Here is a 55436-nt window from a genome sequence, read left to right as displayed (position 1 = left end):
GGTACGCAGACCCGCCGGCGACAAGGACGGCGCGCACGGCGACGGCGGGCTCGGCGGCATCGTGCTCCCCGAACCCCCGGGAAGCGCCGACGCCCGGCCCGCGGCCGAGTTCCTCGCCGCCACGGTGGCCGCCGCGTCCGATCCGGTCACCCTGTTCGCGGTCGGGCCGCTGACCAACGTCGCCCTGTTCTACGCGCTGCACCCGCAGGTGGCGGCCCGGCTCGAACGGCTGGTGGTGATGGGCGGGGCGATCGGGGCGGGCAACATGACCCCCGCGGCCGAGTTCAACGTGTGGTTCGACCCGGAGGCCGCGCACCGGGTGCTGACCGACCCCGGCGTGTCCGTGCCGACCACCCTGGTGCCGCTGGACGTGACCCGCCGCACCGGCCTGGTCGACGCCGACCTGGCCATGCTCGCGAAGTCCGGGCCGATCGGCGCGCTCACCGCGCGGGCGCTGGGCGGTTACCGGCACGGCCTCGGCGCGGTCACCCCGGTGCACGACGCGGTCGCAGTGCTCGCGCTGCTGCGTCCCGAGCTGATGACGACCCGGGCCGCCCGGATCCACGTCGATGCCGGCTACGGCCCCAGCAGGGGAAACACCGTAGTGGACTTCGGTTCGGACACCGGTGACGGGCCGGTGGTCGAGGTGGTCGTCGACGCCGACGTACGCGCGGTGGCCGACGCGCTGCTCGATCGGGTGACCAGCCTCGACCAGCAGGTTTAGCGACGGTCCCGGTGCGGTAGCCGGGGGTCATGGACGAGGAGCGCACCACTTCACGAGCCGAGAAGCTGCTGCCCGAGGAGTTGGCCGTCGGCAGCGACGATCCGCAGGCTCAGGCGGAGGCGATCCTGGCCGAGTCGGACATCCGCACCCTGCGCGCCCAGCGCGGCCCCGACCTGTACGCCGAGCGCCGCACCTCGGAAGAGGCCGCCGAGTAGGCGTCATTCCGTCGCGGCGAACTCGGCCCGGACCCCGAGCAGGCGGACCGCGCGGTCCTGGCCGAACTCGGCGAGCGCTGCGAGGGCGGCGCGCTCGACGGTGGCCGGGTCGGTCGTGGGGGCGTCGAGCCTGTGGCCGTGGGTGCGCGTGGTGAACGGGACGTAGCGCACCTTCACCACCACCCGCCCCACCGCGCGGTCCTGCGCCACCACCGCGTCGGCGACCTGCGCGGCCAGCGCCAGCACCTCCCGGCGTACGTCGGCCCAGTCGTCGAGGTCGGTCTGGAACGTCGTCTCCTTGCTCAGCGAACGCGCGACGTAGGGCGCTCCGGTGACCGGGGTGTCGTCCTCGCCGTGCGCGAGCCGTACCAGCCACGGGCCGGTGGCCGGGCCGAACGCCGCGGCCAGCTCCTGCGGGTCGGCGGCGGCCAGCTCGGCGACGGTGTGCAGGCCGTGCGCGGCCAGCCGCTTCGCCGTCTTCGCGCCGACACCCCACAGCGCGTCGGTGGGCCGGCCGCCCACCACCTCGGCCCAGTTCGACCGGGTGAGCCGGAACACCCCGGCGGGTTTGCCGAAACCGGTGGCGAGCTTGGCGCGCAGCCGGTTGTCGCCGATGCCGACGGTGCAGTCGAGGCCGGTGGCCGTCCGCACCCGCCGCTGCACGTCGCGCGCGGCGGCCTCCGGGTCGTCGGTGTCCAGGGCGAGGAACGCCTCGTCCCAGCCGAGCACCTCCACCACCGCGCCGGTCTCCCGCACCGCCGACATGACCAGCGCCGACGCCTGCTCGTACGCGGCGAAGTCGACCGGCAGGAACACCGCGTCCGGGCACTTGCGGGCGGCGACCCGCAACGGTTGGCCGGAGTGCACTCCGTAGGCGCGGGCCTCGTACGAGGCGGTGCTGACCACGCCGCGTTTGGCCGGGTCGCCGTCGCCGCCGACCACCACCGGCCGCCCGTGCAGCTCGGGTCGGCGCAGCACCTCGACCGCGGCCACGAACTGGTCCAGGTCCACGTGCAGCACCCAGCCGGTCACCGTCCCATCGTCACCCGGAGCCGCTGCCGACCAGGGCGAACCGGCGGATAATGGAGGAAGGCATGATCATGGGGGTGGGTGTTGTCCCCGTCCGACGGCCGGACCCGACCGGCCCTGGCGTTGGGAGTCGCGGCGCTGTGCGCGGCGGCGCTGCTGCAGACCGGCGCGGCCCCGACCGGTCTGTCCGACGCGCGGCCGTGGCCGCCGCCGAGACCCGCTGTCGCGCAGGACGCGACGCTGGACCGGCCGTGGCCGTCGCCGAAGCCCGCTGAGCCCGGTGCGCAGCTGTCCGGCCTGCTCTGACGCCACGACGCGGGCGTGCGCACCCCGGGTGTACGCACGCGGTCCAGATCGTGTTCTGGTGCTACCGGTGATCCATGTTGGATACTGGCCAGCACCCAGATGATCTCCGATGGCAAGGCGTCACATGCCGCGACCGAAGGCCGCCGAATCCGACCGAGCACTACTCCGACTCGTGATCGACCTGGGCGACGCGCCAACGTCGCCGGAACTGATCGAAGCCGTACGCGCGCTGACCCACGTCTACGAGATCGGCATGCTCGCCGAAGCCGCCCGGTCCGGCTCGCGCTTCCGGGACGACGCGCTGACCCTGCTGCGGATCAGCGAGCGGGCCTGGGACGCGCCCGACCACGTCGGCACGGACGGCGACGCCGATCAGGAGCGGCTGCGCGACCTGGCCTGGCAGCGCTACGAGGACTCCGCCAACGCGATCGTCTGGGCTGTTCCGCTGTGCGTGGCGACGATGACACTGGACGGGCTGCTCGACCTGACGCTCACCCACGCCGCCGAGGAGCCGCCGTGGATCGGCTACGGCGACGCCGCGCTAGCGGGGGTGGGCGCGGCGGTGCGGGAGATCCAGGCCTTCGCGTCGTTCGTCGAGCGGCACCGGGCGTACCCGCCGCGGCAGGCCGCCCGGGACCGGGCTGAGTTCGCCCGTCCGGCCCGGCAGCCCGAACCCGACCCGGGCCTGCGCCGCGAGCAGGACGGATTCCTGCGCCGGCTGGCCTCCGACGGCTTCTTCCACCCCTTCGGCAGGCAGACCGCCCGGCTCATCGCGCTCGAGGACCTCGACAAACTGGAGCGCTCACTGGCTTACCTCAGCCGCCGCCGGGTTCGTCTCCACGACGGCGACTGATCGCCTGGCGTCATGACGCCGCGCCCGCCCCGGTGGCGGAGGGTGCCGCGCTCTGGCGGGAAACGGCGGCGGGGGAGGGCGCCGTGCCGGGGCGGGTGAGCAGCGGCGTGGCGCCCAGCAGGGTGAGAGCCGCGGCGACGCCGAGGACCAGCCGGTGGTCGAGCAGTTCGACCGCGCCCGCGCCGAGCGCGATGGTCAGCGCCGTCGGCGCGAAGACCACGGTGTTCGCGGTCGCGGCGACCCGTCCGATCAGCTCCGCGGGGGTATGCCGCTGCACGGCCGTCATCGCGGCGATGACCGTCCACGGCAGACCGACCCCGATCAGCACCCGGGCCAGGGCCACGACCGGGGTGGACGGCACGCACTGCAGCGCCAGGCCCAGGGCGGACAGCGCAGCGCCCCACCACGCCGCGGCGGACTCACCTCGGCGGTCCAGGACCCGCCCGCACAGCAGCCCGCCCGCCACCGACCCGGCTCCCTGCGCGGCGGCCAGCACTCCGGCGAACTCGGGCGCCCGCCCCAGATCCCCCACGATGACCAGGTACGCCGCCGCGTTGGACAGCCCGGACATCGCCACCGCCGCCGCACCGGTCACGACGAGGCCGCGCAGCGCGGCATGCCGCCACAGGAAGCCGATGCCCGCTCGGGTGTCCCGCAGTAGCGAGCCCCGGCCGCGCGTGGTGGCGGGCAGCGGACCGGGCCGGACCGCCGCGTAGCAGCCGGCGGCCAGCCCGAGCGCCAGCGCGGCCAGCCCGGCCACGGACGGGCCGCCGTACAGCGTGAACAGTGCCGCCCCGGCCGGCGGCGCGACGAGCTTCACGCCCTCCTGCACGCTCATCCGCAGGCTGTTCACGCCGCCCAGCCGGTCGGCGGGCACCGCCGCCTGCAGGATCGCGGCCTCGCCCGCGTCGAGCAGCACGAACGTGACCCCGTAGCCGAGCATCACCGCGAAGATCAGCCAGGTCTGGCCGGGTCCCCGTACGGCGAGCAGGGTGAGCAGTAGCGCGGCCATGGCCACGCTCGCCGTCACGAGCAGCCGCTGCCGGGGCAGCCGGTCGACCAGGGCTCCCAGCACGGGCCCGGCCAGCGACGGCAGGTAGACGCACAGCCCGCACAGCGCGGCGAGGCTCGCAGAACCGGTCAGCGTGAGCACCCACACCGATGCGGCCAGCGACATCGCCGTGCTGCCGAACCCCGAGGTGAGGGTCACCCCGAGGAACAGCCGTGCATTGCGGTCGCCGAGCACCGCTCCCCAACTGCCGCCCATGCCAGTCCTCCCTGAAAGTTGAGCCGGAGTGGCTCATCATGGGCAGGGCGGCCGGACCTGTCAATGTGGACGTCAGCGGACGCGGGCCCCTCCCGCGGCACCCGGAGCGGCGTCCCGGTATGCCTGGCGCAGCCGGGCCACGGCGACCCGCAGCAGCACCGGGCGGCCGTCCAGGTCGACCGCGGCGAGGTCGCTCACGGCGTGCTCCACCAGCGAATACAGCGCTCCCGCCGGAGCTTCGGCCGCCGCGGCGAGGCCTGCCCGCGTCAGGGCGGCGCGGGGCTGGACGCCGTCCCAGGATGGGTCCGCGGCCATCTCTGCGGCCGCGTCGCGCGCTGCGGAACGCAACTCGGCGACCGGTGCGATGTCAACGCAGTGTTGACACTCATGTGCGGCGGCCGCCTGCTCGCCCAGCCGGGTCGCGCGCTGCTCGGCGGCCTGGCGGGAGCGCAGGCCGAGCGCCGACGCGACCCGCGCCCAGCTCACCCCGCGGCGGCGGGCCGCGGTCAGCAGGTCCCGTTCCGCGTGGTCGATCGCGGCGCGCAGCTCGCGCAGGTCCGACAGCGCGCCGACGATCTGCTCCGGGTCGCCGCCCGTGGCCGCCAGCACGCGGCGGTGCAGGTCCAGCCCTAGCGTGCCGTGGTGGTGGCAGCGCGGCCCGCTACCCGGCCGGCCGGCGGAGGGGGCCGTGCCGGGACGGTGCGGCTCTTCGGCGGTGGAGCGGGAAGGGGTCACGCGGCAATGGTCAAGGCGGGCCGACCTGATGTCAACAGCGCGTTGACGAGTCAGCGGGCCAGCCGCTCGACCTCCTCGGTCAGCAGGCGGGCCAGGCCGGTCTGCCGCCATCCGTCGGTGATGCCCCGGCTGGGGACCTCGACGGTCATGAGCAGGTAGAGGTAGAGGCGGTACAGCGCGAGGCGGCGCCGGGCGGGGGCGTCGAACACCACCGGCGTGCCGGTCGCGGCGGCGTAGCCGCGGACGAACGGGTGCTCGGGCTCGTCCTCGGCGCGGCGCAGCAGTAGCGGCGACACGAAGTCGACGAGCGGGTCGCCGTACAGGTAGCGCTCGCCGTCGACCAGGCCGGTGAGCCGGCCGCCCGCGGCGAGCACGTTGCCGTCCCACAGGTCGAAGTGGACCAGCGCGGGCCGGTCGACCTCGTCCAGCTCGGGACTGTCCGTGACGGCCGCGCGGATCGTGTCCGCGTCGACCGGCAGGGCCACCTGCCAGGTCACCGCGTCGGCGAGCATCGCCTCGACCATCGCCGTGAACGCCGCACGCCACGTGGCCGCGTGCGGCCGTGGACCGGGGTAGCCGAAGTGGCCGCCGGTGACCGTGTGCACCCGGGCCACGGCGCGGCCGAGCTGCTCGCGTACCGCGTCATGGTCTTCGCCTCGGGCGGCGCTGAGCGGAACCCCGGGCAGGAACGTGGTGATCAGCCAGCCGTCGCCGTGGTGCAGCACCCGCGGCGTCGGCACGTCCGGGACCCGGTCGGCCACCAGCCGGAAGTAGTCCGCCTCGCAGGCGATCATGCCGTGCTCGTAGGTGAGCAGCGGCACCTCGGGGGACGGGCCGACCTTGAGCACGACGTCGCGGCCGTCGGACAGGCGCACCCGCCACACCGCGGCGAACCCGCCGCCGGACAGTTCCGCGGCGTCGGTGACGGCCGGGCCGGACCCGAAGGCCGCCCGCACCTTCGCCGTGACGCCGGCCAGGTCGAGTTCCGGCTGCGTGGGGCTGCGCATCCGCGAGATTCTGCCACGGCCGCCGCCCCGCTGTAGGCCTGGTGAAGCCGCTGGTGGAACGTCGAGCCGACCAGCGCGTTGCGCAACGCGCGTGCCGGGCCGGGCCGCCGTCCGGAGTGACTGCCGACGGCGGACCAGAGCGACCAGCGCAGTCGGCTCGCCGTCCACAAAGCCCAGTGAAGCACTGTATGCGGTACCGCGCATACATCCGTATGGCTGGTATATGAACTTCGTGTTATTGATCGGTGGCGCTGAGTAGCCAGGGTCAGCGGTGCCGGACCCACACGTTGGGCTCGGCGTACACGCCGGTGTCGGCCTCGCGGTCGACGCGCAGGATGCTCAGCCCGTCGGGGATGACGTAGTCGCCCGACTCGGGCAGCGCCAGCCCGGTCCAGCTCTCCCAGTCGGCGACCGAACCGGTGATGACCTGCGAGCGGGGCGCGGCGGCCAGCACCTGCGCCCCCATGCGGACGTGGGTGCGCAGCCACGGGTCCTGCGGCAGCCCGTCGGGCCGGGTCCACGCCTGGTAGCGCTCGATCGGCGTGAGCGGGTAGCGGGCCTTGCGCGTCGGCCGGACCGGGCAGATAACCCGGCTGCGGCCGCGCGTCGCGGCGTCCTCGCAGAGCGCCGCGAGCAGCCGCGCCGCCAGCCCGGCGCCCTGCCGGTCGGGGTGCACCTGCGCGGCGAGCACGGCGTGCGTGTCCGGTGTGCTCCCGGCGTCGTACGCGGCCAGGGCACGCGCGAGACTGTCGTTGTATCCGGCGGGCAGGTCGGACACCTCGCCGTTCCAGCACAGCGGCACCGCCCAGCCCGCCGCCACCGGCTCGTCGCCGTCCAGCAGCACCAGCTCCAGGTCGCCGAACAGCTCGCGGATCCGTCCGATGTGCCGCTTGGTCTCCGGGTCGTGGAAGATGAACTCCGGCCAGCCGCCGCCGAACAGCCGCTCCAGTTGCTCCTGCTGGCGGGGGCGGGCGTGCATGGGCTCCGCGGTGAGATTCACCGGCAGAGGTTAGACCTTGGCCGGCGTGGTGTCGATCACGGGATGGCGCAGCCCGCGGTGGCCAGCCGGCAGCGACTTGCGCATCACGTACCAGCTGACGGCCAGGCACGCCGCGACCACCGGCCAGGTCAGCGCGATCGTGGCGACCGTCAGCGCCTCGGCCTGCCCCGCCCAGAACAGCGGCAGCCACACCGCGAGCCGCACGACGTACTGCAGCACCCAGATCCAGCTGGCCCGGCTGTACGCGCGCAGCAGCGCCGGGTCGCGCCGCCAGGTGCCCCGCTGGCCCAGCACGCCGCCGACGACCACGCCGAGTAGCGGCCACCGCAGCACGATGCTGACCGCCCAGGCCAGCGCGCTGGCGGCGTTGGTGGCGATGCGGATCAGGAAGAACGCCTCCGGGCGGTCGGTGTACAGCGCGATCAGCGCCGCGACGACCACGCCGAGCAGGCCGATCAGCACCGCGCCGAGCTTGTCGCCGCGCAGCAGCCGCCACACCCCGATCGCCGCGGTGACCGCGACCGCCGCGCCCACGCCCCACTCGATCGACCGGCCGCCGGCCACGAAGGCGATGCCGAACGCCAGCGGGCCCAGCGTGGCGTCGAGGGCGGCACGACGTCCGCCGAGCAGCTCGGCGAAGGTCTCACCGGCGGGGTCGGGCCGGGTGGCGGTCACGTGATCTCCAGCGGTCGTCGGGTTAGGTGAGCCTAGCCTGTCCGGCATCGGCCGGGAAGCGCCCGCGTCCTGGGCTGGGACATTCCGGCCCGACCTGGTAGGAAGATCCTTATGCGTACGCCCGCCACTGACGAGGTTATCGACCTCTGCCGCGACCTGATCCGCATCGACACCACCAACACGGGTGATCTGGCCACCAGCGCCGGCGAGCGGGCCGCCGCCGAGTACGTCGCGACCAAGCTCAGCGAGGTCGGCCTCGACCCGCAGCTGTTCGAGAGCCGGCCCGGCCGCGCCAGCGTGGTCACCCGCATCCCGGGCGCGGACTCCTCGCGCGGGGCGCTGCTGGTGCACGGCCACCTGGACGTCGTGCCCGCCGACGCGAGCGAGTGGTCCGTCCATCCCTTCTCCGGCGAGATCAAGGACGACTTCATCTGGGGTCGCGGCGCGGTCGACATGAAGGACTTCGACGCGATGTCGCTGGCCGTGGTGCGCGACTGGCAGCGCACCGGCTACGTGCCGCCGCGCGACATCGTGCTCGCGTACACCGCCGACGAGGAGGCGGGCAGCGACTGGGGCGCGAAGTTCCTGGTCGAGGAGCACCCCGACCTGTTCGAGGGCTGCACCGAGGCGATCGGCGAGGTCGGCGGCTTCTCCTACACGGTCAGCAACGACCTGCGCCTGTACATGGTCCAGACGGCCGAGAAGGGCATCGACTGGCTGCGCGTGCACGCCACCGGCCGCCCGGGGCACGGCTCGTTCGTGCACGACGACAACGCCGTGACGGCCCTGGCCGAGGCGGTCGCCCGGGTGGGCCGCCACCGCTTCCCGGTCGTGGTGACCCCGACGGTGCGGGCCTTCCTGGAGGAGGTCGGCGAGGCGCTGCAGATCGAGATCGACCCGAACGACCCCGAGGCCGCCATCGCCAAGCTCGGCCCGATCGCCACCATGATCGGCGCGACGATCCGCAACACCGCCAACCCGACCCGCCTGAGCGCCGGTTACAAGGACAACGTGATCCCCGGCCGGGCCAGCGCGACGATCGACTGCCGGACCCTGCCGGGGCAGTTCGAGCTGTTCCGCGAGCAGCTCATGGAGGTGCTCGGGCCGGATCTGGAGATAGAGTCGATTCACCGCCAGCCCGCGCTGGAGACCGGGTTCGACGGGGCGCTCGTCGATGCGATGGCGCTGGCCCTCAAGGCCGAGGACCCGGGCGCGCACGCGGTCCCGTACATGCTTTCGGGCGGCACCGATGCCAAGTCGTTCGCCCGGCTCGGCATCCGCTGCTTCGGCTTCGCGCCGCTGCGCCTGCCGCCCGATCTGAACTTCTCCGCGTTGTTCCATGGCATCGACGAGCGCGTGCCGGTGGAGGGACTACAGTTCGGCGTGCGGGTTCTGGACAGGTTCCTGCGGCAGAGTTAGGCCCGGTCGTGCGCGGCCGGGAACCGGCCTGTCTCGTCGTATGAAGGAGTAACCGAGTAATGAGCGACAACCACGCCGCCGTCGAGGCCGCGCTGGAAGAGATGATCACCGCCGCCCGGGCGCACCTGGCCGCTGTACGCGACGCCAAGGGCGAGGTCGACAGCGATGACGTCTGGCGTGCCTACGTGGCGTTCAACAACGCCGCCGTCACCTACGACGACGCCCTCTCGGAGACGTACGGCGAGCCGCTGCCCTGGGAGGTGGAGCCGATCGACCTGGAGAAGGCCGACCGGTTCATGGCCGACCTCGTCGCCGCCGAGCAGGCCCCGACCGACCCGCACCCGAAGGTGATCTCGGTCCGCCAGCGCCGCGACTACCTGATCCCGAGCGTCTCCGCGCTGATCAACGCCGCCGAGCTGGCCCGCCGTGAGGCCGGTCTCAGCGACGGCGACTCCGAGCCGGTGGCCTCGGTCGCCGACGCCGTGCTGGAGCTGCTGCAGAGCTCCGACGGCTCGCTCGCCGCGCTGGACATCCCGGAGCTGGAGCCGCTGGACGGCATCGTCACCGTCGCCGAGGTCGACAAGTCCCTGGAGCCCGACGACTTCGAGGAGACCGACGCCAACGGCCCGTTCACCCTGGGCGCGTCCGACAAGCTGGTCGCCCGCCTGGACGAGCACCTGAATGGCGACATCATGGAGGACCAAGACTGACGTCTTGATCATCGGCTGCGGCGCGTACCCCCGGAGGGTGCGCGCCGTTTGCTTTTCGCGACCTGGTCAGACGGAGAGGCCGGGCAAGGGAAGGGCCCGCAGCGGCCGGCGGAGCAGCACCTTGCGGGTGCCGTCCCTCATCAGCTGCACGCGGGCCAGTTCCCAGCCGCCGTACTCGGCCTGGATCGCGAGCCGCACCGCGGCGGTCAACCGATCTACATCCGGAGGTAACCGCAGCGGTGCGTATTCGTAGTCCATAGAGCGATGGTGCACCTCTGCCGCAGGCCAGGCAAGCAGGGCGGGCACCCCATCTGGCGGTGTTACGCCCGTTCAGATGCTCATTGTGGCGAACCATCCCGTTTCGCGGTCGGAGCTACTCCAGTTCGGGGTAGCCGAGGGGGATCGCGGAGACGTCGTCGAGGGCGCGGGAGATCTCGGGGGGCAGGTCGATCTCCTCGACCTGGAGTGCCGCCACGAGCTGGCCGACGTTGCGGGCGCCGAGGATGGGCGCGGTCACGCCAGGGCGGTCACGTACCCAGGCCAGCGCGACCTCGGCGGCGGACACGCCCAGGCCGTCGGCGGCGGTCGCCACCGCCTCCACGATCGCCGAGCAGCGCGGCTGCAGGTACGGCAGGACCGAGCGCTCGAAGTGCGGCGACGCGGCCCGCGAGTCGGCCGGGCGGCCGTGGCGGTATTTGCCGGTCAGCACCCCGCGGCCCAGCGGCGACCAGGGCAGCACCCCCAGGCCCAGCGCCGCCGCCGCGGGCAGCACCTCCCGTTCGATGCCGCGCTGCAGCAGCGAGTACTCCATCTGGGTGGCCACGATCGGGGCGCGGCCGGGCCAGGCCTGCTGCCAGGTCACGGCGCGGCCGGTCTGCCAGCCGGAGAAGTTCGACACACCGGCGTAGCGTGCCCTGCCGGAGCTGACCGCGTGGTCGAGCGCGGCCAGGGTCTCCTCCCACGGGGTGTCCGGGTCCTGCCCGTGCACCTGCCACAGGTCCACATACGACACACCGAGCCGGCGCAGCGTGGTGTCGAGGGTGCGCAGCAGGTGCCCGCGGGAGCCGTCGTGGCGGCGGCCGGCCCGTGCGCGCAGCCCCGCCTTGGCGACGATCAGCACGTCGTCGCGGGAGACCATGGCGTCCAGGAGCGTGCCCAGCACCGCTTCGGCCTCGCCGTCGGCGTACACGTCGGCGGTGTCGAGCAGCGTGCCGCCGGCGTCCACATACGCCTTGAGCTGTGCGCCCGCGTCGTCCGGATCGGTGTCCAGGCCCCAGGTCATGGTGCCCAGGGCCAGGCGGGAGACCACCAGCCCGCTACGGCCCAGCGGTCGTTGCTGCATGGGGTGAACTGTATTCGGCTTGACACGCCGGCGGGGATCGGTGGGTGACGCGCGCGACATGCGGCACAGAACCTGCGGCGAGACCGGTTTATCGAGCTTGCTTTGAGGGAAGTGGGCTGTGGTTGAGGTGCACGGTCGACCCAGCCCCAGGAGCGCCGAACCATCATGTCGAGCAGTACGGCCGGTGGAAGTCCGACTGAGCCGGCCACCGCCCGCCCCCGCAGCCCCTACATCGACACCCTGCGCGCCGTCGCGATCGTGCGGGTGTTCCTGCAGCACACCGTGCCACTGGGCGTGCTCACCACGCTGCTGCCCGCGATGTGGGTCATGTTCGGCCTCGCCGGTTACCTGACCGCGGTGTCGCTGCGCCGGGGCGGCGCGGCGGCCACGGTGCGCTCGCGGCTGCGCCGCCTGCTGCCGCCGCTGTGGATGCTGGGCGCGATCGGGGTGCCGTTGATGCTGCTGCACGGCTGGCACGGGTTCACCTGGACCGACCTCGTCCCGTGGGTGTTTCCGCTGGTGAACCCGCCGGGCAGCGAGTGGGGCGCGGCGCTGGTCGTCGCGCTGTGGTACCTGCGCGTCTACCTGTGGTTCGTGCTGCTCTCCCCGGTGCTGCGCTGGCTGTTCGAGCGTGCGCCGGTGGCCACGCTGCTGGCCCCGCTCGGGGCGGCCGTGCTGCTGTCGACCGTGATCCGGCTGCCGAGCAACGCGGTCACCGATGTGATCTGGAGCACCGCGGCGTACGGCACCGCCTGGGTGCTCGGGTACGCCCGCGAGTCCGGGCTGCTGGATCGGCTGGCCTGGCCCACCTGCCTGGCCGCCGCGGGGGCGCTGGGCGCGGCGGCGCTCTTGCGGGCCGCCGCCGCTCGGGAAGGGCTGCACGACCAGCTGGTGCCCGTGCTGTGGGGCACGGCCGTGGTGCTGGTGGCGCTGCGGGCCCGGCCCCGGCTGGACCGGCTGGCCGTGCCGCTGCGCCGGGCCGTCGCGCTGCTCAACGCGCGGGCGGTGACGGTCTACGTGTGGCAGCTGCCGATGGTGGCCGTCGGCCTGTGGCTGCTCGGTCCGCTGGCCGGACCGCCGGTGCGCACCGTCGCGGTCGCGGCCGTGCTGACGGCCGGCGCGGTGCTGTGTTTCGGCTGGGTCGAGGACCTCGCCGCGAAGCGGTCGCCCGCGCTGCTGCCGGCCCTGCCCGCAGTCCGGCGTCCCGCCGCCGACGCGACGCAAGTGCCGTCTCCTGTGACGCGGGGCTGAGACCGGGGTCATCCTTCCCATGATCCCTACCACTCGGTAACGTTGGCCCACCGCCGCCGACGCGGCCCGGCCAACGGAGGTCACCATGCGACTCGGTCTCAACATCGGCTATCTGACGCCGTGGTCCACGCCCGAAAACCTGCTGGCCCTGGCGCGGGAGGCCGACCGGCTCGGCTTCTCGGTGGTCTGGGCGGCCGAGGCGTACGGCTCGGACTCGCCGACCCTGCTCTCCTGGATCGCCGCGCAGACCGAGCGCATCGACATCGGCAGCGCCGTCATGCAGATCCCCGGCCGCACCCCCGCCGCCACCGCGATGACCGCCGCGACCCTCGACACGCTGTCGGGCGGCCGGTTCCGCCTCGGCCTGGGCGTGTCCGGTCCGCAGGTCTCCGAGGGTTGGCACGGCGTGCGCTTCGCCAAGCCGCTGGCGCGCACCCGCGAGTACGTCGACGTCGTCAAGCTCGCCCTGTCCCGCAAGCAGGTCACCTACGATGGCGAGTTCCACACCCTGCCGCTGCCCGACGGCCCCGGCAAGGCGCTGCGCCTCAACTTCCACCCGCTGCGCACCGACATTCCGGTCTACCTCGCCGCGGTCGGCCCGAAGAACCTGGAACTGGCCGGCGAGATCGCCGACGGCTGGCTGGCCGTGTTCTACGCGCCCGAGTTCGCGGCCGAGCAGCTCGGCCAGATCGCGGCCGGGCGCGCCAAGGCGGGCAAGACGATGGAGGGCTTCGACATCGTGCCCAGCGTGCCCGTCGTCGTCGGCGACGACGTCGAGATGTGCGCCGAACTCGTGCGCGCGTACGCCGCGCTGTACGTCGGCGGCATGGGCAGCCGGCAGCAGAACTTCTACAACCAGCTCGCCACCCGCATGGGCTACGGCGACGCGGCCGCGCAGGTCCAGGAGCTGTACCTGGCCGGACGCCAGCGCGACGCCGCCGCGGCGATCCCGATGGAGTTCATCGACCGCACGTCACTGCTGGGTCCCAAGGAGCGCATCGCACGACGCCTGCGTGACTTCGCCGAATCGGGCGTGACTACGCTGTCGCTGGCGCTGTTCGTCGCAGACGCCGACTCCGGCAAGGAGACCTTGCGTACGGTGGCCGAGGCGTACGCGGAGAGCGGACTGGGAGACTAAGTGGAGATCGAGATCTGGCAGGCGATCGTGCTGGGCATCGTGGAGGGGATCACCGAATTCCTCCCGATCTCCTCCACCGGACACCTGACCATCACCGAAAAGCTGATGGGCCTGCCGATCGACGATCCCGCAGTCACCGCCTTCACCGCCGTGATCCAGATCGGAGCGATCGCGGCGGTGCTGGTGTACTTCTTCAAGGACATCGCCCGCCTGGCCGGCGCCTGGTTCAAGGGCCTGTTCTCAGCCGAGGCGCGCCAGATCTTCGACTACAAGTTCGCCTGGTACGTCATCGCCGGCTCGATCCCGATCGGCATCGTCGGCTTCCTCGGCCGGGACCTCATCACCGGCCCGCTGCGCAGCATGTGGTTCGTGGCCGGGTCGCTGATCGTGTGGAGCGGCGTGATGGCCTTCGCCGAGTACGCCGCCACCCAGACCCGTGGCGAGAAGCAGCTGCGCCTGACCGACACGCTCGTCATCGGCTTCGCCCAGTGCCTGGCCCTGATCCCGGGCGTGTCCCGGTCCGGCGCGACCATCACCACCGGTCTGCTGCGCGACATCGACCGGGTCACCGCCACCCGGCTGTCGTTCTTCCTCGGCGTGCCCGCGCTCGTCGCCGCCGGCATCTACGAGCTGCCCGAGGCGCTGGGCAGCCCCACCGTCACGGCCGCCTCACTGATCGTCGGCACCGTGGTCAGCTTCATCGTGGCGTACGCCTCGATCGCCTGGCTTTTGAAGTTCGTCGCGCACCACTCGCTGATGGCTTTCGTGTGGTATCGGGTGATCCTGGGCGGCGCGATCATCGCATTGCTCGCCACGAACACCATCTCCGCCACCTAGGCTGACGGGCGTGGCCACGCTATTGCTGCTGCGGCACGGACGCACCACCGCCAACGCCGACGGCATCCTCGCCGGGGACCTTCCCGTCGAGCTGGACGAGCTCGGCGTCGCCCAGGCCGAGCAGGCCCGGGGACGGCTGGCCGGGCTGCCGCTGGCCGTCGTGGTGACCAGCCCGCTGCGCCGGTGCCGGCAGACCCTGGAACTCGCCCTGCCCGGCGTCGCCCCGGTGGCCGACGAGGGACTGCGCGAGTGCGGCTACGGGGAGTGGTCCGGGCGCTCGCTCAAGGAGCTGGCGGACAACCCGCTGTGGTCGACCGTGCAGCACCATCCGGCCGCGGTCGTGTTCCCGGGCGGGGAGGCGATGGCGGCGATGGCCAACCGCGCCGTCACCGCCGTACGCGCCTGGGACGCCCGGATCACCGAGTCCCACGGCCACGACGCGGTGTGGCTGGCGTGCAGCCACGGCGACGTGATCAAGGCGATCGTGGCGGACGCGCTGGGCATGCACCTGGACCTGTTCCAGCGCATCTCGGTCGAGCCGTCGTCGGTGACCGCGATCCGCTACACCCCGCAGCGGCCGTTCGTGCTCCGCGTCAACGACACCGGCACCCCGGTCTCCGCCCTGCTGCACAAGCACCGCCCACCGGCCGAGGAGACCGCCGAAAGCGACGCCGTCCTCGGCGGCGGCGCCTGACCCCGCCTTTCAGTGGGGCTGGTCGGGTGAGGGCAGGCGCGTGGCCGCGCGGGTGTGCAGGCCGTCGAGGGCGACGTGCAGGATCCGGCGCCAGGACGGCTCCGGCACGACCGGGACGATCCGCCCCAGCGCCACCAGCAGCAGCGACACGTCCTCGGCGGTGATGTCGGGGCGCAGTTCGCCGGAGGCGTGAGCGGCGCGCACGAGTTCCGCGATCAGTGGGCCGACCTGCTGGCGGCAGTGCTGGCGGGCGGTGTTGCCGGCCTGGCCGGGCAGGGCCTGGCAGTACGCGTCGAGCAACCCCGGGGACGCCGTCTGGCGGGTGAGCGCGTCGCCGAGGAAACGGGCCAGGTCGTCCCAGGGCCGGCCGGTGAGCGCCGCAGACGCCGCGTCGGCCCACGAGGTGAACACGTGCTCCAGCGCCGCGTCGAGCAGCGCCTCCTTGGTGGGGAAGTGGCGGTAGAGCGTGCCCATGCCGACCTCGGCGCGGCGGGCGATCTCGCGTACGTCGACGTCGCTGCCCCGTTCGGCGATCAGCCCGGCCGCGGCGTCGAGCAGCCGGCCGCGATTGCGGGCGGCGTCGCTGCGCGTGGCGGCCGCGGGGCCGGCGGCCGAGGGTGACGTCATGCACACAGCCTACCGGAGCGGCTGCTCCGTTTCGGTGCTACGGTCGGAGAGCAGGCGGAGCAAGTGCTCCGTTTCACGCCGGGCCGCCTGCGCCGGCCGTGGTCGGCGAGATCGTGCCAGGTCTCGCCGACCCACCGGGCCGGCATGGTGCCCGTTCGAGTCCGAAGGACAGCCGTATGACGATCCCGCTCTCCATCCTCGACCTGGCCCGCATCGGCCCCGGTGAGACCGCGCGCGAGAGTATCGCGGCCAGCGTCGACCTCGCCCGCGCCGCGGAGGAGCACGGCTACCGGCGCGTCTGGTACGCCGAGCACCACAACATGCCCACGATCGCGTCCTCGGCCCCGGCCGTGCTGATCGCGCACGTCGGCACGTTCACCCGCGAGATCCGGCTCGGCGCGGGCGGCGTCATGCTGCCCAACCACACGCCGCTGACCATCGCCGAGCAGTACGGCACCCTCGACGCCATGTACCCCGGGCGCATCGACCTGGGCCTCGGCAGGGCTCCCGGCTCGGACCAGAACACCATGCGCGCCCTGCGCCGCGACGCGCAGTCGGCGGAGGGCTTCCCGAACGACGTCCTGGAACTGCAGGCCTACCTGGCCGGCAAGTCGCGCATCCCCGGCGTGGACGCGGTGCCGGGCAAGGGCTCCCAGGTGCCGCTGTACATCCTGGGCTCGTCGCTGTTCGGGGCCACGCTGGCCGCCGCGCTCGGCCTGCCGTACGCGTTCGCCTCGCACTTCGCGCCGCAGGCCCTGGAGGCCGCCGTCGCCGCGTACCGGCGGGAGTTCCGGCCGTCCGAGCAGCTCGACCGGCCGTACGTGATCGCCGGGGTCAACGTCGTCGCCGCCGACACCACCGCCGCGGCCCGAGAGCAGTTCCAGGGCACCCGGCGGGCGTTCGCCACGGGCCTGTTCGGGCGGGGGCAGACGTTCACCGACGAGCAGGCCGACCAGCTGCTGGCCCAGGGCGCGGGCGCGCACGTCGACCAGATGCTGCAGTACTCCGCCCTCGGCACACCCGCCGAGGTGCGCGCCTACCTCGACGCGTTCGTCCGGCAGGCGGGCGTCGACGAGCTGATCGTCGCCCACCACGCCACCGGCGCGGCCCGCCTGCGCTCGGTCGCCCTGCTCGCCGAGGCCATGCAACCCGCCCACGCCTGACCGGCCCCGGCCGACGGCGGCGAAGATCGTCCGACTTGCCAGGCATCCGTGCGTATCTTGAACCGCGATACGCCCAGGTGCCTGGCAAGTCGAGCGATCATGGCGATCAGGTGTCCAGGCGTAGGGCGAGGTAGAGGTCTACGCGGTCGGCGAAGCGGTCGAGGTCGCGGCCGGTGAGGTCGGCGATGCGGCGGATGCGGTAGCGCAGTGTGTTGACGTGCAGGTGCATCGCGCTCGCGCAGCGCGTCCACGAGCCGTCGCAGGCCAGGAATGTCTGCAGGGTGCGCACCAGGTCGGCGTGGTGGTCGGCGTCGTACGCGCGCAGCGGCGCGAGCAGCCGGTCGGCGAACGCCTGCCGGACCGCCCGGGGCACGCCCGCGAGCAGCAGATCGTGCGAGGCCAGCTCGTCGCTGCCGACGACCGACACCCGGTCCGGCCGGTCGAGCGCGTACCCGTGCGCGTGCCGGGCCTGTGACAGCGCCCCGGCCAGCTCGGCGACCGTCGCCGCGGGTTCGCTGACTCCCGCCGCGAACCGCGTCCCGCGGGCCGCCGTCGTCAGATGCCGTGCCGTCTCCCGCAGCCCGTCGAGCCCGCCCCTGCCCGCGACCACCGCCACGATCTCACCGGCCGTGCCCGCGACGACCGCTCCGGGCACCATCTCCTCCACCGCCGCGACGGCCGCGCCGTCCGCATCGTGCAGTTTCCAGGAAACCGCACCTTTCCCGAAGCCGTTTCGTGCACTTTCCCCGAAACTGCCGGAGCCGGAGCCGGAGCCGGAGCCGGAGCCGGAGCCGGAGCCGGAGCCGGAGCCGGTGGCGAGGGAGGCGACGACGACCGTGTACGGGCCGGTGGTGGGCAGGCCGCAGGCGTGCAGGCCGGCGGTGATCTCGGCAGGGTCGGCGGTGGTGGCCAGGACCTCGGCGAGCTGGGCGGCGAGGCGCTGCTCGATCCGGCGGGCGCGGTCGGCGCGGGCGGCGTCCAGGGCGGTCAGCTCGACGAGTTCTTCGAGCAGGGCGGGCTCGGTGCAGGCGACGAAGCGCATGCCGGGGGCGGGGGTCGGCGCGGGCGCGTCGAGGTGGAACTCCTGCTCGCCGATGCGGCAGCGGGCGGGCAGGGTGTCGGCGCGCAGGAACGCCGTCGCCAGCCGCCGCCCGACGGCGAGATCGTGCGGTGCGCCGCCCGGATCGCCCGCGACGGCGCGACCGGTGCAGGTCAGCACCCACGCCCCGGTCGTGGGCCACACCTCGGCCAGGTCGGCTCCCGCGGCGAGGGTGGCGACCCGGCCGCGGCGGCGGCTGCGGGCGGCCAGTGCCCCGGCTTCGCGCTCGGCCCAGAGCACCGTGTTGATGCGTTCGGTCACCTCGCGGAACGACACCTCGGCAGGCACCGCGAACAGCGGCAGCCGGTGCCGCCGGCAGGCCTCGACCAGGTCGGCCGGGACGGGCCCGAGCAGCGCCTCGCCCGCGCCGAGCGCGGCCACCCCGGCTCCGGCCAGCGCCGCGACGAACAGCTCGGAGTCGGCGGGCTCGCGCCGCCACATCATGCCGGTCAGCACGACCTCGCCACCGGCGAGGTAGCGGCCGGGGTCGAGCAGGTCCGTGGTGTACGCGAGCTGCGCGGGACGGTCCAGCTCGCCCTCGCCGGCGAGCACCGGCAGCCGGACACCAGGCTGTTCCAGCACGTCACGTAGCCGCATGCGCACCGCCTTTGTCGTAACCTCCAAAGAGCCTAGCCAGGCTTTGTTGCAGTTTCGGTCCTTCTCACCCTTCAGCGCCAGAGGGCGGGGCAGTTGACTCATTCCATGTCGCCGGCCGAGTTCAACGCTCTGCCCGCCCCCGACGCCGAACGCGAGCTGCTGACCTGCAACGCGTCGAGCGCATGGGCGCGGGCGGTGGCGGCCGGGCGGCCGTACGCGGACCTCGGCAAGCTGCGCGAGGTCGCCACCGGTGCGGTCGCCGCGCTGACCTGGCCGGACGTGCGGCAGGCCCTCGACGCCCACCCGCGCATCGGCGAGCGGGCCGCGGGGGAGGGCCGCGAGGCGGCCTGGTCGCGGCGCGAGCAGTCGGGCGCCGCGTCCGCCGACGAGCGGACCGCGGCGGCGCTGGTCGAGGCCAATCGGGCGTACGAGGACCGCTTCGGCCACGTGTTCCTGGTCTTCGCCAGCGGCAAGACGGCCGAGCAGATGCTCGCGGCGGCCCGGCAGCGGCTGGCCAACGACGAGCCCGCCGAGCGCGACGTGGTACGCCGCGAGCTGACGGCGATCACCTTGCTGCGCCTCGATCGGTTGTTCGGGACATGAGCGAAGCATGAGAACGGAGCGGCGGATGACCGAGGGGCGCACCGGATGACGCTGTCGACCCATGTGCTGGACACCTGTCGGGGGGAGCCCGCGGCAGACGTGCAGGTCACGCTGCAGCGAATGGGGCAGTACGGCTGGGTCGTCGTGGCGACCGGGACCACGAACGCCGACGGGCGCCTCGCCGACTGGGTGCCCGCCGAGCAGTGGCTGGTGGGGCGCTACGGGCTGCGCTTCGACGTCGCGGCGTACCAGGGGCTCGGCAGTTTCTTCCCCGAGGTGACCGTCGTCTTCGACGTCACCGACACCACCCGCCACCTGCACGTGCCGCTGCTGCTGAGCAAGTTCGGCTACACCACCTACCGGGGGTCCTGATGGCGATCCACCTCGGACCGAACCGGTACGGCAAGGCCGAGTGCCGCCTGGTCACCGTGGTCCGCGACGGCGAGCGGCACGAGCTGACCGACCTGAACGTCAGCACCCGGCTCGCGGGCCGCCTCGACGCGACGCACCTGACCGGCGACAACGCCGACGTGCTGCCCACCGACACGCAGAAGAACACGGTGTACGCGTTCGCCCGCGACGGCTTCGCGAGCATCGAGGAGTTCGGGCTGCGGCTGGCCCGCCACTTCGTCGCGACACAGGACGCGATCGAGCGGGCCCAGGTGCACATCGAGTCGTACGGCTGGCGGCGGCTCGGCGGCCACTCGTTCGCCCGCGCCGGGGACGAGGTGCGGACGGCGACGCTGACCGCGACCGCGGAGCACGCCTGGGCCGTCGGCGGGCTGCACGGGCTGACGCTGCTGAACACGACCGGCTCGCAGTTCAAGGGCTTCCCCCGCGACCGGTACACGACGCTGCCCGAGGCCGACGACCGCATCCTCGCCACGGCGGTCGACGCCCGCTGGCGGTTCGCCACGCTCGACGTGGACTGGAACGCGGCCTTCGCGGCGGTCCGGGACGGCCTGGTCGGCGCGTTCGTCGACACGTACAGCAGCTCACTGCAGCAGACCCTGTACGCGATGGGGGAGCGGGTGCTGAACACGGCGCCCGAGGTCGCCGAGGTGCGGCTGGCGCTGCCGAACCGGCACCACTTCCTAGTCGACCTGTCGCCGTTCGGGCTGGACAACCCCGACGCGGTGTACTTCGCGGCCGACCGGCCGTACGGCCTGATCGAGGGCTCGGTGCGGCGCGACGGCGCTGCCGAGCCGGGGCTAGCGTGGGACCTGGGAGCAGCCTGATGGACTTCATGACCCCGTTGACCTGGGCCGACGCCCTGGCGATCAGGGCGGAGCGGCCGGACGCGGTGCCGATCGCCGGGGGCACCGACGTGATGGTCGAGATGAACTTCCACCGGCGGCGGCCGGGCGTGCTGCTCGACCTGACCCGCATCGGCGACCTGACGACCTGGGCGATGGACGGCGAGCTGCTGCGGATCGGCGCGGGTGTCTCGTACACCCGACTCATCGAGGAGCTGGGCGACCGCCTGCCGGGGCTGGCGATGGCCGCGCGCACGGTCGGCTCGCCGCAGATCCGCAACCGGGGCACCCTCGGCGGCAACCTGGGCTCGGCCTCGCCCGCAGGCGACGGCCACCCGCCGCTGCTCGCGGCCGGTGCGCAGGTCGAGCTGGCCTCGGTGCGCGGCACCCGACTGGTGCCGATCGCGGAGTTCTTCACCGGCCCCAAACGCAGCGTGCTCGCCCCGGACGAGCTGATCGCCGCGGTGTGGGTGCGGCCCGCCGACGGCCCGGAGCAGTTCTCGAAGATCGGCACCCGCAACGCGATGGTCATCGCGGTCAGCTCGTTCTCACTGGCCCTGCACCCGGGCCGCCGCGCGGTCGGCACCGGCATCGGCTCGGCCGCGCCCACCCCGCGCCGGGCGGCCGAGGCGGAGCTGTTCGCCGCCGGGCAACTGCCCTGGGACACCCTCGCCGCGCTGGAACCCGGCGTGGCGCGGCGCTTCGGCGAGCTGGTCGCCGCGGCCGCTTCGCCGATCGACGACGTGCGCGGCACCGCCGCGTACCGCCGCCACGCGCTGGCCGTCCTGGCCCAGCGCACCCTGACCTGGGCCTGGAGGGACCTATGCGGGTGACCTGCACGGTCAACGGCACGACCCGGACCGCCGACGACGTCTGGGAGGGCGAGAGCCTGCTCTACGTGCTGCGCGAGCGGCTCGGCCTGCCCGGCAGCAAGAACGCCTGCGAGCAGGGCGAGTGCGGCTCGTGCACGGTGTACCTGGACGGGACCGCGGTCTGCGCCTGCCTGGTCGCCGCGGGCCAGGCCGCCGGGCGCGACGTGCGCACCGTGGAGGGGCTGGCCCCGGAGGGCGAGCTGGACCCCGTGCAGCGGGCGTTCCTGCAGACGGGCGCCGTGCAGTGCGGGTTCTGCACCCCGGGGCTGATCGTCTCGGTGCACGACCTGCTCGCCCGGGTCCCGCACCCGAGCGACCCCGAGATCCGCGAGGCGCTGGCCGGAAACCTGTGCCGGTGCACCGGCTACGAGAAGATCATGGACGCGGTACGCCTGGCGGCGGGCTCGGCCGAGGCGGGCGGCCGATGAGGACCGTCGTCAGCGGCTGTGCGATCGCGACCGTCGACGCGGCGGGTGCGGAGTACCTGCGCGGGCATCTCGTCATCGACGGCGACCGGATCACCGAGGTCGGCGCGGGCGACTACGACGGCCCCGCCGACCAGGTCATCGACGGCCGGGGCTGCCTGGCCACCCCCGGCCTGGTCAACACGCACCACCACCTCTACCAGTGGGCCACCCGAGGGCTCGCCCAGCAGAGCAACCTGTTCGACTGGCTCGTCGAGCTGTACCCGGTGTGGGCCGGGCTCGACGACGAGCTCGTGTACGTCACCACGACCGCGGGCCTGAGCGTGCTGGCCCTGTCCGGGTGCACCACCGCCGCCGACCACCACTACGTGTTCCCGCGCGGCTCGGGCGACCTGATCGGGACGCAGGTCGAGGCGGCGGCGTCGGTCGGCGTACGGCTGCACGCCTGCCGCGGCTCGATGGACCTCGGCGTCTCGCAGGGCGGGCTGCCGCCGGACCACATCGTCGAGTCCACGGACGCGGCCCTGGCCGCGACCGCCGCCGCGATCGAGCAGCACCACGACCCGTCCCCGTCGGCGATGGTCCGTGTCGCCGTCGCGCCGTGCTCGCCGTTCTCGGTCACCTCCGACCTGATGCGCGAGGGCGCGTCACTGGCCCGCGCGCACGGCGTGCGGCTGCACACGCACCTCGCCGAGACGGTCGAGGAGGACGCGTTCTGCCGCGACCGCTTCGGCTGCACGCCCGTCGAGTACGCGGAGAAGCTCGGCTGGCTGGGCGACGACGTGTGGCTGGCGCACGGGGTACACCTCGACGACGCGGCGGTGGCCCGGCTCGGGGCGACCGGCACCGGGGTGGCGCACTGCCCCAGCTCCAACGCCCGCCTCGGCGCGGGCATCGCCCGGGTGGGCGATCCGCTCGACGTCGGCGCTCCGGTGGGCCTCGGCGTCGACGGCGCGGCCTCGCAGGAGGCCGGTGAGCTGGGCCCGGAGCTGCGCCAGGCGATGCTGGCAGCCCGGCTGCGCGGCGGCCCGGCCGCGCTGACCGCCCGCGAGGCGCTGGCCCTGGCCACCACCGGCGGGGCCCGCTGCCTGGGCCGCGACGGCGAGCTGGGATCCCTGGAGCAGGGCTTGCTCGCCGACGTCGCCCTGTGGCGTATCGACGACCTCGGCCACGCCGGCATCGAGGACCCGGTCGCCGCCCTCGTCTTCGGCCCGCCCGCCCGTATCGAGGCACTGCTCGTCGGCGGCAACCCGGTCGTCCGCCACGGCCGCCTCGTCCACCCCGACGAAGACTCCCTGGCCCGCGACCTCACCCGCGTCAGCCGCACCCTCCTGGGAAAGGCCGGCCGATGACCACGACGGTGCATGTGGGGCTGGTGGCGACCGTGACGGGCGGGGTGGGGGCTTCGCCGTTGCGGCCGGACGGCCGGCTGAAGGTGACGGGGGAGTTCGCGTTCTCGTCCGACCTGTGGGCCGACGACATGCTGTGGGGCGCGACGCTGCGCAGCCCGCACCCCCGGGCGCTGATCACGGGGCTGGACCTCGGTCCGGCGCTGCGCGTTCCCGGGGTGTACGCGGTGCTCACCCATGAGGACGTGCCGGGTCGGCGGCTGTACGGGCTGGAGCATGTCGACCAACCGGTGCTGGCCGCCGACGAGGTGCGTTACCAGGGCGAGCCGATCGTCGTCGTGGCCGCCGACCACCCGGAGACCGCCCGCCGCGCCGTCCAGGCGATCGGGATCACCTACGAGGTCCTCGACCCGGTCACCGACCCCGAGGCGGCGCTGGACGACACCGGCACACCGCGGGTGCACGCCGACCGGCCGAACCTGCTGCGCCACGTGCCGATCCGGCGCGGCGACCCGCACGCGACCGCCGCGGTCGTGGTGACCGGGGAGTACGAGGTCGGCATGCAGGACCAGGCGTTCCTCGGCCCCGAGTCGGGGCTGGCCGTGCCCGCCGAGGACGGCGGCGTCGACCTGTACATCGCCACCCAGTGGCTGCACGTCGACCAGCAGCAGGTGGCCGCGTGCCTGGGCCTGCCCGCCGACAAGGTCCGGCTCACCCTGGCCGGGGTCGGCGGCGCGTTCGGCGCGCGCGAGGACCTGTCCATGCAGGTGCACGCCTGCCTGCTGGCCCTGCACACGGGCCGCCCGGTGAAGATGGTGTACGGCCGGGAGGAGTCGTTCTTCGGCCACGTGCACCGCCACCCGGCCCGGCTGCGCTACGAGCACGGCGCGGACGAGCACGGCCGGCTCGTCTACGTGAAGGCCCGCATCCTGCTCGACGGCGGCGCGTACGCGTCCAGTTCCGGCGCGGTCGTGGCCAACGCGGCGACGCTGGGCATCGGCCCGTACGACGTGCCGAACGTCGTCATGGACGCCTACGGGCTCTACACCAACAACCCGCCCTGCGGGGCGATGCGCGGCTTCGGCGCGGTCCAGGCGTGCTTCGCGTACGAGTCCCAGATGGACAAGCTCGCGGCCGCTCTGGGCATCGACCCGGTCGAGGTCCGGGTCCGCAACGCCCTGAACACCGGCGACCGTATGCCCACCGGCCAGGTCGTCGAGGGCCCCGCCCCGGTCGCCGAGCTGCTCCGCCTGGTCCAGGCCAAGCCACCGGCCGGGCAGGCCGACTTCCCGCCTGGCGGCACCGCCAACACCACCCGCGGCGAGGGCGTGGTCCGCGGCGTCGGCTACGGCATCGGCATCAAGAACGTCTGCTTCTCCGAAGGCTTCGACGACTACGCCACCGCCCGCGTCCGCCTCGAACTGATCGCCGGCCGCCCTGCCGTCCTGGTCCACACCGCCGCCGCCGAGGTCGGCCAGGGCCTGGTCACCGTCCAGGCCCAGATCGTCCGCACCGAACTCGGCGTCGACCAGGTCACCATCGCCCCCGCCGACACCGCCGTCGGCAGCGCCGGCTCCTCCTCCGCCTCCCGCCAGACCTACATGACCGGCGGCGCCGTCCGCGCCGCCTGCCAGGCGGTGCGGGATCGGCTGCTGGGACGCCTGGACGGGCTCGCGGGCGAGCTGCGGCTGGCCGACGGCCAGGTGCTGGACGCCCACGGCGGGGTCGTCGCCGACATCGCCGAGCTGCTCGCCGAGGGGGCGATCGAGGAGACCGTGCAGTGGCGGCACCGGCCGACCCATCCGCTCGACCCGGAGACCGGGCAGGGCGACGCGCACGTGCAGTACGCCTTCGCCGCGCACCGGGCCACCGTCGACGTCGACACCGAACTCGGCCTGGTCAAGGTCGTCGAGATCGTCACCGCGCAGGACGTCGGCAAGGCCGTCAACCCGGCCGCCGTCACCGGCCAGATCCAGGGCGGCACCGCCCAAGGGCTCGGCCTGGCGCTGATGGAGGAGATTCAAGTCGTCGACGGGAAGGTGCGTAATCCGTCCTTCACCGACTATCTGCTCCCTACGATCATGGACATGCCGCCGATGACAGTGGACGTGCTCGAACTGGCCGACCCGCACTCGCCCTACGGGTTGCGCGGCGTCGGCGAGCCGCCGACGATCTCCTCCACACCGGCCGTCGTCGCGGCGATCCGGGCGGCCACCGGAGCCGCGCTGACCCGGGTGCCGGTCCGGCCCGAACACATCGTGGGGGTATGAGTGACCGAGATCCTGACGCCCGAGGCGGTCGCGTTCGTCACCGAGCTGCAGCGCCGCTTCCGTCCCCGGCGCGACGAGCTGCTCGCGGCGCGCCGGGTCCGGCAGGCCGAGATCGACCGCACCGGCACGCTGGACTTCCTGCCGGAGACGGCGCACATCCGCGAGCACGAGTGGACCGTCGCGCCGGCCCCGGCCGACCTGGTCGACCGCCGGGTCGAGATCACCGGCCCGACCGACCGCAAGATGACGATCAACGCGCTGAACTCGGGTGCGAAGGTGTGGCTGGCCGACCTGGAGGACGCCAACACCCCGCACTGGGCCAACGTCATCGGCGGCCAGCAGAGCCTCTACGAGGCGGTACGCCGCACCATCAGCCTCCAGCAGGGCGACAAGCTGTACGCGCTGCACCCCGGCCCGCTGCCGACCATCGTGGTCCGCCCGCGCGGCTGGCACCTCGACGAGCGTCACTTCGAGGTCGACGGGGAGGCTGGCGTCGCCGCGCTGGTCGATTTCGGGCTGCACTTCTTCCACAACGCGGCCGAGCTGCTGGCCCGCGGCAGCGGCCCGTACTTCTACCTGCCCAAGATGGAGAGCCACCACGAAGCGCGGCTGTGGCAGGACGTGTTCACGGCTGCGCAGGAGCTGCTGGGCATCCCGTACGGCAGTATCCGGGCCACCGTGCTCATCGAGACGATCACGGCCGCGTTCGAGATGGACGAGATCCTCTACGAGCTGCGCGACCACGCCAGCGGCCTGAACGCGGGTCGCTGGGACTACCTGTTCAGCCTGATCAAGAAGTTCCGCGCGTTCCCGGCGTACACGCTGCCGGACCGGGCACAGGTGACGATGGCCGCGCCGTTCCTGCGGGCGTACGCGCAGCTGCTGGTCAAGACGTGTCACCGCCGCGGCGCGTACGCGATGGGGGGCATGGCGGCGTTCATCCCGAACCGGCGCGACCCGGGGGTCACCGCGACCGCGCTGGCCAAGGTGCGCGAGGACAAGCAGCGCGAGGCCGCCGACGGCTTCGACGGCTCCTGGGTGGCGCACCCCGATCTGGTGCCGGTCTGCCTGGAGGTGTTCGAGCAGGCGCTGGACGGCGCCCCGAACCAGCTCACCCGGCAGCGCCCGGACGTGCGGGTCAGCGCCCACGACCTGCTGGACGTGCGCACCACGCCCGGTGAGATCACGCTGGCGGGCGTACGCGCCAACATCGACGTCGGGATCCGCTACATCCGGTCGTGGCTGGACGGCAACGGGGCGGCCGCGATCAACAACCTGATGGAGGACGCCGCCACCGCCGAGATCTCCCGCTCGCAGCTGTGGCAGTGGATGCACAACGGCGCGGACCTCGCCGACGGCACCCGCATCACGCGTGACCTGCTGGAACAGCTGATCCAGGCGGAGATGGACACGCTCGGGGCCGACTACGCGCCCGCCCGCAAGATCTTCGAGCAGGTCGCGCTGTCTGACGACTTCACGGAATTCCTGACCCTGCCGGCCGGGGAGCTGATCGACTGATGCAGCCCGCCGGACCGGGAGAGATCGCCGGCGTGCCGCGCGACGCGGTCGTCCAGGTGCCCGAACGGGAGCTGGACCGCAGGCTGGCCGCGACCGACGGCCAACTGCGCGACCAGCGGCCGGACGAGCCGTCCGACCGCCAGCCGCTGCACACCGTGTACGTGCCCGCCGACCGGGTGCGCACCGGCCTCGCGTTGCGCTGGGGCGAGCAGGCCCTGGCCGCGCTGTCCGAGCACGGGCTGCCCTACCCGGAGCAGCTGCACGAGCGGATCGGGCGCAAGCTGGCCACCGAGCCGATCGAGGACCTGCGGGTGGACTTCGAGGACGGCTACGGCCGCCGCGAGGACGCCACGGAGGACGCGCACGCCCGCAGCGTCGCGGCGTTCCTGTCGGCGCGCCCGGCCCCGTTCACCGGCGTACGGATCAAGAGCCTGGAGCCCGACACCCGGCCCCGGGCGCTGCGCACGCTGGAACGGCTGCTCGACGCGCTGGGCACGATCCCGCCGAACTTCGTGATCACGCTGCCGAAGGTCAGCTCGGTGGACCAGGTCGAGGCCCTGGTGTGGCTGTGCCGCCACCTCGAACCGGCCGCCGGTCAACTGCGCTTCGAATTGCAGGTCGAGATGCCCCAGGCGATCCTCGGCCCGGACGGGACCTGCCCGCTGCCCGCGATGATCCACGCGTCGCAGGGGCGCTGCGTGGGCCTGCACTACGGCACGTACGACTACTCGGCGGCGCTGGGCATCGCGGCGGCGTACCAGTCGCTGGAGCATCCCGCCGCCGACCACGCCAAGCAGGTCATGCAGGTCGCCGCGGCGGGCACGGGGGTACGCGTCGTCGACGGCTCGACGAACGTGCTGCCGGTGGGCGACACGGACGCCGTGCACGCCGCGTGGGCGCTGCACCTGCGACTGGTCCGCCGCGGCCTGGAACGCGGCTTCTACCAGGGCTGGGATCTGCATCCGGCGCAGCTGCCGACGCGCTACGCGGCCGCGTACACCTTCTTCCGGGAGGGCGCGCCGGCGGCCGCGACCCGGCTGCGGGCCTGGCTCGACGGGCGCGACAGCGCCGCGCAGCGCGACAGCGGTGCCCGTGGCACCGGCTACCTGGACGAACCCGCGACCGCGCGGGCCCTGTCCGGCTTCCTGCGACGCGCCGCGGCGTGTGGCGCGCTGGATGTCGGCGAATTCGGTGTCGATCGATCTATGCTGGAAGCCTTGTGAACTACGATCTCATTCTGCGCTCGCACCGCACGCTCACCCCGGACGGGGAGCGGCCCGCCGACGTCGGCATCCGTGACGGAGTCATCGCGGCGGTCGCCGGTTTCCAGGCGCTGTCCGGCGACGACATCATCGACCTGGGGGAGTGCGCGCTGCTGCCCGGCCTGGTCGACACCCACGTGCACGTCAACGAGCCGGGGCGCACCCAGTGGGAGGGCTTCGACAGCGCCACCCGGGCCGCCGCCGCGGGCGGTGTCACCACCATCGTCGACATGCCGCTGAACTCGGTCCCGCCCACGGTCGACGTGCAGGCGCTGCACGTCAAACGGGCCGCCGCGGTCGAGCAGTGCTTCGTGGACGTCGGCTTCTGGGGCGGCGCGGTGCCCGGCAACGCGAAACAGCTGCCCGCGCTGCACAGCCAAGGCGTGTTCGGGTTCAAGGCGTTTCTCATCGACTCGGGGGTGCCCGAGTTCCCGCCGCTGGACCCGGCCGGGTTGGAGGAGGCGCTCGGCACGGTCGACGCGGTGTTCGTGCTGCACGCCGAGGATCCGTCGCTGGTCACCGAGGCGCACGGCGAGCACTTCGCCGACTTCGTCGCGTCCCGCCCGCCCCGGGCCGAGCGCCGGGCGGTGGCCGCCGCGATCGAGGCGGCCCGGCGCACCGGCGCGCGGGTGCACATCCTGCACCTGGCCGCCGCCGACGCGCTGCCGCTGATCGCCGCGGCCCGCCGCGAGGGCGTCCGGATCACCGCCGAGACCTGCCCGCACTACCTCACCCTCGACGCGTCCCAGGTGCCCGACGGCGCGACGCAGTACAAGTGCTGCCCGCCGATCCGCGACAAATCGCATCAGGACGCGCTGTGGCAGGCGCTGGCCGACGGCGTGATCGACTGCGTGGTGTCCGACCACTCGCCGTGCCCGCCCGAGCTGAAGGCCGGCGACTTCGGCACGGCCTGGGGCGGGATCGCTTCGGTGCAGCTCGGGCTGCCGCTGGTGTGGACCGCCGCCGCCAAGCGCGGGCACAGCCTCGCCGACGTGGTGCGCTGGATGGCCGGCAACACCGCCGACCTGGTCGACCTGCCCCGCAAGGGCCGCATCGCCGAGGGCGCCGACGCCGACCTGGTCGCCTTCGACCCCGACGCCGAGTTCACCGTCGACGCGACCCGGCTGCTGCACCGGCACCACGTCTCGCCGTACGACGGTTTGCCGCTGCGCGGCGTCGTCCGCGACACCTGGCTGCGCGGCCGCCTCGCCGGGGTGGAGCCGATCGGCCGCCTGCTGCGCCCTGGGGGCGGGGCATGAGCTTCGAGGAGCTGCTCGATCTCGCTTCGCGGGCCGTCGGCGGCAGCGTCGTCGCCGCCAACGACGAGTTCTTCGCCGAGCGCGACAACCTGGTCAACCCGTGGGCGCCGACCTTCACCCCGCGCACCTTCGGCGCGAAGGGCCAGGTGTACGACGGCTGGGAGACGCGCCGCCGCCGCGAGCCCGGCCACGACCACGCGGTGGTCCGGCTCGGCGCGCCCGGCCACGTGCACGGCGTCGTCGTCGACACCGCGTTCTTCACCGGCAACTACCCGCCCGAGGCGACCGTCGAGGGCTGCCGGGTCACCGGCTACCCCTCGCCCGCGGAACTGGCCGACGCGGACTGGTTCCCGCTGGTCGAGCGTTCGCCGCTGCACGGCGACACCCGCAACCGCTTCCCGGTCGACGCCCGGCGGCTGGTCACCCACGTCCGGCTGACCATCCACCCCGACGGCGGCGTGGCCCGGCTGCGGGTGCACGGCGAGCCCGCCCCCGACCCGCACCTGCTGCCCGACACCGTCGACCTGGCCGCCGCCGAGCTGGGCGGCCGCGTCGTCGACTGCAGCGACCGCTTCTACGGCTCGCCCGGCAACCTGCTGCTGCCCGGCCTGGCGGCCGTCATGGGCGACGGCTGGGAGACCCGGCGGCGGCGCGACGGCGGCAACGACTGGGTCGAGGTGCGGCTGGCCGCGCCCGGCGTGCTCCAGCTGGCCGAGCTGGACACCTCGCACTTCAAGGGCAACGCCCCCGGCTGGGCGGCGCTGACCGGCGGCGGCGGCGAACCGCTGCTGCCGCGCACCCGCCTGCAGCCCGACACCCGGCACCGGTTCCGGCTCACCCACGACTGGCCGGTCCACGGGGTACGCCTGGACATCTACCCCGACGGCGGTTTGGCCCGGCTGCGCCTGTACGGCAGCCTGACGGACGCCGCCCGGGACGAGCTCGCCGCACCGTGGACGGATCGGGAGGCTGGGGGAGGCTGAGTCATGACGATCGGGGGTTTGCTGCTCGCGGCGGGGGCCGGGCGGCGGTACGGGATGCCCAAGGCGCTGGCCGTGGTGCCGGGCGACGGGGAGCTGATGGTGCGACACGCGCTGCGGACGCTGCGCGACGGTGACTGCGATCCGATCGTGGTCGTGCTCGGGGCGGGAGCCGGGCGCGCCCCGGCACTGCCCGGCGCGCACGTGGTGATCAACAAGGAGTGGCGGACCGGCATGGGCTCGTCCCTGCGGGCCGGTTTGGCGGCGCTGCCGCCGCAGGTGGACGCTGTAGTGGTGCTGCTGGTGGACACCCCGGGGATCACCGCCGAGGCGGTGCGCCGGGTCGGGGCGGGCGCGGGCCCGGCCACCCTGCGCGTCGCCACGTACGGCGGGGACGGCGGGCATCCGGTGCTGCTGGGCCGCGACCACTGGGCCGGGGCGGCGGCGCTCGCCGTGGGCGACGTCGGGGCCCGGCCCTACCTGGCCAAGCACGACGTGGAGACGGTGCCCTGCGACGACGTCTCCGACGGCGCGGACCTGGACGTCCCCCATGCGTGACGTGCTCGACGACCTGCTGCGGGCCTGGGACGCGGGCGGCGTCTCCGGCGTGGCGACCGTGGTGCGCACCTGGCAGTCCGCGCCGCGGCGGCCCGGCGCGTCGATGCTCGTCGCACCCGGTGGGGAAGCCGTCGGCAGCGTCTCCGGCGGGTGCGTCGAGGGAGCCGTGTACGAGCTGGCCACCGAGGTCGCCGCCGATCCCGGGGCGCGGCCGCTGCTGCAGCGCTACGGCGTCAGCGACGACGACGCGTACGCCATCGGGCTGACCTGCGGCGGCATCATCGAGGTGTTCGTCGAGCAGGTGTCGCGCGAGACGTTCCCGCAGCTCGGTGAGGTCGTGTCGGCGGTCCGGGCGGGCCGCCCGGTGGCCGTGGCGACGTGTATCGCCCCGGCCGACTCGCCGCGCTTCGGCCGGCGGCTGATCATCGAGGAGGGCGGGACCGCGGGCACCTTCGGCTCCGCGCGCCTGGACGCCGCCGTCGCCGACGACGCCCGCGGGCTGCTGGCCGCCGGGCGCACCGGCATGCTGCACTACGGCCCCGACGGCGAGCGCCGCGGCGACGAGCTGGCCGTGTTCGTCAACGCGTACGCCCCGCCCGCCCGCATGATCGTGTTCGGGGCGATCGACTTCGCCGCCGCCGTGGCCCGCATCGGCTCGTTCCTGGGCTACCACGTCACGGTCTGCGACGCCCGAGCCGTGTTCGCCACCCCGAAGCGCTTCCCGTCCGCCGACGAGGTCGTCGTCGAGTGGCCGCACCGCTACCTGGAGGGCGAGGTCGCCGCCGGGCGGGTGGACGGGCGCACGGTGCTGTGCGTGCTCACCCACGACCCGAAGTTCGACGTGCCGCTGCTGGAACTGGCCCTGCGGCTGCCCGTGGCGTACGTCGGCGCGATGGGCTCCCGCCGCACCCACGAGGACCGGCTCGCCCGGCTGCGCGAGGACGGCCTGACCAACGCCGAACTCGGCCGACTGCGCTCGCCCATCGGCCTCGACCTGGGGGCCCGGACTCCGGAGGAGACGGCGGTCAGCATCGCCGCCGAGATCGTTGCCCTGCGCTGGGGCGGCACCGGCGCGGTCCTGTCCGACGCCGCCGGCCCGATCCACCGCGCGAGCCCGCTGGGCCACTGACCGCGGGCACCGCCGCCGCGCGAGCACGACAGCCCGGACCTGTCGGCTCCCAGGCCGCAACTCTTAACGACTTGCGGCCCCACGGCCCTCGGAGGCCGCAAGTCGTTAAGAGTTGTCGCAGGAGCGAGCGCGGGGCGAGCGTCTGGTCGGAGGTGGCGTAGGCGTCAGGTGGCCCGGTGTGCGTCGAGGTAGGCCTGCACCACGTCGACGCGTGGGCGGCCGCGTTCGTTGACCGCGACGCCGTTGCTGCGCGCCCAGGCCCGCACCTCGGCCGCGCTGGGCAGCGTGAACCGCTTCTCCGCCGGCTCGGGCGTCGGCGCTCGCTCGGACGAGACGGGAGCAGACCGGGGGACCGGCGGGGGGAGCTCGGCGAGGTCGCCGGTCAGCAGCGGGGACGACCACCGGTGCCGCACCATCGCCTCGTACGCGGGCAGCAGGGCCTGCGCGAAGTCCACGCCGGCCCCGACGGTGACCCCGACCGGGCCGAGGCGCTGCAGCAGCCGGGTCATCGCGGTCGGGTCGGCCGGCGGCGGCTCGGGCAGCGGCCCGGCGGTCCAGAAGCCGCGCAGCTCGTCTTCGCCGCCGTCGTCGCCCACACCGCCTGCCTGCCCGGCGCGGTGCGCTCGCAGCGCGTCGAGCAGCTCGGCGCGGGGCATGCCGCGCCAGTGCAGGATGACGAACGGGTCCTCGTCGAACAGCTCGGCCAGCAGGTAGCACACCGCCGCCGCGTGCTTGCACGGGTTGCCCCAGTCCGGGCACGAGCACTCCAGGGCGAGCTGCCGCATGGCCGGGAACAGCGCCAGACCCAGCGGCTCCAGCACCTGCTCGACGTCCTCCGGCATCCGCCCGTCCAGCAGTTCGGCGGTGTACCCGGCCCGCTCGGCCAGCGCGCCGACAGCCCGCCGCCAGTCGGCCGGGGTGAACGGCGGTGTCGCCACGGTGACCGTGTACGGCTCCCGCCGCGAGCCCTGCACCTGCGCCGCCACCTCGCCGGGCGCGATGGTCATCGCGAGCACCTGGCCGGAACGCGCGTACGACTTGCCGCGGCTGAGCCGGCTCGCGGTCTCCGGCGACTCGATGGCCTTCAGGAAGCGCCGCGACCACCAGGTCGTCGCGATGTCCCCGCGCCGGCTGCGCGCCCGGATGCCGTCGGCGGGCAGCCGGGGCTTCGCGGTGGGGAAGCCGTGCCCCCAGGTGTCCTCGTCGTGACGTGCCATGCCCGCTCCTACTCGACGACCGCGTCGCGGTTCAGCGAGACGAGGTCGCGCAGCGCGTCGGTGGACAGCTCGGTCAGCCACGCCTCGCCGCTGCCGACGGTCGCCTCGGCGAGGGCCTTCTTCTGCTCCAGCACCGCGTCGATGCGCTCCTCCAGGGTCCCGGCGCACATCAGCTTGCGCACCTGCACGTTCCGGCGCTGCCCGATGCGGAACGCCCGGTCGGTGGCCTGGTTCTCGACGGCCGGGTTCCACCAGCGGTCGACGTGGATGACGTGGTTGGCCGCGGTCAGGTTCAGTCCGACGCCGCCGGCCTTGAGCGACAGCACGAACAGCCCCGGCCCGCCCTCGCCCTGGAACGCGGCGACCATGCCGTCGCGGGTCTTGCGGTCGACGCCGCCGTGCAGGAACGGCACCGGCTGCCCGAAGACCGCCGACAGGTGCTCGGACAGCATCCCGCCGAACTCGGCGAACTGCGTGAACAGCAGCGCCTTCTCGCCCGCGGCGAGCACCTCCTCGCAGATCTCCTCGACCCGGGCCACCTTGCCCGACCGCCCGGCGATCCGGGAGCCGTCCTTCAGCAGCTGGGCGGGGTGGTTGCAGACCTGCTTCAGCTTCGTCAGCGTGGCCAGGATCAGGCCCCGGCGGTCGATGCCGTCGGCCTGCTCGACCTGGATCATCATGTCGTCGAGCACCGCCTGGTAGAGCGAGGCCTGCTCGCGGGTGAGGTTGCAGGCCACCGTCATCTCGATCTTGTCGGGCAGGTCGGAGATGATGCTCGGGTCGGTCTTGACCCGGCGCAGCATGAACGCCCCGGTCACCCGGCGCAGCCGGGCCGCCGCCTGCTCGTCGCCGTCGCGCTCGATCGGCACCGCGAAGCGCCGCTTGAACGACTCCGCGCTGCCCAGCAGCCCGGGGGTGGCGAACTCCATGATCGAATGCAGGTCGGCGAGCCGGTTCTCGACCGGGGTGCCGGTCAGCGCGATCCGCCGCGGGGCGGGCAGGGCCCGGATCGCCCGCGACTGCTTGGCCGCCGCGTTCTTGATCGCCTGCGCCTCGTCCACCACGATGCGCCGCCAGCCGACCTCGGCCAGCTCCTGCTGGTCCCGCAGCGCCAGGCTGTACGTGGTCAGCACCAGGTCCACGCCCGCGACCGCCTCCCGGAACTGCTCGCCGGTCAGCCGCTCCGCGCCGTGGTGCACGTGCACGGCCAGCTTCGGCGCGAACTTCGCCGCCTCCCGCTGCCAGTTCGCGACCAGCGACATCGGGCAGACCAGCAGCGTCGGGCCCAGCCCCGCGGCCTGCCGGCGTTCGTTCTCCAGCAGGGCCAGGACCTGGATGGTCTTGCCCAGGCCCATGTCGTCGGCCAGCACAGCACCCGAGCCGAGCGCGTCCATGAACGACAGCCAGCCCAGCCCGCGTTCCTGGTAGGGGCGCAACTGCGCGCCGAACCCCTCCGGCGTCGGCAGCGCCTGGAAGCTCCCGGCCGGGCCGCCGGCCAGCAGCTCGCCGAGCCAGCCGGTGGCCGCCACGCCGACCATCGGCAGCCCGGTGTCGGCGCCCTCGCCGAGCAGGCCCGCGCGCAGCACCTCACGGGCGGTCATCTGCCGCCGCCCCGACTTGCCGAGCTGCTTCAGCCCGGCGGCCAGGCGGGCCTGGTCCACCTCGACCCACTGGCCCCGGATCCGGACCAGCGGCGACTTCGCCTCGGCCAGTGCCGCCAGTTCCTGCTCGGTGAGCACCTCGTCGCCGAGGGCCACCTGCCAGGCGTACTCGACGAGCTGGTCCATGCCGAGCTGGGACTCCTTGGCGACGATGCCGGGCTGCGGCGGCGTCTGCGCGCTCAGGCGCAGCCCGAGCCGTGGCCGCGGGCCGCTCCACCAGGCGGGCAGCAGCACGCCGACGCCGGCGGCGGTCAGCGCGGCGGCGTGCCGGCGCAGGAAGATCAGCGCGTCCTCGCCGTCCAGTGCCATGCCGACCGGCGCGGCCTGCCGCAGCACCCGCGCCAGCGGCGGGTAGTGCTGCGCGGCCCGCCCGAGCCCGGCCAGCAGCGCGGCCTGCGGGTCGACCCCGGCCTCGGCGAACAGCAACGCGTTGCCGTCCAGCCGCCACACCTCGTCCGCCCCGGCGACCAGCGAAGGGTCCTCGTGCGACTGCAGCAGCAGCTCCAGCCGCCAGATGCCGCCCTCGTCGGCCTGCTCAGCCGCTACGCCCGGCCGGATCGCAGGCCCCGGCTCGGCGGTCGGGTCAGCCTGCTCTGCCAGGTCGTCGGGCTCGGCGGTGTCGCCGGGGGCGACCAGGCGCAGGCAGGTGCGCACCAGCCCGCCGGTCCGGGCCCGGCCACCGGCCCGCCACGCTTCCAGCGCCTCCGACAGGCGGTTGGCCTCGTACGGGTTGAGCTGCTCGGGGTCGATCACGTTCACGGCGGAGGTGAGCGCCCTGAGCACCTGCTCGGCGGCCAGCGTCTGGCGGGTGGCCCGGGCCCGGCGCTCGCCGAGCAGGGTCGGGCCCTGTCCCGCCACCACCTCGTTGGCCAGCGCGTCCACCATCGAGTCGAGCGCCGCGTCGAACACCGCGTCAGCGGGCGCGAGGGCGACCTCGTCGTCGTACAGCCAGCACCGGAACGCGGGCGGCATCGCCGCCAGCAGCGGGATGCGTACGGCCGCGACCTGCAGCGACGACGCCGCCCGCCAGTCGGCGAACCAGTACTCGTCCTCTTCCTCCCAGCTCAGTGCCGGCGTGACCAGCCCGCTGCCGACCAGGTGAGCGGCAGTCCGGGCCAGCGCGGTCGCGAAGCGCACGGTCGCCCCGCCGACCGGGGCGAGGCCGGGCAGCAGCCGTAGCGCCGCCGCCGCGTCCACCCGCAGCGTGGGCACGAGGAACGGGGCCAGCCGGTCGGGTTCCGCGCCCGCGCCGAGCTCCGCCGACGGCGTCGGCCGGTGGTGCTGTGCGGGCAGGGCGAGGACCGACCAGCCGGTGTACTCGGCGACGTCGCCTGCCGCGCCCAACGCCTTGCCCAGGTCTTCGGGGGCCACCGCGAACGGATGCAACCCCGGCCCGCGGGTCCGGCGACGCCCCCGCTGCGTGGGAAGGGCGGCTTGCAGGTTCGCGTCCTCGGCCCAGAACTCCCAGCTGCCGTCACCGCTGTACACGCAGTGCGCGACCAACACGTGTGCCTCCGGGTTCGGGAACGGGCAGACCGCCGCCGATCCTCTCACGTCCACGGCCGCCGCCTGCCGCACCACCGCTACCAGCCGCAACCTCGGTCGGGATCCCGACCGGGGCTACGATGACCGGATGTCGATCGACGTGGCGGACGCGCCCGAGCGCGAACGGTTCGAGGCCCGTGACAGCGCGGAGCAGACGGTGGCCGGGTTCATGACGTACCAGCTCACCGGCAAGGTCATCGTGTTCACCCACACGGAGGTGTCCCCGGCGTACGAGGGCCAGGGGGTGGGCAGCAAGCTCGCCCGCACCGTGATGGACGACTCCCGGGCCAAGGGCCGCACCGTGGTGCCGATCTGCCCGTTCCTGGCCGGCTGGCTGGAAAAGCACCCCGAGTACGCCGACATCACCGCCCACGGCACCAAACGCGTCAAATGAGTCGGCCCGATCGGCGGCGGTCGGTGGTCAGATCGGGGGCCACGGGATGGCGTGGCGGTCCTCGGGGGGCTGGGGGAGGCGGCCGTCGGCGACGAGCTGCTTGATGCGGGTGCCGACGGCGTCGACCTCCGCCGTGGTGAGCAGGTCGTCGAGCACACCCGGGTCGAACGCGCGCAGTGCCGCGGCGACCTCCGGCGGCACCGCCCGGCCCGCGAACCCCCACAGCACCGTACGCAGCTTGTCCTCGGTGTGGAAGCAGATGCCGTGGTCGACGCCGTACAGCCGCTGATCCGGGGTGGCCAGCACGTGGCCGCCCTTGCGGTCCGCGTTGTTGATCACCGCGTCGAAGGCGGCCAGCCGGGCCAGCCGCGGGTCGTCGGCGTGCGCCAGCAGGTACGGCCGCCCGTCCTCGTCCTGCGCGGCCGCGATCGGCAGCCAGCCCTGCGGCAGCTCGTCGGCGGGCACGAAGTCCACCGGCGGTTCGACCGTCTCGTCCAGCCACAGCTGACACGAGCCCGGCCCGAGCGGCCCGTCCCGCATCACCGTGGGCGGCACCAGGTCCCACCCCAGCGACTCGCTCACCGCGTACGCGGCGACCTCGCGGGCGGCCAGCGTGCCGTGTGGGAAGTCCCACAGCGGGCGCTCGCCGCGCACCGGCTTGTACACCGCCCGCACCGACCGCCCACCGCCGGACAGGATCACCCGCAGCGTCGTGTTGGAGGCCTCGACCAGCCGGCCCTCGATCTCCATCTCGGCGTCACGGAGCAGCGTGCCGAGCTCCGTCCGGCCGTCGGCGGAGCGGGCCTGCCGGCCGGGGCCCCGGGACAGGTCTTGATCACCGGCGCTGCCGGTGTGCGTCTGGTCGCCGGTGGGAGGGATGACGGACCTCACCTTCGGATGGTGACTGCGTGCCATCCGGTGACGCTACTCCGTCACCGGACATTCTCACCTGCGGTGATAGCCGTTGTGCCGGGGGCAGAGGTGCCCGGCCGGGTCCAGTGGCTGCCCGCACAGCGGGCACGGCGGCCGGCCGGCGGCCACCACCCGCTTGGCGCGGTCGATGAACTGCCGCACCTCCGCCGGGGTCAGCCGCACCCGAAGCCGGTCGAGATCGTCGGAGATCTCCGGCGTCGCGTCCTCGTCGTCGTCCTCGTCGTCGGCCGTCTCGGTCTCGGCGTCGAACTCGGCCTCCTCGGCCGCGATCGCCTCGATGATGACCGTGCTGGTCTCGACGTCGAAGGCCAACCCCAGCGTGCCGACGCGGAACTCCTCGTCGACGGGGGTGTCCAGGGGCTCGTTGTCGGCAGGCCCCTCGGCCGAGGCGGGCAGTTCCGCCCCGAACCGCTGATGCGCCTCGGCGAGCAGCTCTTCGAGCTTCTCCGCCAGCAGCGCGACCTGCATCTTCTCCAGCGCCACACTGACCAGGCGGCCGCCGCCGCGAGCCTGCAGATAGAACGTGCGCTCGCCCGGCGGACCCACCGTACCGGCGACGAACCGCTCGGGCGGTTCGAATGCGTACACCTGATGGGTCATACCTGCGACCCTAGCGTCACGTCCGCGCCAGCGGGTAACCGCGCAAGGGGAGATCCGCTCTCGGCATAAAGCTGGTTAGGCTGGCGCCATGGAAACGTGGTCCGGTCTTGACATCCCGCGCCTGCCCGGCGCCGGACAGCCGCTGGCGCTGTTCGACTCCGCTCGCCAGGGCGCCTACCCGAGCCGCCCGGTGGGCGGTCACGCGACGATGTACGTCTGCGGCATCACGCCGTACGACGCGACCCATCTGGGCCACGCGGCGACCATGATCACATTTGACCTGGTGAACCGGATGTGGCGTGACGCCGGGCACGACGTCGTCTACGTCCAGAACGTCACCGACATCGACGATCCGCTGCTGGAGCGGGCCGCCCGCGACGGGGAGGACTGGAAGGTCCTCGCCATGCGCGAGACCGCCCTGTTCCGCGAGGACATGGAGGCCCTGCGGATCATCCCGCCGAGCCACTACATCGGCGCGGTCGAGTCGATCCCCGTCATCGCCGAGCGGGTCGTCGACCTGCTCGACCGGGGTGCGGCGTACCGGCTGGAGGACGGCACCGGCGACGTCTACTTCGACATCAGCGCCGCGCCCCGGTTCGGGTACGAGTCGAACCTGTCCCGCGAGCAGATGCTGGCCTTCTTCGCCGAGCGCGGCGGCGACCCCGAGCGCGCCGGCAAGCGCGACGCCCTCGACCCGCTGCTGTGGCGCGGCCGCCGCGACGGCGAGCCGTCCTGGCCCGGCGGCGTGCTCGGGGCGGGCCGCCCCGGCTGGCACATCGAGTGCGCCGTGATCGCCCTGGAGCTGCTCGGCGAGACCATCGACGTGCAGGGCGGCGGCAACGACCTGCTGTTCCCGCACCACGAGTGCAGCGCCGCGCACGCCGAGGTGCTCACCGGCAAGGCCCCGTTCGCGGCGCACTACGTGCACGCGGGCATGATCGGCCTGGACGGCGAGAAGATGAGCAAGTCCCGCGGCAACCTGGTCTTCGTGTCCCGCCTGCGCTCGGACAAGGTCGACCCGATGGCGGTCCGCCTGGCCCTGCTCGGCGACCACTACCGCGCCGACCGCCAGTGGACCGACGAGGTCTTCGCGACCGCCGCGCACCGTCTGCGCCGCTGGCGCCAGGCCGCCAAGTCCGCCACGGCCCCCTCGGGAGCCGACCTCCTCGCCGGCGTACGCGCCAAACTAGCCGAGGACCTGGACACCCCCGGCGCCCTGGCCCTGATCGACGCCTGGGCCGACGACACCCTCGCCGGCGTGGGCACCGACCGCCAAGCCCCCGCCCTCATGACCGAAACCCTCGACGCCCTCCTCGGCATCAAGCTCTGACCCTCGCCCGCCGCCCACCCGCGCGTGCCTCATGATCGTTCGACTTGCCAGGCACCTGTGCGTATCTTGAGGCCGGATGCGCACAGGTGCCTGGCAAGTCGGAGGACCTTGGTGCGGATCGCGCCCCGGCTCGGCCGCCCCGGACGGCGGTCAGCGGGGCAGGTGAGCGTCGGGGCGCAGGTCAGGCGCGAGGGCGGGGCTGGGGGCGCGGGCGTACGGCGGCGCGGGACGGGCGCTGCGGCGGGGCCTGGCGCGGCCGGGCGGGGCGGGCCGACTGCCCGGCCTGCCGCCGCAACGTCAGCGCGACGTGGCCCAACCGCGCGGCCAGGGCGAACACGCCCAGGGTCAGCGCGCCGAGCAGCAGCACACCCGTGCTGGGCACGCCGTCGGCGATGCCGACCACCAGCACGCCGAGCAGGGCGAGTCCGATCACGAGCACGACCAGGGCGCCGAGCAGAGCCACGAACGCCTGCGGAGAGCGGGCCGCCGCGCCGTCCGGCCGGTTCCCGGCACCCCGCTGTGCTCCGTCGGAGGATCGGCGAAGGGTCATGGAACCATCCTTGCGGCGAACGCGCGGGTGCGCAGGCGAAAAGGTGTCGGGCACCCGACAACCCGCAGATTAGCCCAGGACAAGCCCAGGATCGGGATCTCCGTCCAGGTCGGCGTCCGGGCGTGGCGTGGGCACCCGGTATTCCTCCGTCAGTGTCGTCATCGGCCCCGGCCATGTCGCCTGCGCCACCTCGATCACCTTGTGCTCGCCGTCGTAGGCGACGTGCAGCAGGTGCAGCACCGGCGTGTCCGGCCGGATCTGCAGCGTCTCGGCCTCCTCACGGGTGGGCAGCCGGGCGGTGATGGTGTCGGTCGCGGTGACGTAGCGGCGGCCGGTGACCTCCTCGACCTCCTGGTAGAGCGGGCGGCCGAAGGACTCCAGGCGCTCCAGCGAGGTGCCCGCGGCATCCTGCGGGCGCAGCCAGGCCGCGCCGACCTCGACCACGGCGTCCTGCGTACGCACCAGGTGCCGGCGCACCACCAGCAGGGTCGAGTCCGGCACGCCGTACGCGTCCGCGACCTCCGCCGGCGGGACCGACCGGGTCACCTCGGTGAGCTGCTGGCGGTATCGGGCCGCCAGGTCGGCGTGGTAGCCGCGGTGCGCGCCGTAGCGGCCCCGCGACAGCCGGTTGAGCCGCCGCCGGGTGCCCCGCACGTACGTCCCGGAGCCCGGCTTGGTGATCAGCAACCCTTCGACGCGCAGCTGATCGATGGTGCGCTGCACGGTCTGCTTCGCCACGCCGAACATCTGCGCCAGCGCCGGGATCGACGGCAGCTGCTCTCCGGCGGCCCAGTCGCCTCGTCTGATCTTCGCGCGCAGCTGGGCGGCGATCTGCCGGTGCGGATGTTCCGCCGCGCCCGGATTGATCCCGCCGAAGCCCGTCTCGGTCATGAGGCGATCATGCCGCACAAATGTCCGAATACCTAGCGACCTAGGAAGCCCCAACGCGGCGTGTCACCCGCCACACCCGCCCCTCCGAGCCGCAACTCTTGAAGAGTCGCGGCTTCAGAGCACGCCGAAAGGCGCAACTCTTTAAGAGTTGCGCATGGTGGTGGGGCGGGGTGGGGCGGGCAGGCGGGTGGTGGGTTACCAGGTGCCGTGGGTGGGGCCGGGGGAGCCGCCGCGGCGGCGGAGGTACTTCTCGAACTCGACGGCGATCTCGTCGCCGGACAGCGGCTTGGCCACGTCGCCGGCCCGCTCCTCCAGATCGCGGAGGTATTCGGCCAGTTCGGCGTCCTGGGCGGCCGCGGCGCGGACCCGGTCCTCCCACTCGGCGGACTCCTCGGCCAGGTCCAGCATCGGCACCGGCAGGTCGAGGACCTCCTCGATGCGGTGCAGCAGGGCGAGCGTGGCCTTCGGGCACGGCGGGTTGTTCGCGTAGTGCGGCACGTGCACCCAGAACGACATCGCGTCGAGCTCGGCGCGGGACGCGCTGTCCTGGAGCACGCCGACGATGCCGGTCGGTCCCTCGTACCGCGTGGGGGTGAGCTGGATCTTCTCCTCGCCGGCGTGCTTGCCGGTCACCGTGCCGCTGATCGGCAGCGGCCGGCTGTAGGGCACATCGGCCAGCAGGGCGCCCAGCAGCACGATCTTCTCGATGGCCAGGCTGTGGCAGATCTCCAGGATCTCGTTGCAGAACGTACGCCAGCGCAGGCTCGGCTCGATGCCGCGGATCAGGACCACGTCGTGCTGCGCCCCGGGCGGCGAGGCGACCATGAACTTGGTGCTCGGCCACTCGATGCGCCGCGTGTCGTCGACCAGGGTGATCAGCGGCCGGTTCACCTGGAAGTCGTAGAACTCCTCCGGGTCCACGGACGCCACCTCGCGCGCGTCCCATACCTGCTCGAGGTGCTCGACCACGGCAGTGGACGCGTCAGCGGCGTCGTTCCACCCCTCGAAGGCGGCGATGGCGACGGGGGAACGCAGGACAGGAAGGCCGTCGAACTCGGTCACGCCTGTCAGCCTACGGCGCTGCGCCGGATCGTCCAGGCGGGTCGGGTCCGCAAGCGTGTCGCAAAGCGCCGGTACGCAGGGCGCTGCTCGCGGGCCTGTGGCGCGGGACACGCGGCACGCAGGTCAGTTCGGTGCGCCTTCTTCCGGTGTGCTCAGCTCCGCGAGCCGCTGCAGGGTGCGCTTGAAGGCGCGGTAGTCGTCCGGCCCGATGGCTTCAGCGAGCCGCTGCTCGACGCCGGCCATCGCCTCGTCGCCCGCCCGCATCGCGGCGAGGCCCGCGGCGGTGGGCACGACGAGCTTGGCGCGGCGGTCGGCGGGGTCGGGTTCGCGGGTGACCAGGCCCAGGGCCTCCAGCTCGTCGACGAGCGTGCCGATGACCTGTTTGTGCTGCCCGGACAGCTCGGCGAGTTCGGTGGCGCGGTTGCCCTGCTCATCCAGATAGGCCATGACGGCGCCGTGCCGGGGCTTGGTCTGCGCGTGGCTGCCGGCCAGCTGCCGCTGCACGGCGAACAACAGCCGCGCGGTCAGCGCACCGAGGTCGGGGTTATTCCGCTTCTGCTCACTGCGACGCATGAATTTAATCACCAAACTTGATAGTCACTAAAAATGACTATCACTAGTACTGTCTTCCGGGTCAGCATCCCACGGGAAGGACCTGCCATGACCATCCTGGTCACCGGTGCCAACGGCACCGTCTCCAGCGCCCTCATCGCCGCCCTCACCGCCGACACGTCCGTCGACGTGCGTGCCCTGGTCCGCGACCCGGCCAAAGCGCCGGCGGGCGTCGAAGTCGCCGTCGGAGACCTCGAACAGCCGCACACCCTCGCCGAAGCGTTCGCCGGGGTCGACACGGTATGGCTGCTCACCGCCATGGGGCCGACCGCGCCGCACGCCAGCTCCAACGCCGTCTGGGCCGCCCGTCAGGCCGGGGTCAAGCACATCGTGCGGCTGTCGGCCATCGGGGCCGCACCCGACGCGCCCACTCGCAACGGCCGCCTGCACGCGCTGTCCGACACCGAACTGCAGGCCTCCGGCATCGACTGGACCGTCATCCGGCCCGCGTTCTTCCAGCAGAACCTGCTCGGTTCGGTGAACGGCGGCACCCTGTACGGAGCCACCGGCGAAGGTCGGCTGAGCCCCATCGACGTACGTGACATCGCGGCGTTCGGAGCGCGAGTTCTGGGCGAGCCGTCCGGTCATGCGGGCCGGATCTACACGATCACCGGCCCGGAGAGCCTGTCGATGGGCGACGCGGCCGCCCGGCTGGGCCTGGACTACCAGGCCGTGCCGGGGGCCGACGTGGTGGCCGGCATGCGGGCGGCAGGACTGCCCGTGTGGACGGCCGAGGTCACGGGGGAGTACCTGACGGCGTACGCCTCGAACTGGGGCGACCTGGTCACCCAGGATTTCGCGCAGGTGACTGGGCGCCCGGCCGGCGACGTCGTGGCGTTCGCCCGTGACTATGGCTTGGCCGGGTGAACCATCTAGGCTGTTCAATGCGGGCGAACACGATATTGCGCACATTCCACGTGGATGATCATCGCCTCGGTAAAGGCATGTTCTGCCATTCGCCGAGTCAGATCGCCCGGGCTTTTACCGCGGAGGTCCGGCACATGGTGGAGAGCTCACTGTCGGTGCTGTGTGCAATGCTCCGGTGAACTCGGGCTTCTAGAGCAACCCCTATAGAATCCAGGTGTTATGGCTAGAATCCAGGTGTTATGGCGCAGCAGCCATCGGCAGTGACGGAGTGGGCAGCTCCAGAGGGTTCGTGGGCATCATCGGCTGCGAACCGGCGAAGCATGCTCGGCAACCGCAACCGAGACACCGCCCCCGAGAAGGCACTTCGGTCGCTGCTGCATGCAGCAGGGCTCCGGTACCGGGTGGCGGCCAAGCCGCTTGCTGGGATGCGGCGCACGGCTGATGTGGTGTTTCGTCCGACGCGTATCGCGGTTTTCATCGATGGATGTTTCTGGCATGGATGCCCTGAGCACTTCGTGCCCCCGAAGACCAATCCCGACTACTGGCGCGAGAAGATCGGCCGGAATATCCAACGGGATCGGGACACTGATGTGCAGCTGTCTGCGGCGGGATGGCTTGTGCTGCGCTTCTGGGAGCATGAGGCAGTTTCCGAATGTGCGGTCGCAGTGCAGAGCGTAGTCGCCTCGCGTAGAGCTGAAGCTGCATCTGCGCGAGCCAGGCGGTCAGCGTCGGCCCCGCTATCGCAATCGGGCTCGAACGAGCCTGCGTCGCTCCCGTAGGATCGTTCCGGCACAACCGGGCCTTTACCCGGGAACTCCTTGGAGCATCGAGCCGCTGGTTGCGATCAGCGGTTTGATCAGCGGGATACCTGCTTCGAGGACGGCAGCTGGAATGTCCAGACGGCAGGACTCCCAACGCCCGAATGAGCTGGAATCTGACGGCACCTGGTCGGCAATCCAGTCGCTCGGAACAGTACTAACCGATGCCAGCTCGAGGTCTGGAGTCAGCAGCACCGCGACCATCCGCCAAGCGGGGTCGCGCTGCATCGTTCGGTACTCGTTCCTGGAAATGTAAGCGGTCAGCCGTCCTCGGCGCGTTGTAGCCTTGACTTCCAGATGTGCGGTTATGCCTGGTGCGTGCACTGCGATGTCGTAGCCGAATGCGTCCGACCAGCGGGCGACATGGTCGACTGATGCATTAGGCAGCGCCTGCAGTTCGACTAGAAGTGCCTTCTCGCCAGCATCTCCTACGCGCTTGCGTTCGGCGGTGTCGACCTTCCCCCAGGCTGCGTTTACCAAGGCGAACGCTTCGTCGGGGCTCAGCCCGAGGGCTGCCGCCGCATCGAGAGAGTCCGAGGGGAGCTCGTCAGGGCTATGGATCAGTGCGTCGGCGTCACGCAGCCATGGAACGCCGCCATGCATCGCGGCAGTGAACACCTGGACGGCCGGCGGCGATGAGGCGCGGCCATCCAGGAGTCCTGTGGTCCGGAGCCACCCGAGGGCCGTGTCGTACTGCGTGGGCGTAATATCGCTGAACTCGGCATGCGTGGTGAACAGCGCTCGGCAGCGAACGGGGCCTGAGGCGGGCAGCCTTTCGAGCCAGCGCACGGCGGCGCGCAGTACCGGTTCAGGCGGTACGGTCACGCAGATGCTCCAACAACGCCCGGATATCGCGTTCGTCTAGGTTCTCGACGACGGAAGGCTCCTCCTCGAGGTCGGCCAGTTCGTGCACGGCGGGGTCGTCGAGGATGCGGCCCATGAACTGCAGTTTGTCGCTGAGCCGCTGTGCAACGACCTCGTCGATAGTGCCCTCCGTGGCGAGCACCGTGACCCGGGTCTCGGTGCCCGGGGCCAAACCCAGCCGATGGATGCGGTCGAGGCTCTGCAGGAACCGTCCAGCGGCGAAGTCGCGGTCGACGTAGACAGCGTCGTGGCAGTCGTGGTGGAGGCTGATGCCTTCACCGAGCGTTGCGGGGTTTGACAGCAGGACCATGCAGTCGGAGTCGTTGCGGAAGCGGTCGATCTGCTGCTCGCGGTCGGCGGTGCCGCCGTGGACCACCGCCGGCTGGAACGTGGCAAGCATGCGCTCGAGTGTGTTGAGGCTGCGGATGAACGTCGACCAGACCAGGGTCTTGCGGCCCATCGCGGCATTTGCGGCTACGAGCGCAAGTACTTCCCGATACTTCGGGGAGAGCTCGTAGCTTGGCAGGTCATGCATCAGATCGTAAAGCGGCGTTTCCTGCGGGACCTGCAGCGGTGGGACCTGATAAGCCAGTGGCTCGTGCCGTGTGGTGCCCACGGACAGAAGCGCGGGGCTCGTCGCCGCCATCAGCATATAAACGATGATCTTTCCGAGTGCTGCGAAGTCACCCTCCGAGCCTGCGGCACGGGCCGAGAAGGTGCCGGCGAGCGCGTCGTAGACTTCCTGGTGCAGTGGCGGCATCGCCACTGTTCGAAGGCGGGTGGTAACCGGAGGCAGTCCTAGCTCGTTCTTGGTTGTCCTAGTGAACAGCGGGCGCAGCACCTGGCTCGCCTTTGCGAGGTCACCGCCGGCGACTGCCTGGACGACCTTCTGCCGACCGTGGCCGGGCCACACGAATCCGAAGAGGTTCTCGAGGTCCTTAACGCCGTTGGGCGCAGGAGTGCCGGTAAGGATCAAGCGGTGACGTGCTCGGGGGCCGAGAGCCAAGCACGCGCTGCCGTAGGTGCCATCGGCGCCGAGCTTCATCCGGTGCGCCTCGTCGAGCAACAGTGTCGAGGGTCGGGCCGTAAGCCATGCACCGAGCTGGTTGACAGATTTGTCGAGGCGCTCGTAGTTGACGATGAATGCGTCGGCGGCTGGGTCTGGATTGCCGCCGAGGACCTCCATCCTCAGCGGCTGATCGAGGCAGGTGGAGTTTTCGTACAGCCAGGACTCGTAGCAGGATTTCGGACCCACAATCAGGAGCCGTTCCATGCCCTGCGTGCGACGCAGGGCATGGAACACGGCAAGCCCGACCCTCGTCTTGCCTGCGCCGGGGACAGAGAAGTTCGCGCCGTGCCGGAGCGACAGCAACCGTGCGACATCACGCCGCTGGAAGGGTGTTAAGTCGCCCTTCCAACCCGGCCCAAGCAGGTCGGCGACCGCACTGGCCTGTACCGGGCCTGCTACCTCGGAGGCCGGGTCGAGGCGCTGCGCGACGCTCGCGGCGTCAGCGGTGGAATCGGTAGCTACGGCTGCTAGCTGAGGATCCCAGGCCACGCTTTGCGGATGCGGCCATGAGGCGAGTGTCAGGAGGTTGACCAGGAGATCGTCGACCTCGATGTCGATGACCCCGGCCGAGCGTTGGATGCTGCTGCGGAAGCGCAGACCGAGGCCGCGCAGGTCGTCCTCGAAGCCAGGAGCAGCCAGCAGCCGTGCCCGGGTCACGCTGTCGCTGAACCCGATGGTGAGGCTCGGCGACACGGCCGGATTCGTCACGAGTCGTCCCGCACGGCTGCCAGCAGCCACGCCACGCCGCTGCCCGGCGTGGTGAAGGTTCGTCCGGCGTGCTTGGCGAGCGTGGCTAGGCTCGACCGAAGCGTGAGTAGCGCGTCGTCGAACGACTCCTCATCAAGTACACGCTTGGCCTTCGCCTCAACGAACTCGGCAGCGCACTGGTTGACGTAGTCGGCGGCATCCGTAAGGCGCTCTTGGACCTGGACTTTGTGCTTGGTAATTTGAGCGTTCTGCCCTGCAAGTCTTACCGCGGTCTTGAAGGTTTCTCGCGCGTCAGTGATCAGTGTGCTGGCGAACGCGACCTCGGTCGGGGTGAGTTTGCTCGCAGATTCGACCGATGCCTGGGCCTTGAGGAGCATGTCAGTCAGCGCACGGGTCGTCTTCACCCCGGCCGGAGCATCGGGCAGGGCCACCCCCGGAAGGCCTGGAATGGCGACGGGGGCTGGGGCCTGTGCGGGGATCTTGAGGGTCGCAGGAAGGCGCTGATCAAGGTAGCGGCTGTGGAAGTCTGCCTCCGCCAGGCGGATGGCTGTCTTGGCGTAGCCCAAGACGACCATTGCAAGACGGGTCTCCTTGAGCTGGTCGGCTCCATTGGGATCGGTCTTGGCGAGCTTGCTGAAGTCGCGGTGCAGTTCGCGCAAGGTCTCCTGGTGGCCTTCGAAGTCGACCAGGCGCAGCGCAGCCCCGTTGTCGGACTTGCTGCGCTCGATAGCGTCCAGGATGAGCTGGTAGACCCATCGGTCCTGCTGCAGCGTATTGCCCTTGATGTTGAACGCTCTGGCGATGTCGGCGGGGTTTCTGCCGCTGGCGAGCTCGTCCTCAATGGCTATGAGGCGGTTGATGTAGGAGTAGTCGCGCCGCTTGTCGCGCCGCAGTTGCAGCGACAACTCGACCGCATTGACGTCGTCTCGAGAAGTGTCGTTCGGCAGGACCCCGACGCGGATGTCCTTCACGCCGAGCTCTCTCAGCGCAGCACAGCGGGTGTTCCCGTCAACGAGGATGCCGTCCGGGGTGATGATTCCGGGCTCTTTCTGCCCGAAGTCGTTCAGCTCTTCCAGTAGGTCTGTGTACTCGGGGTCGATCTGCCCGGGGTTCGCCGGTTTCCATGTGAGCAAGTCGCGCAGGTAGTCCTGCGCTGCCTGCCCCCATGGATCCTCTTCCAGAACGCGGTTGCGGTTGGGGTCGGTGGTCCTCTGCGCGCGGATGCGGTGGGTGTCAGGGTTGAAATACAGCACGTTCACCGGCATGGAGATCACATCGAGGAAGCGCTGCTCGCCGGCGCGCCAATCGACAGTGACCTTGCCGCCGCCATCAGTTTTCGCCTGAACCACCCGCTCCTGCACGAGCGAACGGATCTTTTCACCCTCTGGCGGAACGCCGAACTTCGCAGCCACTTCCAGCCTTTCCATACCTCGCCCCGTCGGTCTGTCATGCATCATGTCAGGACCGGCCGACTCTGGCGTCACCTGTTCGCCCGAAACGGCCCTCCCCCAAGATCGGAGTAGCGATGCCCCTCCCCGCATGGAACGACCCGCAGCTCAAGGCCGGCACGATGGTCCGAGGGGCTCTCTGGCTTGTGCAGGAGGTCGGGGAAGGCGGCACGTTCACCAAGGAGCAGATCAGGGCGGTGTTCCCGGGCGTTGCGCAGGCCGACCGCCGTATCAGAGACCTCCGGGCCTTCGGGTGGACAATCCTCGCCAGTACCGAGGACGCAACCCTTTTGTCCGAAGAGCAGCGGTTTGTGAAGGCGGGTGTCCCGGTATGGGATCCTGCCGCGCGACGTGCGGCGCAGACGATCAAGATCACGGCCAAGGAACTCGATGCCGCCATGGAGAACGACGGCTATATGTGCACCGTGTGCGGCATCGCAGGCGGGGAGGAGTACGACGACGATCCGAGCCAGACGGCAGTGCTGAGTGCCACCAGGACCAGCACGCTGCTTCCGGACGGGGACGAAGCGCTCTATCTCCTGACAATGTGCAAGCGCTGCCGTTCGGGAGCGGACGGGCGGGCGGCAGACGTCGGCAAAGTCCTCGCGCAGATTGCCGACCTGGACCCAGGGGATCAGAAGCGCCTGGCGCAGTGGATGGACCGAGGGCGGCGCGACCTCGCGGATCTGGACCGCGCGTGGGGTGCCTACCGCCGCCTCCCGGCTGAGGCCCGCCTTCATATCCGAGCCAAGCTCGGGTAGGTGCGTGCGGTAGCCCGAGTGCAAGGGAGGCGGCGCGGGTGTCATGGCCCGCAACTAGACTGCATTGCCGCACCGCCTCCCGGCCCCGACACGGTCGTACCGGGTGTCGGCTGTGCTGCACTTGAGCTGGGACGATCGATGCCAGGAGAAGCCGCACCCGTGCACTGCGCGGCTGCCAACAGCGTCGCCATGGAGGGTGAATGTCACGGGAAGAGCCCGGTAAGCGGCCCACGGTCGTTGAGATCTGCGCGGGGGCCGGCGGCCAGTCGCTCGGCCTGGAACGCGCGGGCTTCGACCATGAGCTGGCCATTGAGCTTGACCCGAGTGCCGCAGCGACGCTCAAGCACAACCGGCCGGATTGGGACGTCCGCGTCGGCGACGTGGCAGACCTGAATGTCTGGAACCCGGATGATCATCCGGATGTCGACCTGCTAGCGGGTGGTGTGCCTTGCCCCCCGTTCAGCATCGCGGGCAAGCAGCTCGGTGCGAACGACGAGCGTGACCTATTCGCGTGGGCCGTCGAGTTGTGCGGCCAAATGCAGCCGAAGGCCCTGCTTCTCGAGAACGTTCGAGGGCTCAGCTCCAATCGCTTTGCCGCATACCGGCAGCATGTACTCGACCAATTGCATGAGTACGGCTACATCGGTGAGTGGAAGTTGCTGCACGCCTCGGACTTCCGCGTTCCCCAGCTGCGCCCCCGTTTCGTGCTCGTCGCACTGCGGCGAGAGCATGCCGAGTACTTCTCCTGGCCAGAGCGATCCGCTATAGACGCGCCAACTGTTGGTGAGGCGCTCAAGGACCTGATGGCCGCTGGCGGGTGGGAAGGCGCCGAGGATTGGGCAAAGAGCGCTGACGATATTGCTCCGACGATTGTCGGAGGGTCGAAGAAGCACGGTGGCGCAGATCTCGGCCCCACGCGCGCAAAACGCCGATGGGCTGAGCTCGGTGTTGACGGGCTAGGTGTCGCCGATGAAGCACCGGGGCCAGGATGGGTGCCGGCGGCCAATGCGCCTGGTCCGAAGCTGACCACCGAGATGGTTGCTCGGCTGCAGGGTTGGGCAGGCGATTCTGAGTGGGAGTTCACTGGACGGAAGACCGCACGCTACAGGCAGGTCGGCAACGCTTTCCCGCCGCCAGTAGCCGAGGCGGTTGGCCGAGCAATCTTGCAGGCGCTGCACAAGCAAGGCCCGCGCCGAGTTCTGCTCGAATCTGTCAAATCTTCCCACGATCCGGTGTACACGCTGCTACGCCAGAGTGAGCGTCAACTCACGTCGGAGCAAATAATCGCTAAGCTGGCTAAGGCGGGCACCCAAATGACCATGTCGGAGCTGGAGCGGCATCTCGGCCATCTCGGCAGGGACTTCGAGCTCGACGTTGTCGAGCGCAAGTCCGGTGAACTTGCTTATGGGATAGGTGGCTTCAAAGCCTTCGTGGGGCAGCAAGACCACCAGCGCCACGACCTTTTCGCGCAGCACCGCAGCAGGATTAGCTAGGTCGTTGGAATCTCGGCAGCAGTGAGTCCATTCAAATGCATAACCGCATGGATCACTTGTTCCGCACCGGTGGGCGACGCGGCTGTCTGCCGGTAAGAACAGCTCGATCGCGCCGCGGTCGTGTGGATGCCACGGCCTCTTGGAGTTCTTTGGTGCCAGGCAGGCCTGGCCAGAGTCGTGTCAGGGTTTGGGCGAGCGCTCGTAGCTCGGAAGCTATGCGGGACGACCCCGTGGAGCGGGCGACATGAGTGCAGCTCAACCCAATCGTGGCAGCCCTCTCCGGGTCAGGGTGTGCGGACTGAAGTACGGCATTGGCTAGTTTCGCGAGTTGGTGAGCCCGGTCGCGTTGCTGATCGGGGGGCGTCGCGATGATCTTGCGTTCGAGAATCGTGACTGCGGTGTCCGCCTGACCGCAGGCGCGATACCCGCTCGCGGACTGCTCCTCCAGCGTGCCCAAGTCGTAGCTGTGCAAGTACACCGGAGCATCGTCATCGACGTCGTTCGGGTGATCGAGCAGCAGGTCCGCAGCGGAGTCGATCAACCGGCGGAACCGATCGGGTTTAGCGTGTAGCGCCCACCCGCGAGCTTCTTGTTGGGCGGCGAGCGCCGCCAGCTTGGGGCTGATCGGCCCAGGCGTCCGCCTTGCCGCTGAGGCCAGCTCGATCACGTCGACGGCGTCGGCGTCGAGCAGTGCGATATTGCTCCTGCGCACCAGGAGGTAAGCCGCCAACTGATGATCGCCGATGGCCTGTGCTCGCTGACCGGCCTGATCGGTCCAGCGCATGGCCGCAGCTGTGTTCCCCAGGTCCTGGTACAGCCAGCCCGCGAATTCGGCGTACTGCGCCAATAGTCGCATCGCGGGCTCAGCGGTGCCTGGTCGGCTACCATATCGCAGTTTGTCGAGCACCGCGATCTGGGCGAGCACAACTTCGACCAGGTGGCGCGGTCCGAGCACCTTGTCGGCGGTGTAGTGCTTCGCGAGAAGGTCACGAAAGTAATCGAGGACCTGCGAGTCGGTGCGTTGCGGATTGTCGATGGCGCCGCTGACACGTTCAGTCTGGTCGAGGTCGATCAGTCCGCCAGGCAGCAGCGCCCGCAGCGCACCTCCGGCCAAAAGGCCGTTGAACTCACGCCTGGGCAGGTTCACCTTGGCCATCCTCCCGCCTGGCGCGCTGACCTCCAACATCACGTTATCGCCGACGTCCTGGCACAGCGCGGTCATGAGGCCGGCCGCCGAGGCAGCTCCAGCGTTGCCGGGCGCCCCGGTCCCGTTCCGGAGCCCGTCGTCAAGGCGGACGCGCGGTGGTCACCCGTGCGCCCGCCCACTGGCGAGCTAGGAGAGAGTCGGCATGGGGCTCTGAGCGGACCTTTTCTGGATCAACTTAGAACAGGCCTAAGCCGGGTCCTCCGGTTCCACGGGCGGTTCCGTGGTCGGTGACGGGTTGTCCGGCGAGGGCGGCAGGGAAGGCTCCACCGGCGACAGCGTGGGTTCGGCGGTCGTCTCCGTCGGGGACGGCGTCGGCGCATCGGTCGGTACAGGCGGCACCGTGGTCGGCGACGGCGACGGCGGCGGCGCGGAAGGTGACGGGGACGCGGTCATCGCCGTGATCTGGTTGCTCGGCGCGGACGGCAGCCCGGCGCCGTTGACCGCGATGATCGTGAACCGGTACGTCGTCCCGGGCGCGAGCCCGGTGACGGTGACACTCGTCGAACGGGTCCAGCCGATCGACTGCCCGTCCCGGAGGATGCGGTAGTACGCGACCCCACCGGACCCGCCGTTGACCGGCGCGGACCACGACAGCCAGACGTTGTGCTCGTCGGCGGCGACCGCGATCAGGCGGGTCGGCGCGGACGGCGCGACCGGCCGGGCCGGGGAGGGCGCACCGGGCTTGGTGGTCGAGGGTGTCGGTGGGGTCCAGCTCGGCGCGGGAGTCGGCTCGGTGGTGATCATCGGAGACGGCTGCGGGCTCGCCGACGGCGGTGCGGTCGGCAGGGTGACCGGCTGGCCGCTGTCGCCGGCCATCATGCCCGCCGAGAGCATCGGGGACGGCAGCCCCTGCGGCGTCGCCGATGCCGGGTCGTCGCCGGTGGGCCGGATGACGAAGACCAGCATGACGGTGACCGTGGCCAGGACGGCGACCGCGATCGCGACCAGCACGCGCCGGTCGGGGCCGGGCCGGGCCGGGCGGTCCGCGGGGGCGTACGCCGTGGGGGTGGCGGGTTCGGTGGCGAAGGCGTGCCGGGGTGTGCCGGGCTGGGCCGGGGTGGTCGGTGGCACGGCCGGCAGGGAGTCGTCGGTGGTGGACGGATCGGGCAGCGCGGCGGCGGCGGCCGCGTAGCCGGGCACCGCGTCGACGGCGGCGCGGGCGGCCAGCCAGTAGGAGGTGGCGAGCTCCAGGTGGATCTTCAGTTTCTGGATGCCGCTGAAGCCGACGACGGTGGGCAGGACGACCTGCTCCCAGGCGTCGACGGGCAGGTCCAGGCCGTACTGCAGCGCGTTCCAGGTTGCGGCGAACTCCGGCGCGCCGAGCTGCATCGCGTCGATGCGGTAGTCGTGCACGGCGGCGTCGAACTGGTCGAGCAGCTGCTGGTGCACCTTGGCGACGGGGCGGCCGGCGGTGATGTCGGTGAGCAGCTGCCCTAACTGGACGACCAGTTTGCGCGCGTTCGCTGCCTGCCCGGGATCTGGCTGTGCCACCGGTGTCTCCCCTGCTCGGTGCCGCGGCACGGTGAGGCCCGGCCGGAAACAGCGCTGAGCCGGTCAGGGGCCCGCGGCACCAACCTATGTGACGTTTCATCGGAAAGGAAATTTTCGTGTCGCGAACGAACCTCATGACCCAGCAGTTGGCGGCGAACGGTTTGTAGGACAGTACAAACGGCTTAGGGGTGGGGTGGGCCGATGTCGGACCATGCGCCAATTCCTCCGCGGCGGCCGTGCCGGTTGACTCCAACCATGCCGACCTCGTCGTCCGCATCCGGCGCCGCGCGACGGGCCTGGTGGTGTCGAGCCCCGCCGGCACCGGCGAACCGCTAGCAGGACGGAGATCGCACCATGTCAGACGTCATTCGCGCCGCCCTGGTCCAGACGACCTGGACGGGTGACAAGGAATCGATGATCAAGGCGCATGAGGAGTATGCGCGGCAGGCCGCCGCGCAGGGCGCAAAGGTGATCTGTTTCCAGGAGCTGTTCTACGGGCCGTATTTCTGCCAGGTCCAGGACGCGCAGTACTACTCCTACGCCGAGTCGATCCCGGGTCCGACGACGGAGCGGTTCCAGGCCCTGGCCAGGGAGCTGGGCATGGTGATGGTGCTGCCGATGTACGAGCAGGAGCAGCCGGGTGTCCTGTACAACACGGCGGCGGTGGTCGATGCGGACGGCAGCTACCTGGGCAAGTACCGCAAGACCCACATCCCGCAGGTGAAGGGCTTTTGGGAGAAGTTCTACTTCCGGCCGGGCAATCTCGGCTATCCCGTGTTCGACACCGCGGTCGGCAAGGTGGGTGTGTACATCTGCTACGACCGGCACTTCCCCGAGGGTTGGCGGGCGCTGGGCCTCAACGGAGCCCAGATCGTGTTCAACCCGTCGGCGACCAGCCGTGGGCTGTCGTCGTACCTGTGGCAGTTGGAGCAGCCCGCTTCTGCCGTGGCCAACGAGTACTTCATCGGGGCGATCAACCGGGTCGGTATCGAGGACCTGGGCGATGACGACTTCTACGGCACGTCGTACTTCGTCGACCCCGAGGGCAGGTTCGTCGGGGAGCCCGCGGACGCGTTCCAGCCTGAGCTGGTCGTCCGTGACCTGGACCTGGGGCTGCTGGCGACGGTGCGCGACCGGTGGCAGTTCTACCGGGACCGCCGGCCCGACGCCTACGGCCCGCTGACCCAGGCGTGAGAGCGGAGACCCCCATGGCCATCCTCATCACCGGCGGCACCGTCGTCACGCCCTCCGGCCGCCACGCCGCCGATGTGCTCGTCGACGGCGAGACGATCGCCGCCCTGTTCGCTCCCGGCCTCGCGCCGGTCGTCGCGGACGCCGAGATCATCGACGCGACCGGCAAGTACGTCATCCCGGGCGGCGTGGACGCGCACACCCACATGGAGCTGCCGTTCGGCGGCACGTTCGCGTCGGACACGTTCGAGTCGGGCACCCGCGCGGCGGCCTTCGGCGGCACGACCACGATCATCGACTTCGCGGTACAGCGTTCCGGCGAGAACGTGCACGAAGGCCTCGCCGCCTGGCACGCCAAGGCCGACGGCAACTGCCACGTCGACTACGGCTTCCACATGATCATCGGCGGGGTCGACGACGACTCGCTGAAGGCCATGGACTCCCTGGTCGACGCCGAAGGCATCAGCAGCTTCAAACTGTTCATGGCCTACCCCGGAGTCTTCTACAGCGACGACGGCCAGATCCTGCGCGCCATGCAGAAAGCCCGCGACAACG

At 71.9% G+C, this 55436-nt stretch carries 55 protein-coding genes (1 of these 55 running past the window's edge); 32 read left to right on the top strand and 23 right to left on the bottom strand.

The genetic code is table 11. The features are described 5' to 3' along the window. Together ACFQO7_RS00275 and ACFQO7_RS00270 are read left to right on the top strand one after the other, a co-directional pair. Positions 1 to 724 carry the 3' portion of a nucleoside hydrolase gene (locus tag ACFQO7_RS00275; RefSeq protein WP_376804407.1) on the top strand. It extends 212 nt beyond the left edge of the window, so only the last 724 of its 936 coding nucleotides appear in the window; the start codon falls outside the window, past its left edge; it ends in the stop codon at positions 722 to 724. Positions 725 to 753: 29 nt separating this feature from the next. Further along, on the top strand, positions 754 to 939 hold the full coding sequence (locus tag ACFQO7_RS00270) for a hypothetical protein (RefSeq protein WP_376804406.1): 186 nt from the start codon (positions 754 to 756) through the stop codon (positions 937 to 939). 3 nt (positions 940 to 942) lie between these two features. Here the strand turns inward: ACFQO7_RS00270 and ACFQO7_RS00265 are convergent, their stop codons facing one another. Continuing rightward, positions 943 to 1971: a DNA polymerase IV gene (locus ACFQO7_RS00265; protein ID WP_376804405.1), complete on the bottom strand. Its 1029-nt coding sequence runs from the start codon at positions 1969 to 1971 to the stop codon at positions 943 to 945. Positions 1972 to 2049: 78 nt separating this feature from the next. Between ACFQO7_RS00265 and ACFQO7_RS00260 the strand changes: the two genes are divergently transcribed. Both ACFQO7_RS00260 and ACFQO7_RS00255 read left to right on the top strand, forming a co-directional pair. Further along, complete coding sequence (locus tag ACFQO7_RS00260) at positions 2050 to 2274, top strand: hypothetical protein (RefSeq protein WP_376804404.1); 225 nt, start codon at positions 2050 to 2052, stop codon at positions 2272 to 2274. A 124-nt stretch (positions 2275 to 2398) separates the two neighbouring features. Then, on the top strand, positions 2399 to 3127 hold the full coding sequence (locus ACFQO7_RS00255) for a hypothetical protein (protein ID WP_376804403.1): 729 nt from the start codon (positions 2399 to 2401) through the stop codon (positions 3125 to 3127). A gap of 10 nt (positions 3128 to 3137) precedes the next feature. Here ACFQO7_RS00255 and ACFQO7_RS00250 read toward each other — a convergent pair whose 3' ends face one another. From ACFQO7_RS00250 to ACFQO7_RS00230, 5 genes are all read right to left on the bottom strand, one after another. Continuing rightward, positions 3138 to 4394 (bottom strand): MFS transporter, encoded by a 1257-nt coding sequence (locus tag ACFQO7_RS00250; protein ID WP_376804402.1) that lies wholly within the window; start codon positions 4392 to 4394, stop codon positions 3138 to 3140. A 72-nt stretch (positions 4395 to 4466) separates the two neighbouring features. Beyond that, positions 4467 to 5129, bottom strand: a complete 663-nt coding sequence (locus ACFQO7_RS00245) for a hypothetical protein (RefSeq protein ID WP_376804401.1) — start codon at positions 5127 to 5129, stop codon at positions 4467 to 4469. A 50-nt stretch (positions 5130 to 5179) separates the two neighbouring features. After that, positions 5180 to 6136 carry a phosphotransferase family protein gene (locus ACFQO7_RS00240; RefSeq protein ID WP_376804400.1) on the bottom strand — a complete coding sequence of 319 codons (957 nt, stop codon included), beginning with the start codon at positions 6134 to 6136 and terminating at the stop codon, positions 5180 to 5182. A gap of 265 nt (positions 6137 to 6401) precedes the next feature. Beyond that, the gene (locus ACFQO7_RS00235) at positions 6402 to 7136 is read right to left on the bottom strand and encodes a GNAT family N-acetyltransferase (protein WP_376804399.1); all 735 of its coding nucleotides are present in this window, start codon (positions 7134 to 7136) and stop codon (positions 6402 to 6404) included. 9 nt (positions 7137 to 7145) lie between these two features. Continuing rightward, positions 7146 to 7811, bottom strand: coding sequence for a DUF3159 domain-containing protein (locus tag ACFQO7_RS00230; protein WP_376804398.1), 666 nt, complete (start codon positions 7809 to 7811; stop codon positions 7146 to 7148). A 111-nt stretch (positions 7812 to 7922) separates the two neighbouring features. Here ACFQO7_RS00230 and ACFQO7_RS00225 point away from each other — a divergent pair, with 111 nt between their 5' ends. Both ACFQO7_RS00225 and ACFQO7_RS00220 read left to right on the top strand, forming a co-directional pair. After that, complete coding sequence (locus ACFQO7_RS00225) at positions 7923 to 9230, top strand: M20/M25/M40 family metallo-hydrolase (protein ID WP_376804397.1); 1308 nt, start codon at positions 7923 to 7925, stop codon at positions 9228 to 9230. Between the two features lie 59 nt (positions 9231 to 9289). Further along, positions 9290 to 9940, top strand: a complete 651-nt coding sequence (locus ACFQO7_RS00220; protein WP_203693421.1) for a hypothetical protein — start codon at positions 9290 to 9292, stop codon at positions 9938 to 9940. Positions 9941 to 10006: 66 nt separating this feature from the next. Here the strand turns inward: ACFQO7_RS00220 and ACFQO7_RS00215 are convergent, their stop codons facing one another. Further along, the gene (locus ACFQO7_RS00215; RefSeq protein ID WP_166384643.1) at positions 10007 to 10198 is read right to left on the bottom strand and encodes a DUF5703 family protein; all 192 of its coding nucleotides are present in this window, start codon (positions 10196 to 10198) and stop codon (positions 10007 to 10009) included. Positions 10199 to 10313: 115 nt separating this feature from the next. Beyond that, positions 10314 to 11282 carry an aldo/keto reductase gene (locus tag ACFQO7_RS00210; protein WP_376804396.1) on the bottom strand — a complete coding sequence of 323 codons (969 nt, stop codon included), beginning with the start codon at positions 11280 to 11282 and terminating at the stop codon, positions 10314 to 10316. Positions 11283 to 11447: 165 nt separating this feature from the next. On the opposite strand from ACFQO7_RS00210, the gene ACFQO7_RS00205 reads away from it, so the two are divergent. The 4 genes from ACFQO7_RS00205 to ACFQO7_RS00190 all read left to right on the top strand — a co-directional run bounded on the left by ACFQO7_RS00205 (position 11448) and on the right by ACFQO7_RS00190 (position 15202). After that, positions 11448 to 12533 (top strand): acyltransferase family protein, encoded by a 1086-nt coding sequence (locus ACFQO7_RS00205; protein ID WP_376804395.1) that lies wholly within the window; start codon positions 11448 to 11450, stop codon positions 12531 to 12533. An 85-nt stretch (positions 12534 to 12618) separates the two neighbouring features. After that, positions 12619 to 13671, top strand: a complete 1053-nt coding sequence (locus tag ACFQO7_RS00200; RefSeq protein WP_376804394.1) for an LLM class F420-dependent oxidoreductase — start codon at positions 12619 to 12621, stop codon at positions 13669 to 13671. Positions 13672 to 13677: 6 nt separating this feature from the next. Then, positions 13678 to 14508 carry an undecaprenyl-diphosphate phosphatase gene (locus tag ACFQO7_RS00195; RefSeq protein ID WP_360530831.1) on the top strand — a complete coding sequence of 277 codons (831 nt, stop codon included), beginning with the start codon at positions 13678 to 13680 and terminating at the stop codon, positions 14506 to 14508. 1 nt (position 14509) lies between these two features. Next, positions 14510 to 15202 (top strand): MSMEG_4193 family putative phosphomutase, encoded by a 693-nt coding sequence (locus ACFQO7_RS00190; protein ID WP_376804695.1) that lies wholly within the window; start codon positions 14510 to 14512, stop codon positions 15200 to 15202. Positions 15203 to 15211: 9 nt separating this feature from the next. Here the strand turns inward: ACFQO7_RS00190 and ACFQO7_RS00185 are convergent, their stop codons facing one another. Next, positions 15212 to 15829, bottom strand: coding sequence for a TetR/AcrR family transcriptional regulator (locus tag ACFQO7_RS00185; RefSeq protein WP_376804393.1), 618 nt, complete (start codon positions 15827 to 15829; stop codon positions 15212 to 15214). A 176-nt stretch (positions 15830 to 16005) separates the two neighbouring features. Between ACFQO7_RS00185 and ACFQO7_RS00180 the strand changes: the two genes are divergently transcribed. Continuing rightward, positions 16006 to 16992: an LLM class flavin-dependent oxidoreductase gene (locus ACFQO7_RS00180; protein ID WP_376804392.1), complete on the top strand. Its 987-nt coding sequence runs from the start codon at positions 16006 to 16008 to the stop codon at positions 16990 to 16992. A gap of 106 nt (positions 16993 to 17098) precedes the next feature. On the opposite strand, the gene ACFQO7_RS00175 is transcribed toward ACFQO7_RS00180, so the two are convergent. Further along, positions 17099 to 18688, bottom strand: a complete 1590-nt coding sequence (locus tag ACFQO7_RS00175; protein ID WP_376804391.1) for a PucR family transcriptional regulator — start codon at positions 18686 to 18688, stop codon at positions 17099 to 17101. A 105-nt stretch (positions 18689 to 18793) separates the two neighbouring features. Here ACFQO7_RS00175 and uraD point away from each other — a divergent pair, with 105 nt between their 5' ends. The 13 genes from uraD to ACFQO7_RS00110 are packed head-to-tail and all read left to right on the top strand — an operon-like array spanning position 18794 to position 32169. After that, a complete protein-coding gene (gene uraD, locus ACFQO7_RS00170; protein ID WP_376804390.1) occupies positions 18794 to 19291 on the top strand; it encodes a 2-oxo-4-hydroxy-4-carboxy-5-ureidoimidazoline decarboxylase in 498 nt (165 codons plus the stop codon). 45 nt (positions 19292 to 19336) lie between these two features. After that, complete coding sequence (gene uraH / locus ACFQO7_RS00165) at positions 19337 to 19663, top strand: hydroxyisourate hydrolase (RefSeq protein WP_203693412.1); 327 nt, start codon at positions 19337 to 19339, stop codon at positions 19661 to 19663. Beyond that, positions 19663 to 20529, top strand: coding sequence for a factor-independent urate hydroxylase (gene pucL, locus ACFQO7_RS00160; protein WP_376804389.1), 867 nt, complete (start codon positions 19663 to 19665; stop codon positions 20527 to 20529). The genes uraH and pucL overlap by 1 nt, the downstream gene beginning before the upstream one ends. Then, the gene (locus ACFQO7_RS00155) at positions 20529 to 21380 is read left to right on the top strand and encodes an FAD binding domain-containing protein (RefSeq protein WP_376804388.1); all 852 of its coding nucleotides are present in this window, start codon (positions 20529 to 20531) and stop codon (positions 21378 to 21380) included. Before pucL ends, ACFQO7_RS00155 begins: the two co-directional genes overlap by 1 nt. Further along, complete coding sequence (locus ACFQO7_RS00150) at positions 21371 to 21847, top strand: (2Fe-2S)-binding protein (protein WP_376804387.1); 477 nt, start codon at positions 21371 to 21373, stop codon at positions 21845 to 21847. Before ACFQO7_RS00155 ends, ACFQO7_RS00150 begins: the two co-directional genes overlap by 10 nt. Beyond that, the gene (locus ACFQO7_RS00145) at positions 21844 to 23196 is read left to right on the top strand and encodes an 8-oxoguanine deaminase (RefSeq protein ID WP_376804386.1); all 1353 of its coding nucleotides are present in this window, start codon (positions 21844 to 21846) and stop codon (positions 23194 to 23196) included. Before ACFQO7_RS00150 ends, ACFQO7_RS00145 begins: the two co-directional genes overlap by 4 nt. Beyond that, positions 23193 to 25463, top strand: coding sequence for a xanthine dehydrogenase subunit D (gene pucD, locus ACFQO7_RS00140; RefSeq protein ID WP_376804385.1), 2271 nt, complete (start codon positions 23193 to 23195; stop codon positions 25461 to 25463). The genes ACFQO7_RS00145 and pucD overlap by 4 nt, the downstream gene beginning before the upstream one ends. After that, the gene (aceB, locus tag ACFQO7_RS00135) at positions 25464 to 26981 is read left to right on the top strand and encodes a malate synthase A (RefSeq protein ID WP_376804384.1); all 1518 of its coding nucleotides are present in this window, start codon (positions 25464 to 25466) and stop codon (positions 26979 to 26981) included. Further along, a complete protein-coding gene (locus ACFQO7_RS00130; RefSeq protein ID WP_376804383.1) occupies positions 26981 to 28204 on the top strand; it encodes a DUF6986 family protein in 1224 nt (407 codons plus the stop codon). The genes aceB and ACFQO7_RS00130 overlap by 1 nt, the downstream gene beginning before the upstream one ends. Next, positions 28201 to 29502, top strand: coding sequence for an allantoinase AllB (gene allB, locus ACFQO7_RS00125; RefSeq protein ID WP_376804382.1), 1302 nt, complete (start codon positions 28201 to 28203; stop codon positions 29500 to 29502). The genes ACFQO7_RS00130 and allB overlap by 4 nt, the downstream gene beginning before the upstream one ends. Continuing rightward, the gene (alc, locus tag ACFQO7_RS00120; RefSeq protein WP_376804381.1) at positions 29499 to 30485 is read left to right on the top strand and encodes an allantoicase; all 987 of its coding nucleotides are present in this window, start codon (positions 29499 to 29501) and stop codon (positions 30483 to 30485) included. Before allB ends, alc begins: the two co-directional genes overlap by 4 nt. A gap of 3 nt (positions 30486 to 30488) precedes the next feature. Continuing rightward, positions 30489 to 31040: a nucleotidyltransferase family protein gene (locus ACFQO7_RS00115; RefSeq protein WP_360530694.1), complete on the top strand. Its 552-nt coding sequence runs from the start codon at positions 30489 to 30491 to the stop codon at positions 31038 to 31040. Further along, on the top strand, positions 31033 to 32169 hold the full coding sequence (locus tag ACFQO7_RS00110; RefSeq protein WP_376804380.1) for an XdhC family protein: 1137 nt from the start codon (positions 31033 to 31035) through the stop codon (positions 32167 to 32169). The genes ACFQO7_RS00115 and ACFQO7_RS00110 overlap by 8 nt, the downstream gene beginning before the upstream one ends. 164 nt (positions 32170 to 32333) lie before the next feature. Here the strand turns inward: ACFQO7_RS00110 and ACFQO7_RS00105 are convergent, their stop codons facing one another. Continuing rightward, complete coding sequence (locus ACFQO7_RS00105; protein ID WP_376804379.1) at positions 32334 to 33386, bottom strand: Lsr2 family DNA-binding protein; 1053 nt, start codon at positions 33384 to 33386, stop codon at positions 32334 to 32336. Between the two features lie 8 nt (positions 33387 to 33394). Continuing rightward, the gene (locus tag ACFQO7_RS00100; protein ID WP_376804694.1) at positions 33395 to 36535 is read right to left on the bottom strand and encodes a DEAD/DEAH box helicase; all 3141 of its coding nucleotides are present in this window, start codon (positions 36533 to 36535) and stop codon (positions 33395 to 33397) included. Between the two features lie 145 nt (positions 36536 to 36680). Between ACFQO7_RS00100 and ACFQO7_RS00095 the strand changes: the two genes are divergently transcribed. Next, positions 36681 to 36986, top strand: coding sequence for a GNAT family N-acetyltransferase (locus ACFQO7_RS00095; protein WP_360530706.1), 306 nt, complete (start codon positions 36681 to 36683; stop codon positions 36984 to 36986). Between the two features lie 27 nt (positions 36987 to 37013). Here ACFQO7_RS00095 and ACFQO7_RS00090 read toward each other — a convergent pair whose 3' ends face one another. Together ACFQO7_RS00090 and ACFQO7_RS00085 are read right to left on the bottom strand one after the other, a co-directional pair. Continuing rightward, positions 37014 to 37736: an SCO1664 family protein gene (locus ACFQO7_RS00090; RefSeq protein WP_203693472.1), complete on the bottom strand. Its 723-nt coding sequence runs from the start codon at positions 37734 to 37736 to the stop codon at positions 37014 to 37016. A 195-nt stretch (positions 37737 to 37931) separates the two neighbouring features. After that, positions 37932 to 38519 (bottom strand): DUF3090 family protein, encoded by a 588-nt coding sequence (locus tag ACFQO7_RS00085; RefSeq protein ID WP_376804378.1) that lies wholly within the window; start codon positions 38517 to 38519, stop codon positions 37932 to 37934. Positions 38520 to 38607: 88 nt separating this feature from the next. Between ACFQO7_RS00085 and mshC the strand changes: the two genes are divergently transcribed. Next, on the top strand, positions 38608 to 39849 hold the full coding sequence (mshC, locus tag ACFQO7_RS00080; RefSeq protein ID WP_376804377.1) for a cysteine--1-D-myo-inosityl 2-amino-2-deoxy-alpha-D-glucopyranoside ligase: 1242 nt from the start codon (positions 38608 to 38610) through the stop codon (positions 39847 to 39849). 181 nt (positions 39850 to 40030) lie between these two features. On the opposite strand, the gene ACFQO7_RS00075 is transcribed toward mshC, so the two are convergent. The 4 genes from ACFQO7_RS00075 to ACFQO7_RS00060 all read right to left on the bottom strand — a co-directional run bounded on the left by ACFQO7_RS00075 (position 40031) and on the right by ACFQO7_RS00060 (position 42925). Beyond that, positions 40031 to 40399: a hypothetical protein gene (locus ACFQO7_RS00075; protein WP_360530715.1), complete on the bottom strand. Its 369-nt coding sequence runs from the start codon at positions 40397 to 40399 to the stop codon at positions 40031 to 40033. Positions 40400 to 40468: 69 nt separating this feature from the next. Next, positions 40469 to 41290 carry a GntR family transcriptional regulator gene (locus ACFQO7_RS00070; RefSeq protein ID WP_376804376.1) on the bottom strand — a complete coding sequence of 274 codons (822 nt, stop codon included), beginning with the start codon at positions 41288 to 41290 and terminating at the stop codon, positions 40469 to 40471. 195 nt (positions 41291 to 41485) lie between these two features. Next, on the bottom strand, positions 41486 to 42352 hold the full coding sequence (locus ACFQO7_RS00065) for a PAC2 family protein (protein WP_203693395.1): 867 nt from the start codon (positions 42350 to 42352) through the stop codon (positions 41486 to 41488). A 123-nt stretch (positions 42353 to 42475) separates the two neighbouring features. Next, on the bottom strand, positions 42476 to 42925 hold the full coding sequence (locus tag ACFQO7_RS00060) for a MarR family winged helix-turn-helix transcriptional regulator (protein ID WP_376804375.1): 450 nt from the start codon (positions 42923 to 42925) through the stop codon (positions 42476 to 42478). An 87-nt stretch (positions 42926 to 43012) separates the two neighbouring features. Here ACFQO7_RS00060 and ACFQO7_RS00055 point away from each other — a divergent pair, with 87 nt between their 5' ends. After that, complete coding sequence (locus ACFQO7_RS00055; RefSeq protein WP_376804374.1) at positions 43013 to 43831, top strand: SDR family oxidoreductase; 819 nt, start codon at positions 43013 to 43015, stop codon at positions 43829 to 43831. 239 nt (positions 43832 to 44070) lie between these two features. Beyond that, positions 44071 to 44610 carry a very short patch repair endonuclease gene (locus ACFQO7_RS00050; protein WP_376804373.1) on the top strand — a complete coding sequence of 180 codons (540 nt, stop codon included), beginning with the start codon at positions 44071 to 44073 and terminating at the stop codon, positions 44608 to 44610. Between the two features lie 24 nt (positions 44611 to 44634). On the opposite strand, the gene ACFQO7_RS00045 is transcribed toward ACFQO7_RS00050, so the two are convergent. Genes ACFQO7_RS00045 through ACFQO7_RS00035 form a run of 3 tightly spaced genes read right to left on the bottom strand, consistent with a single transcriptional unit; the run spans position 44635 to position 48717 of the window. After that, positions 44635 to 45474 carry a protein NO VEIN domain-containing protein gene (locus ACFQO7_RS00045; protein ID WP_376804372.1) on the bottom strand — a complete coding sequence of 280 codons (840 nt, stop codon included), beginning with the start codon at positions 45472 to 45474 and terminating at the stop codon, positions 44635 to 44637. Further along, positions 45458 to 47290 (bottom strand): DEAD/DEAH box helicase, encoded by a 1833-nt coding sequence (locus ACFQO7_RS00040; RefSeq protein ID WP_376804371.1) that lies wholly within the window; start codon positions 47288 to 47290, stop codon positions 45458 to 45460. The genes ACFQO7_RS00045 and ACFQO7_RS00040 overlap by 17 nt, the downstream gene beginning before the upstream one ends. Further along, positions 47287 to 48717 (bottom strand): transcriptional regulator, encoded by a 1431-nt coding sequence (locus ACFQO7_RS00035; RefSeq protein WP_376804370.1) that lies wholly within the window; start codon positions 48715 to 48717, stop codon positions 47287 to 47289. The genes ACFQO7_RS00040 and ACFQO7_RS00035 overlap by 4 nt, the downstream gene beginning before the upstream one ends. Positions 48718 to 48815: 98 nt before the next feature. Here ACFQO7_RS00035 and ACFQO7_RS00030 point away from each other — a divergent pair, with 98 nt between their 5' ends. Then, on the top strand, positions 48816 to 49499 hold the full coding sequence (locus ACFQO7_RS00030; RefSeq protein WP_376804369.1) for a hypothetical protein: 684 nt from the start codon (positions 48816 to 48818) through the stop codon (positions 49497 to 49499). Between the two features lie 200 nt (positions 49500 to 49699). Next, positions 49700 to 50992 (top strand): DNA cytosine methyltransferase, encoded by a 1293-nt coding sequence (locus tag ACFQO7_RS00025; RefSeq protein WP_376804368.1) that lies wholly within the window; start codon positions 49700 to 49702, stop codon positions 50990 to 50992. Between the two features lie 52 nt (positions 50993 to 51044). Here the strand turns inward: ACFQO7_RS00025 and ACFQO7_RS00020 are convergent, their stop codons facing one another. Both ACFQO7_RS00020 and ACFQO7_RS00015 read right to left on the bottom strand, forming a co-directional pair. Then, on the bottom strand, positions 51045 to 52148 hold the full coding sequence (locus ACFQO7_RS00020; protein WP_376804367.1) for an XRE family transcriptional regulator: 1104 nt from the start codon (positions 52146 to 52148) through the stop codon (positions 51045 to 51047). 237 nt (positions 52149 to 52385) lie between these two features. Further along, the gene (locus ACFQO7_RS00015; protein WP_376804366.1) at positions 52386 to 53690 is read right to left on the bottom strand and encodes a fibronectin type III domain-containing protein; all 1305 of its coding nucleotides are present in this window, start codon (positions 53688 to 53690) and stop codon (positions 52386 to 52388) included. A gap of 354 nt (positions 53691 to 54044) precedes the next feature. Between ACFQO7_RS00015 and ACFQO7_RS00010 the strand changes: the two genes are divergently transcribed. Both ACFQO7_RS00010 and ACFQO7_RS00005 read left to right on the top strand, forming a co-directional pair. After that, positions 54045 to 54884 carry a nitrilase-related carbon-nitrogen hydrolase gene (locus ACFQO7_RS00010; RefSeq protein WP_376804365.1) on the top strand — a complete coding sequence of 280 codons (840 nt, stop codon included), beginning with the start codon at positions 54045 to 54047 and terminating at the stop codon, positions 54882 to 54884. Positions 54885 to 54898: 14 nt separating this feature from the next. Then, the coding region (locus tag ACFQO7_RS00005; RefSeq protein ID WP_376804364.1) for an amidohydrolase family protein at positions 54899 to 55436 on the top strand (538 nt) is incomplete at its 3' end.

Origin of the sequence: Catellatospora aurea, assembly GCF_042663325.1 — a bacterium.
GTDB classification, from domain to species: Bacteria; Actinomycetota; Actinomycetes; order Mycobacteriales; family Micromonosporaceae; genus Catellatospora; species Catellatospora aurea.
Note: the sequence above shows the minus strand (reverse complement) of the source record. Positions and strands in the feature narration are given on the sequence as shown.

Excerpts from the sequence above, each read along its gene's own strand:
- ACFQO7_RS00270 (WP_376804406.1), top strand. The coding sequence starts at position 754 with ATGGACGAGGAGCGCACCACTTCACGAGCCGAGAAGCTGCTGCCCGAG.
- ACFQO7_RS00255 (WP_376804403.1), top strand. The coding sequence starts at position 2,399 with ATGCCGCGACCGAAGGCCGCCGAATCCGACCGAGCACTACTCCGACTC.
- ACFQO7_RS00250 (WP_376804402.1), bottom strand. The coding sequence starts at position 4,394 with ATGGGCGGCAGTTGGGGAGCGGTGCTCGGCGACCGCAATGCACGGCTG.
- ACFQO7_RS00240 (WP_376804400.1), bottom strand. The coding sequence starts at position 6,136 with ATGCGCAGCCCCACGCAGCCGGAACTCGACCTGGCCGGCGTCACGGCG.
- ACFQO7_RS00225 (WP_376804397.1), top strand. The coding sequence starts at position 7,923 with ATGCGTACGCCCGCCACTGACGAGGTTATCGACCTCTGCCGCGACCTG.
- ACFQO7_RS00220 (WP_203693421.1), top strand. The coding sequence starts at position 9,290 with ATGAGCGACAACCACGCCGCCGTCGAGGCCGCGCTGGAAGAGATGATC.
- ACFQO7_RS00215 (WP_166384643.1), bottom strand. The coding sequence starts at position 10,198 with ATGGACTACGAATACGCACCGCTGCGGTTACCTCCGGATGTAGATCGG.
- ACFQO7_RS00210 (WP_376804396.1), bottom strand. The coding sequence starts at position 11,282 with ATGCAGCAACGACCGCTGGGCCGTAGCGGGCTGGTGGTCTCCCGCCTG.
- ACFQO7_RS00205 (WP_376804395.1), top strand. The coding sequence starts at position 11,448 with ATGTCGAGCAGTACGGCCGGTGGAAGTCCGACTGAGCCGGCCACCGCC.
- ACFQO7_RS00200 (WP_376804394.1), top strand. The coding sequence starts at position 12,619 with ATGCGACTCGGTCTCAACATCGGCTATCTGACGCCGTGGTCCACGCCC.
- ACFQO7_RS00185 (WP_376804393.1), bottom strand. The coding sequence starts at position 15,829 with ATGACGTCACCCTCGGCCGCCGGCCCCGCGGCCGCCACGCGCAGCGAC.
- ACFQO7_RS00180 (WP_376804392.1), top strand. The coding sequence starts at position 16,006 with ATGACGATCCCGCTCTCCATCCTCGACCTGGCCCGCATCGGCCCCGGT.
- ACFQO7_RS00175 (WP_376804391.1), bottom strand. The coding sequence starts at position 18,688 with ATGCGGCTACGTGACGTGCTGGAACAGCCTGGTGTCCGGCTGCCGGTG.
- uraD (WP_376804390.1), top strand. The coding sequence starts at position 18,794 with ATGTCGCCGGCCGAGTTCAACGCTCTGCCCGCCCCCGACGCCGAACGC.
- uraH (WP_203693412.1), top strand. The coding sequence starts at position 19,337 with ATGACGCTGTCGACCCATGTGCTGGACACCTGTCGGGGGGAGCCCGCG.
- pucL (WP_376804389.1), top strand. The coding sequence starts at position 19,663 with ATGGCGATCCACCTCGGACCGAACCGGTACGGCAAGGCCGAGTGCCGC.
- ACFQO7_RS00155 (WP_376804388.1), top strand. The coding sequence starts at position 20,529 with ATGGACTTCATGACCCCGTTGACCTGGGCCGACGCCCTGGCGATCAGG.
- ACFQO7_RS00150 (WP_376804387.1), top strand. The coding sequence starts at position 21,371 with ATGCGGGTGACCTGCACGGTCAACGGCACGACCCGGACCGCCGACGAC.
- ACFQO7_RS00145 (WP_376804386.1), top strand. The coding sequence starts at position 21,844 with ATGAGGACCGTCGTCAGCGGCTGTGCGATCGCGACCGTCGACGCGGCG.
- pucD (WP_376804385.1), top strand. The coding sequence starts at position 23,193 with ATGACCACGACGGTGCATGTGGGGCTGGTGGCGACCGTGACGGGCGGG.
- ACFQO7_RS00130 (WP_376804383.1), top strand. The coding sequence starts at position 26,981 with ATGCAGCCCGCCGGACCGGGAGAGATCGCCGGCGTGCCGCGCGACGCG.
- alc (WP_376804381.1), top strand. The coding sequence starts at position 29,499 with ATGAGCTTCGAGGAGCTGCTCGATCTCGCTTCGCGGGCCGTCGGCGGC.
- ACFQO7_RS00115 (WP_360530694.1), top strand. The coding sequence starts at position 30,489 with ATGACGATCGGGGGTTTGCTGCTCGCGGCGGGGGCCGGGCGGCGGTAC.
- ACFQO7_RS00110 (WP_376804380.1), top strand. The coding sequence starts at position 31,033 with ATGCGTGACGTGCTCGACGACCTGCTGCGGGCCTGGGACGCGGGCGGC.
- ACFQO7_RS00105 (WP_376804379.1), bottom strand. The coding sequence starts at position 33,386 with ATGGCACGTCACGACGAGGACACCTGGGGGCACGGCTTCCCCACCGCG.
- ACFQO7_RS00095 (WP_360530706.1), top strand. The coding sequence starts at position 36,681 with ATGTCGATCGACGTGGCGGACGCGCCCGAGCGCGAACGGTTCGAGGCC.
- ACFQO7_RS00090 (WP_203693472.1), bottom strand. The coding sequence starts at position 37,736 with ATGGAGATCGAGGGCCGGCTGGTCGAGGCCTCCAACACGACGCTGCGG.
- ACFQO7_RS00085 (WP_376804378.1), bottom strand. The coding sequence starts at position 38,519 with ATGACCCATCAGGTGTACGCATTCGAACCGCCCGAGCGGTTCGTCGCC.
- mshC (WP_376804377.1), top strand. The coding sequence starts at position 38,608 with ATGGAAACGTGGTCCGGTCTTGACATCCCGCGCCTGCCCGGCGCCGGA.
- ACFQO7_RS00075 (WP_360530715.1), bottom strand. The coding sequence starts at position 40,399 with ATGACCCTTCGCCGATCCTCCGACGGAGCACAGCGGGGTGCCGGGAAC.
- ACFQO7_RS00070 (WP_376804376.1), bottom strand. The coding sequence starts at position 41,290 with ATGACCGAGACGGGCTTCGGCGGGATCAATCCGGGCGCGGCGGAACAT.
- ACFQO7_RS00060 (WP_376804375.1), bottom strand. The coding sequence starts at position 42,925 with ATGCGTCGCAGTGAGCAGAAGCGGAATAACCCCGACCTCGGTGCGCTG.
- ACFQO7_RS00055 (WP_376804374.1), top strand. The coding sequence starts at position 43,013 with ATGACCATCCTGGTCACCGGTGCCAACGGCACCGTCTCCAGCGCCCTC.
- ACFQO7_RS00050 (WP_376804373.1), top strand. The coding sequence starts at position 44,071 with ATGGCGCAGCAGCCATCGGCAGTGACGGAGTGGGCAGCTCCAGAGGGT.
- ACFQO7_RS00035 (WP_376804370.1), bottom strand. The coding sequence starts at position 48,717 with ATGGAAAGGCTGGAAGTGGCTGCGAAGTTCGGCGTTCCGCCAGAGGGT.
- ACFQO7_RS00030 (WP_376804369.1), top strand. The coding sequence starts at position 48,816 with ATGCCCCTCCCCGCATGGAACGACCCGCAGCTCAAGGCCGGCACGATG.
- ACFQO7_RS00025 (WP_376804368.1), top strand. The coding sequence starts at position 49,700 with ATGTCACGGGAAGAGCCCGGTAAGCGGCCCACGGTCGTTGAGATCTGC.
- ACFQO7_RS00020 (WP_376804367.1), bottom strand. The coding sequence starts at position 52,148 with ATGGCCAAGGTGAACCTGCCCAGGCGTGAGTTCAACGGCCTTTTGGCC.
- ACFQO7_RS00010 (WP_376804365.1), top strand. The coding sequence starts at position 54,045 with ATGTCAGACGTCATTCGCGCCGCCCTGGTCCAGACGACCTGGACGGGT.